Consider the following 56102-nt stretch of genomic DNA (forward strand, 5'->3'; position numbering starts at 1 on the left):
CGCCCCGGCATCACTGGCAGGCGGTGGCGGGGTAGCCGACCTGCACCGTGGTGCCGCCGGCCGAGAACGCGGTCTCGCCGGCCTCGATCGACGCGGCGTGCGTCGGGAAGGCGATGGTCGTCGTCGCCTCCGCGTCGGGCGCCACGCCGTACGTGGTCTTCGTCCCGAACGGCGTCGCGATCTCGACGTCCTGCGGCGTGGCGGCGGCGTTCTGCACGGCGGCCTTGAACACGATCTGGCTCGTAGAGCAGTGCACCGCGACCGACGGGACGAGAGTGCTCTTCGCCACGCCGACCGCCAGCACCGGGATCTTCAGGTACGAGCCGGGCGTCGCGAACGTGACGCGCACCGCCGAGGCGAGGACCGGCGTGAAGCCGACGGTCGTCGGCAGTCCGTTCGCGTGCGGCACCGCGTTCTGCGCCGTCGTCGCGTGCCAGGTGCCCTGCGCATCGCGGAACTCGACGCTCACGCCTGCGATCTTCCCCTCGATGTTCGTGAAGCCGACCCTGTCCACGATCTGCGCGGACGCCGGCTCGACCGTGAACGTCGCGGAGTCCTTCGGCGTTCCGCCGGTCCACGTGGACCACGACGTCGCGGCGTTGCGGTCGCAGGCGTTCTGCGCCGGCATGGTCGCCCATTCGGTCTGGGAGAAGCTCGCCGACACGGTCGTCCCCGCGGCGGAGCACAGGTCGGTCACGCCGTCGGCGCCCCAGATCTGCACCTCCGAGATCGACTGCCAGGTGTTGGTCGCGGTCTTCAGCTGCAGCCGGATCCCGTTGGTCTCCGGCAGCCCGGACAGGTCGAGCTTCGCGACCGGAGCCGCCGCCGATGCATCCTGCGCGAGCGTCACGCCCACGTCCGCGGACGCCCACGCGCCCGACGCGTCGATGTACTCGGCGGTGATGCTCGACGGCCAGGTCGCGGTGGACCCGTCCTTGTAGGTGTGCACGTCGACCTCATCGACCTTCTCCGCGAGCGGCCAGGAGAAGGACAGCCAGCTCGACCGCGGGTAGACGCCGCCGCCGACCCAGTCGTCCCAGCCCTTGCCCTTCACGTTCCCGTCGACCACGGTCGGCGCCAGATCGTTGCGGCTCGAGGCGGCGACGGCCGCCTGCGGCGCGAGGTTCACGATTCCGGGAGTGGCGACCGTGACGGTGCGCGTGAAGGTGCGGCCGGCGGTGAACTGCGCGTCGGCGGCCAGTGTGCCGGTGATCGTCTGCGGTCCGCGGTCGGCGAAGGAGGTCGCGCTCCAGGTCACGCCCACCTGGGCGGTCACGCCTGCGGAGGTGACGGGGACGGTCGCCGGCAGCTTCGCCCCGAAGTCCTCGCCCGGCTCGACAGTGGTCGGAAGGCCGGTGTCGCCGACGGACCAGATGCCGGTGCCGAGGCCCTTGTCGTCCCAGTAGCTCGCGTCCCAGCCGTGCGCCCATCGGGCCGGATCCTCGACGGCGGGATTGCGCATCTCCGCGCGTCCGTTCTCGCCGAACGTGATCGGCAGCACGACGTACGTGGAGTCCGCCGCACCGGAATCCCAGCGGTCGCCGAAGTAGACATAGCGGCCGCCGCCGAGATCGAGCACGCTCGCGGTCTGCGAGCCGAACGTCGTGCGCCGGGTGTCGCCGACCGACAGCAGGCCGTCTCCGCCCTCGGGGATCGAGTTGTACGCGACGTTCTCGTACGGATCCTTCGCGTCGACTCCGCGGATCCAGGGACCCATCACGCTGTCAGCGGTGTAGTACGTCTGCGGGTTCGGGCCCCAGCCGGTCGCACCGGAGGCCACGGCGTAGTACTTGCCGCCGTGCGCGAAGAGCGCGGGCGCCTCGAGCATGCCGCACTCCTTCACGATCTGGAAGTCCTGCCCGCGCACCGGCGCCGCGGCGGATCCGTCGGCGAAGATGTACGGATAGCGGCCGTCCGCCGAGTACTGGCCGGCATTCAGCTGATCGGTGTCGGTGGTGTGCGTGACGTTCGTGTACGAGGGGTCGAGCTTCGCGACGTAGAGCGAGCGGTTCTCCTCGGAGGAGTAGGAGATGTAGGCGGTGCCGTCGGCGTCCTGGAAGACGGTCATGTCGCGGGCTTGGCCGGGGACGGCGGCCGAGATGCAGTCCTTGTAGTTCGTGCGGTTCGGCATCCGGTAGACCCCGACCATCGTGAACGGTCCGGTCGGGCTGTCCGACACGGCGACGCCCGCCATCGAGCGCGCGTACATGCTGCCGCCCGCGCTGGTCTGTCCGTCCGAGTGCCACCACAGCACCCACTTGCCGGTGCTCTTGTTGTACAGCGCCTTGGGCCGTTCGAACACGGCCGTGTAGGTCGCCGCGTCCGCGGTGTCGAGGTGGTAGTCCAGCTGCGCGATCCGGTCCGCGCGCGGCTTGCCGGCGTCGTCGACAGTGTCGTAGAGCGCGTCGAAGTACGGCGAGGTGAGCTCGGCGGCGCTGGAGACGCTGCGCAGCACCACGCCCTCATCGGTCCAGTTGAGGGTGTCGTACGACTTGTAGGCGTGTACCCCCGGGCTCCCGTAGTACCCGTTGGTCCGGTCCTCGCCGTACCAGTAGTAGACGGTGCGCCCCGACTCCTCGCCGCTGGTGACGCCGTCGGCCGTGACCCCGAGCTCCTTCGCCGTGACGACCTGGCCGCCGTGCGCCTGGATGTGCGCGCCCTTGTCGTCGAACCAGTAGGGCTGGAAGTAGCCGGCGGCGCTGGAACCGGGATCCTGGATCGCCGGATATCCCGTGTAGGTGGTCGGGTCGCCCGTGGGCACGGCACCCTGAGCCGTCCCCGCGCTGCACAGGGCCAGAGCCATGGCCGTGCACGCGACCAGCGCCGCTGCTGCGGTCCTCTTCATTCGCCACTCCTTCGTGTCATGTTGACGTCAACACTGTTAACGTCAACACACATTGAATCAGCAGCGGTGCGGCCGACGCAAGAGTCCGTTCCGACGGGCGGGACGGCTCCGCGCGCCATCCCGCCGATAGACTGGGCGGCATGAGCGAACCCTCGATCTTCACGCGCATCCTGCAGGGCGAGATCCCCGCTGAGATCCTGCTGGAGACCGACCGGATCTTCGCGATCCGCGACATCAACCCGCAGGCGCCGCTGCACGTCCTCGTCATCCCCAAGGACGACCGGTACCGCGACGTCACCGAGCTGGCCGCCGGAGACCCCGGCCTGCTCGCCGATCTCGTCGCCGCCGCCAAGCGGATCGCAGATGAGCACGCGAACGGCGAATACCGCCTGATCTTCAACAACGGCGCGAGCGTCGCGCAGTCCGTCTTCCACGTGCACGCCCACGTGCTCGGCAACCTCGAGGAGAACAAGCTCGTTGGCTTCTGACGATTCGGCCGAGGGCGCAGAACCCTCCCAGGCCCTGAACTCCACGCGCATCGAAGTGGACGGCGTGGCGATGGTGCAGCTCCTCGGACCCCAGGACAGGCTCCTGCGCATGCTCGAGAAGGAGCACCCCGACGTCGACGTGCTGGTGCGCGGCAACGAGGTCACGCTGACCGGCACCCGTCATGCGGTCCGCGCGGCGCGGGCCCTCGTCGACGAGCTGATCGAGCTGACCCGCTCCGGGCACGCGCTCGCGCCCAGCGACGTGGCGCAGTCGGCACGCATGCTGGAGCGGGACGGCCTGCGCCCGAGCGAGGTGCTCGGCGAGGCGATCCTGTCCACGCGCGGGCGCGTGATCCGCCCGAAGACCCTCGGTCAGAAGGAGTACGTCGACGCCATCGACCAGAACACGATCGTGTTCGGGATCGGCCCCGCCGGCACCGGCAAGACGTACCTCGCGATGGCGAAGGCCGTGCAGGCACTGCAGCGCAAAGAGGTCGAGCGGATCATCCTGACCCGTCCGGCGGTCGAGGCGGGGGAGCGGCTCGGCTTCCTGCCCGGCACACTCACGGACAAGATCGACCCGTACCTGCGCCCGCTCTACGACGCGCTCAACGAGATGATGGACCCGGAGATCGTGCCCCGGCTGATGGCGAGCGGCACGATCGAGGTCGCCCCGCTGGCGTACATGCGCGGCCGGGCTCAGCCGCTCGACGCTCAGGTACTGACGCCGTCGGGTTTCGTGCCGATCGGCTCTCTCCACGTCGGCGACCTCGTCGTCGGATCGAACGGCCAGCCGACGCCGGTGCTCGGAGTCTTTCCCCAGGGACGCAAACCCGTCTATCGCGTCAGCTCTCAGGACGGAGCGTCCACGCTCTGTTGCGGAGAACATCTGTGGACGGTGACGACCCGCGATGACAAGCGCCGTGGCAAGTCTCGGGTGCTTCAGACCAGCGAGATGATCGGTCGGCTCCGGCAGAATCACTTCCACCGGTTCGAGCTGCCCGTGGCGCAGCCGGTGCAGATGATCGAACAACCTGTCCCCATGGATCCGTATGCGCTCGGACTCCTGCTGGGGGACGGGTCCATCACGTGCAAGACGACCCCCAGTTTCTCCACGGCCGACGCTGAGTTGGTCGAACGCCTGCAGCAGAGCCTCCCCGGTATGGAAGTGACGCACAAGGACGGGTACGACTATGTGCTCCGGCGTGCCGGAGGCGGACGCGGCGGAGTCATCGTCGCCAACCCCGTGACGGCTGTCATCAGGGAACTCGAGCTCGACGGCACCACATCGTTGACGAAGTTCATCCCGCAGCAGTACCTCCGCAACTCCGTCGATGTCAGGCTTGCGATGCTGCAGGGACTGCTCGACACGGATGGTGGCCCCGTGATGCAGCGCGGCCGCACGTGTCGTGTCCAGTACACGACGATTTCGCCACGGCTGCGTGATGATGTGATGCAACTCGTCCGTTCCCTCGGCGGAGTCGCGTACGTTCGGACACGACTCGCAGCGGGACGCGCTCCCGGACATGCGAATGGGCGTCCGGTCGGCTACCAGCACGATGCGTTCGTGATGGACATTCGTCTTCCAGAGGGAATCGTGCCGTTCCGACTGACGCGCAAACGCGACCTCTATGTGGCCACCAAGGTCGGACGCCCGCAGCGCTACGTCCACGAGATCACACCCGAGGGCGAAGCTGACACCGTCTGCATCCAGGTCGCCGCGGAGGACTCGCTATACGTCACGGACGACTTCCTGGTCACCCACAACACCCTGAACGACTCCTTCGTCGTGCTCGACGAGGCGCAGAACACCACGCCGGAGCAGATGAAGATGTTCCTCACCCGCCTCGGGTTCGGCACGCGCATGGTGGTCACCGGCGACATCACCCAGATCGACCTGCCGCAGGGCGCGTCGGGCCTGCGGGTCGTCACGCGCGTGCTCAAGGACATCGACGACATCCACTTCTCCCGGCTCACCAGCGACGACGTGGTGCGGCACTCGCTGGTCGGGCGGATCGTGGACGCGTACACCGAGTACGACGAGCAGCGCACGGCCGTGCGCGTCGAGCGCGAGCAGGCGACGGAGTTCGCGAACCGCGCGGAGCGGCGCGCGCAGCTGAGACCCGGTCCTCGCGACCGCATGCCGAAACGAGGCCTGAAGTGATCGAGATCAACAACGAGTCCGCGATCGGCATCGACGAGACGGTGCTGCTGCGTCTCACCGAGCGGAACCTCGCGCAGCTGAACGTCAGCGCGGACGCCGATGTGGCCATCGTCCTGGTCGACGAGGGCGCCATGGAGGCGCTGCACGTGCAGTGGATGGACGAGCCAGGGCCGACCGACGTGCTGAGCTTCCCGATGGACGAGCTGCGGCCCGGCACGCTGGACCGGCCCACGCCGCCCGGACTGCTCGGCGACATCGTGCTGTGCCCGCAGGTCGCGGAGACGCAGGCCGCCGCCGCCGAGCACACCCTCATGGACGAGCTGGTGCTGCTCACCACGCACGGACTGCTGCACCTGCTGGGCTTCGACCACGCCGAGCCGGACGACGAGCGCGAGATGTTCGGCCTGCAGCGCGAGCTGATCACCGGCTTCGCCGCCGAGGAGCGCGCGTCGGGGCGGTCCCCGCGTCACGAAGAGGGTCGATGACCTCAGTCCTCCTGCTCGCCGCCGCGGTCCTCCTCGTCGGCTTCGGCGGCCTCATGGCCGCGATCGACGCCGCGCTCTCGGTCACCTCGCGTGCCGACCTGGCGGAGATGGGGGCCGAGGGCCGCAACGCCGCCGCGCTCGCGCGGATCGCGGCGGATCCGGAGCCGCACGCGAACGCGGTCGCGTTCATCCGCGTGCTCGCGGAGACCACGGCCGCCGTGCTCGTCACGGTCGCCCTTCTGCTGCTGTTCGGCGACCAGCTCTGGTGGGCGATGCTCGCCGCGGCCGTGATCATGACCGGCACGACGTTCGTGCTGGTCGGCGCGAGCCCGCGCTCCTTCGGCCGCCTGCACGCGACCGCGATGCTGCGGGTGTGCGCACCGACGATCCGCGCGGTGCGGGTGATCCTCGGCCCGATCGCGCAGGCCCTCGCCGTGTTCGGCAGCAGGGTCACGCCGGGCGCCGGGCGGAGCAGCTTCGCGTCTGAGGAGCAGCTGCTGAGCATGGTCGACGAGGCCGCCTCGCACGATCTCATCGAGGCGGACGACCGCGAGCTCATCCACTCGGTGTTCGACTTCACCGACCAGTTCGTGCGGGCCGTCATGGTGCCGCGCACCGACATGGTCACCGTGGATGCGACGGCGACCACGTCCGAGGCGATGGACCTCTTCCTGAACCGCGGGATCTCCCGGATCCCGGTCGTCGACGACGAGGCCGACGACGTGCTCGGCGTGCTGTACCTGAAGGACCTGGTGCAGTTCGCGTACCGCGACGATCGCAGCTGGCGGGCCGCCACGGTGCGGCAGATCGCCCGTCCGCCCGTGTTCGTGCCCGAGTCGATGCGCGCGGAGACGCTGCTGCAGCAGATGAAGCGCGAGGCCGTGCACGTGTGCATCGTGATCGACGAGCACGGCGGCATCGCCGGCCTGGTCACCCTGGAGGACCTCATCGAGGAGCTCGTCGGCGAGATCTCCGACGAGTACGACCGCCGCAGCGCCGAGGTCGTCGAGCTCGAGCCGGGGCGCTACCGGGTGAGCGGGCGACTCGGGCTGGAGGACGTCGGCGAGCTGTTCGGCGTCGAGCTCGACGACGACGACGTCGACTCGATCGGCGGGCTCCTCGGCAAGGAGCTCGGCCGCATCCCCACTCCCGGCGCGACGGCCGTCGTGCGCGGGCTGCTCCTCACCGGCGGCGCCTCGCGCGGGCGCGGCCGGGGCATCGAATACGTCTTCGTCGAGCGGGCCGAGGAGCCGCACGCGGAGGATCAGGACAAGGAGAAGCACGATGAGCGATGAGCGAGACGCCGGGACCGACCAGAGCGGGCACCGCAGCGGTTTCGTGACGTTCGTGGGCAGGCCGAACGTGGGCAAGTCCACGCTCACCAACGCCCTGGTGGGCGAGAAGATCGCGATCACGAGCGAGAAGCCGCAGACCACGCGGCGGGCGATCCGCGGCATCGTGAACCGTCCGGACGGGCAGCTGGTGATCGTGGACACCCCCGGGATCCACCGCCCTCGGACGCTCCTCGGCGAGCGGCTGAACGACCTCGTCGGCCAGGTGCTGGGCGATGTCGACGTGATCGGCTTCTGCGTGCCGGCGACCGAGAAGATCGGCCCCGGGGACCGCCGCATCGCCGCGTCGCTGGACGGCTACCCGCGGGCGAAGAAGGTCGCGATCGTGACCAAGGTCGACATCGCCGAGCGGGACGAGATCACCGAGCGGCTCATGGAGGTCGACTCCCTGCGCGAGGACTGGGCGGCCGTGATCCCGCTCTCCGCGCTGACCCCTCTCACCGCGGCCGGCAAGGCGCAGCTGGACGTGCTCGCGGACGAGGTGCTCTCGCTCATGCCGGAGGGCCCGTCGCTGTACGAGGACGACATCGTCACGGACGAGTCCACCGAGGACCGCATCGCCGAGATGATCCGCGAGGCCGCGCTCGAGGGCGTGCGCGACGAGCTGCCGCACTCGATCGCCGTGGTGGTCGACGACATCGCGCCGCGTGAGGGATCCGATCTCACCGACGTGCACGCGTCGATCGTCGTGGAGCGCGACAGCCAGAAGGCGATCATCATCGGCCGCAAGGGCGCCCGTCTCCGCGAGGTGGGCGCGACGGCGCGTGCCGGGATCGAGGAGCTCCTGGGGACGCGCGTGTTCCTCGGCCTGCACGTGAAGGTCGCGAAGGAGTGGCAGCGCGATCCGAAGCAGCTCGGAAGACTGGGGTTCTGACATGACCGGCGTCGCACGGCACTGGGTCGCACCGGAATGGGGCGGCCCTGAGCGCTGGCGCTTCGTCGAGACGTCCGTGCCCGAGCCCCGGCCGGGAGAGATCACCGTCCGCGTGCGCGCCGCGGGCATGAACCCGGCCGACCGCAAGCACGTCGCGGCGGCTCGTCCCGGGACGGCCCTGCCTGCGGCGATCGGCTATGAGATCTCCGGTGAGATCACGGCGATCGGACCCGGCACCCGGATCGGATCCGGCGACGCGGCCGTGGGCGACGAGGTGGTGGCGTTCCGGGTGAGCGGCGGCTACGCGACCGCGCTCACGATCCCCGCCGAGAAGGCGTTCCGCAAGCCTGTCCCGCTGTCCCACGCCGAGGCGGCCAACCTGCTGCTCGCCGGAACCACGGCGGCGGAGATGCTGGAGCGGGTGCACGCGACTCAGGGGGAGACGATTCTGCTGCACGGGGCGTCGGGCGCCGTCGGCGTCATGGTGCTCCAGCTGGCCGGACTGCGCGGTGTCCGCGTGGTCGGCACCGCGAACCCGGTCGACACGGCGAGCGCGGACCGGGTGCGCCGGTTCGGCGGGATCCCGGTCGCGTACGGCGAGGGACTGGAGGATCGGGTGCGGGCGCTCGGGGCCGTGGACGCGGCGCTGGATGCGGTCGGCACCGGCGAGGCGGTGGCGGTGTCGCTCGCGCTCGTCGCCGACCGGTCCCGGATCGTCACGATCGCCGCTCCCGAACCGGCCGCCGAGCACGGTTTCCTCGCGATCGCGGGGAATCAGCCCGAAAGCGCCGCGTTCCGCGACCGCATCCGCGGCGAGCTCGTGCGCCAGGCCGACGAAGGCCGGTTGCAGGTGCCGCTCGCGCGTACCTATCCGCTCGCCGAGGCCGTCGAAGCCACGCAGTTCCTCGCCGAGGGGCACCCGGGCGGCAAGCTCGCGCTGATCCCCTGACGGCGCGGGTGACGCGGGCTCCTGCGTCACCAGCCGCCGGAGGATCCGCCGCCCCCGCCGCCTCCGGAGAACCCTCCGCCGAAGGATCCGCTGGAGGACGACGAGGTCGGCGTCGGCGTCGCGCTCAGTGCGCTGCTCATGCCGGTGAGCGAGCCGGCGAAGTTCGCCCCGGTGTAGCCGAGGTACCAGCCGGGCACGACGTGATCGATCTCGTACTGCACGGCGAGCACCTGGCCCCATTCGCGCTCCAGGCCGAACAGCATCGCGTAGGGGAGGAGCCGCTCGTACAGCACGACGACGTTCGCACTGCCGTCCGGGCGCCGCTCGGCGCCGCGGTAGGACTGCAGCATGCGGATCCGGTCCGCTTCCGCGAGCCGGATGTACTCGCGCACGCCGAGCAGGTACTCGCGGGCCTCGGCGCCCTGGGGCGTGAGCACGGCCCGGCGCGGCAGCGACACCAGCACCGCGACGAGGGCGATGCCCGACACGACGAGCGCCACGACGAAGGAGGCGATGGCCGCGGGGCGGCCGACCGCCATGCCGGGCAGGGCGAGAGCGGCCGCGCCCAGCGCGGCGACGAGCCCGAGCGCACTCAGCAGGATCGCCAATCCGGCACGGCGCCGCGCCAGCAGGCCGCGGTCGAGAGCGGCGGCATGAGCGGAGGCGGTCAGGGCCTTGAGGCGGGTCACGAGCTGGTCGTTCGGAATCTCCAGAGAGAGCTTCGTGCCCACGGGCTGGCCGGGGAAGAGCGCAGACAGGGCCTCGGCATCGAGCGGATCGGAGGTCACGGAGCCGCTTCGCAGCTCCAGCACGGGCTTGCTCGTGCCGTCCTCGATGCGGATCGCCTTCCGGATCGCGAGATGGACGATCTCGGCCGAGTTCGCCACCGGCTTGCGGCCGTCCAGCTCCGCCGCGAGCACGGGCGGCAGCGCGGCCGGCACGTCGTACTGGGCGACGACGATGCCGCGACCGCTGCGGCGGCCGCGACGGCGCAGCAGGGCGATCCCGAGGATCGGTCCGCCGATCGCGAGCAGCGCGCCGGCGCCCGCGAGGGGGAACGGCACCACGTCGGTCATCGGGTCCGGGGTGCGGGCGGGCGGCTGCGCGAAGGTGCCGTCCGTGAACGGGAACGCGACGGTCACGCCCGAGCCGGCCGGGACGTCGTCCATCGTCACGGCGAAAGACCGGGACGAGGCCGCCACCGGGGTGAAGGTGCAGGGCGTCGTGGACCCGGTGCGGCCGTCGTAGCACGACGGCGGACCGATCATGGCGGCGCTCACCGCGGGGTCGAACCCCAGCACGGCGGAGAAATGCGCGATCGGCTGCTGCGACTTCAGCGGCAGCAGGTTCCAGTACCATTCGTCGATCCGCCGGTCCGCGGGCCGGTGCACGACGTCGCGCATCGTGTACTCGATGCGGTAGGTGGTCGGTCCGTGCTGGTAGACGTCGGGATCCCCGATCTTCAGCTGACGCTCGCCGTTCTCCGTGCTGCCGTCGTCGTAGGGCAGCGCCGTGCCCGCACCGTCCGTGATCGAGACGACGTGCAGATCGAGCGGGGCGCCGTCGTACCAGGTCGGCAGTCCGCGGACGATGCCGTGGTTCTGATCCGTCTCCGGGAAATCGGCGACGAGCGTCTCGACGACCCTGAGCTCGGCCCTGCCCTGGCCGTCGCGGCCGAGCTGATACGCGCTGTTCCAGGACTGGTACGAGAAATCGTTCGCGTCGGCGTGCGCAGCGGGTGCGGTCAGCAGCGGCGCGAGCACGAGGCCGAGGGCGCCGAGCAGGGCGAGCAGGCGGGCGCGCGGTCGAGCCGTCATGCCAGCCAGACTATCCGCCGGGCCGCACGCGATCAGTGCAGCGCGCTCGCCTGGATCAGCTCGCGCAGCGCGGCCTCGTCGTTGGCGATCTCGACGACCCGCTGGGGCGCGGCGAGCAGCTCCTGCAGCTCGTCCGAGAGCGCCAGGTCGACGCCGAGCGCCTCGGTGATGGTCTCGCCGAACTTCTCCGGCTTGGCCGTCTCGAGCACCAGCATCGGCACGCCGTCCTCCACGAACGAGGCCGCCACGTGCACGCCGTCCGCGGTGTGCGGGTCGATGATCGTCCCCGAGTCGCCGTGCACCGCGCGGATGGTCGCGAGCCGGTCGGCGTGCGTGCTGGTGCCGCTCACGATGCCGAACTCCCCGGCGAAGCGCGGCAGATCGGCGGTGAAGTCGAAGCTGCCCTTCGCCGCCAGCTCGTCCCAGGCGCTGCGCACGCGCTGCGGATCCCTGCCGGCCAGCTCGAAGATGAACCGCTCCAGGTTCGACGCCTTCGAGATGTCCATCGACGGGCTCGAGGTGGCGAGGGTCTGCGCGGCGCTGCGCGGGCGGTAGACGCCGGTGCGGAAGAACTCGTCGAGGACGTTGTTCTCGTTGGCCGCGAGCACCAACCGGCGGATCGGCAGACCCATGCCGCGGGCGAAGAATCCGGAGAGGATGTTCCCGAAGTTGCCGGACGGCACGGCGAAGGAGACCTCGAAGCCGTCCCTCTCGGCGGCGGGCAGTGCGTCGGTCGCGCGCAGCCACGCCCAGAAGTAGTAGACGACCTGCGCCGTGATGCGGGCCAGGTTGATGGAGTTCACCGCGCCGAGGTGCTGCGAGTTCTTGAACTCGAGATCCCCGGCCAGATCCTTGACCAGGTTCTGGCAGTCGTCGAACACCCCGTCGACGGCGATGTTGTGCACGTTCTCGTCCTGCAGGGAGTACATCTGCGCCCGCTGGAACGGGCTCATCCGGCCCTGCGGGGACAGCATGAACACGCTGATCCGGTCCTTGCCGCGCAGGGCGTGCTCGGCCGCGGAGCCGGTGTCGCCCGAGGTCGCGCCGAGGATGTTCAGCACGCCGCCGGTGCGCTCCAAGGCGTATTCCAGCGCCTGGCCGAGGAACTGCATCGCCATGTCCTTGAACGCGAGCGTCGGCCCCTCCGACAGCCCCACGAGCGTGATCCCGCCGCCGATCGGCCGCAGCGGCACGGGCTCGGCGAACACGGCGGGGGAGTAGGCGGCCGCGCACAGCCCGGCCAGATCCTCGCGCGGGATGTCGGTCGCGAAGAGCCCGAGCACCTCGGTCGCCAGCTCCGGATAGCTCAGCCCGCGCCAGCGCTCCCGCGTCTCCGCATCGACCTCGGGCAGCTGCGCGGGCACGAGCAGGCCGCCGTCGGTGGCCAGCCCCTCCAGCAGGGCCTCGCTGTAGGTCTTCGGCTCCCCGCCGCCGCGGGTGGAGATGTAGCGCACGCGAAACTCCTCGGATCGTCAGTCGGCGTGCATCGATTCTCGCAGGTCGGTCGCTTGCCCGGGACCGCGATGACGCATCGGGTCCGATCCGCGGCGTGCGGCCGTGCGCCTCGACACGGCTCGGGAAGCCGGGTTAGGGTGAGCGGAGCAAGACCATCCGGGGGGAGAACTGATGGCCGACGACGCCGACTACGTCTACGACCTGCGCGACGAGTTCGATCGCGAGGCGCAGCGGCTCGCGACGCCCGAGGGCGCGGAGACGAGAACGGTCGCCGACGAGTCCGGCGCGATCTCCGTCGAGTGGGAGCGCGCGACCGACGCGATCTGGATCACCCTGACCGAGGGCTGGCGGTCGGAATACCGTCCGGAAGAGCTGGGCGGAGCGATCATCTCGACAGTGTCCTCGATCGGCACGACCGAGAGCGCCGAGTGGGCCGAGCAGCTCCCGGACGAGGAGACGGTGCGGACCCGGCCGCTCCCGCCGGTCGACGACACGCCCACCGGACGCTTCGCCGAAGCGCTTCGTGAGCGCCGCGGCGAGATCGACCTCGACCAGGTCACCACGCGGCTGTTCGAGATGCTCGGCGAGATCGCCGACGGCGTCGACGGCGCGCTCGACGCCGTGCGCGCGCGCGTCGACGAGGAGATCGTCGGGAGCACCTTCGGCGGCCACGCCACGGCGATCGTGAACGGGGTCGGCACTCCGCTGCGCTTCGAGTTCGACCAGCGCTGGCTCGCCACGGCGAGTGCATCGGCTATCTCGAACGAGGTGACGAACGCGCTGGACATCGCGCGCGAGCGCGTCGAACCCGCGCGCCTCGCGCAGCCGCTGGCCGGCACAGACCTCGGCCGCTTCGCCACGCTGGCCACGGATCCGGATCGTCTGACGCGGATGATCATCGACGGGGAGGAATGACCATGGGCGGTCTCAAGAAGGTCCATTTCGACGCACTGCGCAAGGACGAGACGACGTGGCACGGCGCCGCGACGCAGCTCGACACTCTTGCGAAGGCCGCGAACGGGATCGACGTCTACCGGGCGGCGTTCTCGTTCGCCGGCGGTGACGTCGCCGACACCTACGCGCAGCTGCGCACCCAGGTGATCGGGCTGCTCGGCGACGGCTCGAAGAAGGCCGAGGGTGCCGCGGACGCCCTGCACGACATCCGCACCTCACTGGAGGCGAACGAGCACGCCGCCGTCGCCGAATTCGGGGGCATGTGGACCCCCAAGGACATCTGAGCGGAGGAGACGGACTCATGGATCCCATCAGCAGGGTGCTCGAGCTGCTCGACAAGGTGCAGCACAAGATCGACGAACTCCGCGATTTCGTGAACGGCGTGCTGTCCAAGGTCCCCGGCTTCCTGAGCTGGGTCGTGGACAAGTTCATGGACGCCTGGAACTGGATGATGACCAAGCTCGGCGAGTTCTGGGACTGGTTCACCGACAAGATCGCCTACGCGGGCAACCCGTTCCTGCTCAGCAGCGCCGCCGTGGACTGGAAGGAGAAGGTGGGCGGCCCGGCGGTCAACCTCACCCGCACGCTCGACGACGCGAACCTGGCCGCGGACGACGTCTGGGAGGGCTTCGGCGCCGACCAGTACCGGCAGCACCTTCCGGGGCAGCGCGAGGCGATGACCTCGATCGCGAAGGACTTCGCGGACAACATCTCGTCGGCGATGAGCACGATGCAGATCGCGATCGTGGCCTTCTGGGCCGGCGTCATCGTCGCCGTGATCGCCCTCATCAACGGCATCTCCGCCGCGACGGCCGAGGGCGTCACGATCATCGGGCTGCCCGCCGTCCCGGCGACGGTGGTCGCCAGCATCGCCGTGGCGCTCGCTGCGCTGGGAACCGGGATCTGGATCCTGAACAGTCAGGCGAGCAGCGCCCGTGCCACGCTCGCGTCGGCGTCCTCCGGGGTGCAGAGCTGGCCGGCCTTCGCGTCGTGAGCGACCCGCTCAGCGCCGGATCTGCGGACGGGGTGCGCCGCCGCGCCCGCGCGCGGGCGACCGGAGCCTTCCTGGCAGGCGTCGTGCTGGCGGGATTCGGCGCGATCGTCCTCGGCATGATCCGGACGGCCCCCGGCCTGGCGCCGCTCGGCATCACCTTCGCGACGCTCGGACTGTGCGCCCTGCTGGTCGGCGGCTTCGCGGTCAGCGTCCGGCGACGATTCCCCGACGTGCTTCCGCTCAGCGGAGTGCTGATCCTGCTGCGCTTCGTGATCTATGCGGTCGCGGTCGGGGGAGGGCTCGCCGCGCTGACGGCGGGGCTTCCCTTGATCGCCGCGATCGGCACCGCGCTGCTCGGCGTGCTCGCCGCGGTCGTCGTCGACCTGATGGCGGCCGGGGTCCTGCGCGACATCAGGGCCCCCCGCTGAGCCGGTGAACGGCGCCGGCCGGCTCCCCGCCCCGACATCACGTCGCCGCCGTGCTAGCATGGCCGCATGCGCGCAGGCGGTCTGCTCCTTCTTAGCTGCCGCGACGAGTCCCGTATCTGAGGGCCCCACTCGTCGCGGTGTTCGTGTTGGCCCGCCCCACACTTGATAGCGACGAGAAGAGCACAACCCTCATGAAGAACAATCAGCGTCCCTCCACGATGCCGGTGCACAAGTACCGGCCGTACCACGAGCAGATCCAGGTCGATCTGCCCGACCGCACCTGGCCGTCCGCCCGGATCACTCAGGCCCCGCGCTGGTGCGCGGTCGACCTGCGTGACGGCAACCAGGCCCTCATCGACCCGATGTCGCCCGAGCGCAAGCGGGTCATGTTCGAGCTGCTGGTCAGCATGGGCTACAAGGAGATCGAGGTCGGCTTCCCCTCCGCGAGCCAGACCGACTTCGACTTCGTACGTCAGCTCATCGAAGAGAGCCTGATCCCCGACGACGTCACGATCCAGGTCCTGACGCAGTGCCGTGAGCATCTCATCGAACGCACGTACGAGGCGATCGAGGGCGCCAAGCAGGCCATCGTGCACTTCTACAACTCCACGAGCGTGCTGCAGCGCGAGGTCGTCTTCCGCTCCGACCGCGAGGGCGTCAAGCAGATCGCGCTCGAGGGCGCGCGCCTGTGCCGCGAGTTCGAGAAGCGGATCCCCGACACCGAGGTCTACTACGAGTACTCCCCGGAGAGCTACACCGGCACCGAGTTGGACTACGCCGTCGAGGTGTGCAACGCGGTGATCGAGGTGCTCGAGCCGACGCCGGACCGCAAGGTGATCATCAACCTGCCCGCGACCGTCGAGATGGCGACGCCGAACGTCTACGCCGACTCGATCGAGTGGATGAGCCGGCGCCTGGCGCACCGCGAGAACGTGATCCTGTCGCTGCACCCGCACAACGACCGCGGCACCGCGGTCGCCGCCGCGGAGCTCGGCTACATGGCGGGCGCGGACCGCATCGAGGGATGCCTGTTCGGCAACGGCGAGCGGACCGGGAACGTCGATCTGATCACGCTCGGCGTCAACCTGTTCACGCAGGGCATCGACCCGCAGATCGACTTCAGCGACATCGACCAGGTCAAGCGCACGGTCGAGTACTGCAACCAGCTGCCCGTCCCGGAGCGCAGCCCGTGGGGCGGGGACCTGGTCTTCACCGCGTTCAGCGGCTCCCACCAGGACGCGATCAAGAAGGGCTTCGAGGCGATGGCCGCGAAGGCCGAGGCGCAGGGCGTCACGGTCGACGACATCGAGTGGGGCGTGCCTTACCTGCCGGTCGACCCGAAGGATCTCGGCCGTTCCTACGAGGCGGTCATCCGGGTCAACTCGCAGTCCGGCAAGGGCGGCGTCGCCTACCTGCTGAAGACCGATCACGCGCTCGACCTGCCCCGCAAGCTGCAGATCGAGTTCTCCGGGGTGGTGCAGGCGAAGACCGACGCCGAGGGCGGCGAGGTCACCAGCGAGCAGATCTGGGAGATCTTCACCGACGAGTACCTGCCGGCGTCTGCCGCCGATGCGAAGTGGGGCCGGTTCGAGCTGCTCGGCACCCGCACCCGCAGCGACATGTCCGGCGAGGTCGTGCTGGACGTGGTGCTCCGCGATGACGAGGAGCGGGTGGAGGCGTCCGCGCAGGGCAACGGCCCGATCGCGGCGTTCCTCGAGGTGCTGCGCGAGCGCGGCTTCGAGATCTCGCTGTACGACTACGTCGAGCACACCCTGTCCACGGGCGGCGACGCCCAGGCCGCGGCTTATGTCGAGCTGCAGGTCGGCGACCAGCGGCTGTGGGGCGTCGGCATCGACGGCGACATCTCGACGGCGTCGCTCAAGGCCATCGTGTCGTGCGTGAACCGATCGATCCGTGCGCGTTCCGCCGCGCCGTCGGAGCTGATCGGCGCCTGACGGCATACGACGAGGAGGCGGTCCCGCACGACGGGGCCGCCTCCTCGCCTGTTCCGCTCCGGCCGGAACGCTCAGGGCTTGACGATCGGGATCATCCCCGTCTCGGCCGCGACGCGGCGGCGGTAGAGGCGGCGCTGCTCTGGCAGGGACACGTCGAAGATCACGGCGAGCACCCGGATGATCGCCGTGAGGGCGATCGCGATCGCCGCCGACGGCACGATCCCGAGGCCCAGGCCGTGCGCGATCACGAGGAACGCGCAACCGGCGCCCGCGGCGACCGCGTACAGCGATCCCACGTGCATGATCGAGACCGGCAGGCCCATCAGCACATCGCGGAGGATCCCGCCGCCGGCCGCCGAGCACACGCCGATGAAGACCGCGGGCACTTCGGGAAGGCCGAAGGCGATCGCCTTGCTCGTGCCGAACGCGCCGAACATGCCGATCACGACCGCGTCGAGGACGACGATGAACGTGTTGACGCGGTTGAGGACGCCGGCCAGCAGCATCCCGACCAGCGCGGCGCCGGTGGCGGTGATCAGGTACCAGTTGCTCTGCAGCGATGCCGGTGTCTGTCCGATCAGGATGTCGCGGATGAGGCCCCCGCCCATGCCGATCATGATCCCGATGATCGCGACGCCGAGCAGGTCGAGGCGGCGCTGCCCCTGGAAGCCGCTCGCGAACATGGCGCCCTGCACGCCGCCCAGGCCCACGCCCAGCAGATCGGCCCAGAGCGGGATGGTGAAGGTCGGTTCGGTCACGCCTCCATTGTCGCCGGTGGTGGGATGATCGAGGAATGCCCACGTACCGAGACGAAGCGGTGATCCTGCGCACCCACAAGCTCGGCGAGGCGGATCGCATCGTCACGATGCTCTCCCGCACCCACGGCAAGGTCAGGGCGGTCGCGAAGGGGGTGCGCCGCACCTCGTCGAAGTTCGGCTCGCGCCTGGAGCCGTTCATGGTCGCCGACGTGCAGCTGTACCAGGGCCGCTCGCTCGACATCGTGCAGCAGGCCGAGTCGCTCGGCTCCTACGGCGCGGACATCGCGCTGCACTACGACCGCTACACGGCCGCCAACGCGATGGTGGAGACCGCGGACCGCTTGAACGACTCGGAGGCGACGCCCGAGCAGTATCTGCTGCTCGTGGGCGGGTTGCGGGCGCTGGCCCGCGGCGAGCACGCCGCCCGCAGCATCCTGGACTCGTACCTGCTGCGGGTGATGGCGCTGTCCGGCTGGGCGCCGTCGTTCACGGACTGCGCGCGCTGCGCCAGGCCGGGGACGCACACCGTGTTCGTGCCGCAGATGGGCGGCATCGTCTGCGACGCCTGCGCCCCCGTCGGCAGCCCGCGGATCCCGGTCTCGGCGCTCTCGGTGCTGCGCGCGCTGATCGCCGGGGACTGGGCCGAGGTGGACGCCGCGTCGGTGCAGGACACCGCCGCCGCCTCGGGCGTCATCGCCGCCTACGCCCAGTGGCACCTCGAGCGGGGGATCCGCTCGCTCTCCCTCGTGGAAGGACCCCGGTGAGCCCCAAGCCGTACACGCACAAGGACGCCGTGCCCTATCGGCCGCTGGACTGGACCGGTGCGCAGCCGCCGGCGTTCCCCGCGGTTCCCGAGCACGTCGCGATCGTCATGGACGGCAACGGCCGCTGGGCGAACCGTCGGGGGTTGAACCGGATCGAGGGGCACAAAGCGGGGGAGGAGGTGCTGCTCGACGTGGTCGCCGGGGCGATCCAGGCCGGGGTGAAGCATCTCAGCGTGTACGCGTTCTCCACCGAGAACTGGGCGCGCTCGCCTGAGGAGGTGCGCTTTCTGATGGGCTACAACCGGGACGTGCTACACCGCCGCCGCGATCAGCTCAACGAGTGGGGGGTGCGGATCCGCTGGGCCGGGCGCAAGCCGCGGCTGTGGGGATCCGTGATCAAGGAGCTCCAGATCGCCGAGCAGCTCACCGGCGGCAACGACGTGCTGACGCTCACGATGTGCATCAACTACGGCGGCCGGGTCGAGATCGTCGACGCCGTGCGCGCCATCGCCGAGGACGTCAAAGCGGGACGGATGCGGCCTGGCGCGATCTCCGAGAAGGCGATCCGCAAGCACCTCTACATTCCTGACATGCCGGATGTCGACCTGTTCCTGCGCAGTTCGGGCGAGCAGCGCACGTCGAACTTCCTGCTCTGGCAGTCGGCCTACGCGGAGATGGTGTTCCTGGACACGCTGTGGCCGGACTTCTCGCGCGAGGAGCTGTGGCGCGCGATCGGGATCTACCTCTCCCGGGATCGCCGCTTCGGTGGGGCGGTCGACACTCCGGAGGCGAGCGCGGAAGCCTGAGGCGCACTCACGCGTTCTGCACCGCGGCCTGGCGGTACGACCCTGTCCGGGCGTGGGCGCAGCCCGTTCTGACTGACGGTGCGTTCCGGGTGCGGCATGTCCTGACCGGCGGTGCATTCCGGCCGTATCCCCGTCCTGACCGGCCGTGGATTCCGAGCTCGGGAGCACCGCGTCCTGCACCCCAGCCTGGTCGCGTACGGCGAGGGCGCAGGCGCACCGCGTCCTGACTGACCGTCCATTCCGGGCGTGGGCGCACCGTGTCCTGACTGGCGCTGGATTCCCTGCGCAGGCGCGGTACGTCCTGACTGACGGTGCGTTCCGGGCGCGACACGCGCTCTTCGGCCGGATTCACGGCACCTCCGGAAGGCGGGCTCAGGCGGCGGGCCGGAACCGTTGGGGTGGTGGGTCGATGTCGCTCCATGTGTACTTCAGCGGGAGCCGTCGCTCGAGGACGGTCTGCTTCCCGCCGCGGTGATGCAGGACGAAATCGGCCTTCCCGGCGCGGGTGATCCGCCGGCCGCCGTGGTGGAGTTCCATATGGTGGAATCGACAGAGAAGGATGCCACGGTCGATGTCGGTGCGGCCGTCGTCCCTGGCCCACTCGTCGATGTGATGGGCTTCGCAGTACGAGGCGGGTCTGTCGCACCCGGTCCAGCGGCATCCGCCGTCGCGAATCGCGAGGCCGATCCGTTGCCGGGCGGTGAACAGGCGCGACTCACGGCCCACGTCGAGCGGGTTTCCGCACGCGTCGACCGTGACGAGCAGCGTGCCGGCGTCGCAGACGCGACGTTCGGCGACCGACGCCGGCACCGTCGTCAGGCCGTCCTCCGTGAACGCGATGGAGGTGCGCGTGCCGTCCGGGGCGACGGGCTGCACGAGACGCAAGCCCGCCTGGCGGGTGCCGAAGACGGTCTTGGCGTCCGCGAGCGCACCGGCCCGGATGAGGTCGAGGAGCAGGTCGTAGGCCAGCTGGTCATTCGTCCGCCGGTCGCTGACGAGGTCCGCGGCCTGCGTCTTCTCGTCGGCATCGACGAACCTGGGTCCTCCCCGCCGGGGCCGCAGCGCCGTGGCGAAGATCGTCTCGATGTAGGCGCCGCTCTCGTCGTCGCACACGGCCGACGCGTGGCGGACTCCGTCTTGGTCGACCCAGATGCGGAACGAACGCCTCTCGTAGCGGGCCTGGAATCGGGCTTCGGCTCCTTCCGGATCCAGCAGGTCGCGGATGGAGCGCGCGGACGCGCCCAGTTCTTCGACCGTCCGCCGCGCCGCCTCCTCGACGAGGTGCGCAGCCGCGTGCGCCCACGCCTCCCGTGCCTCATCGTGTGCGGCCTGATCTCGTGCAGCCTGATCTCGTGCGGCGCGGTCTGCTCTCGTGCAATCCGCGGGCACGGAGGGCGGGTCGCCGAGACCGCGTCGGATCGCGTCGAACTGGGCCGACGTGAGCGCCCCGGCTCGCAGGGAGTCGCGCAGCACCTGCCGCCAGTCGCGCGCCACCTGATCCTCACTCGACGGCTGATCAGACGACGGGGAACCGTTGCCACCGGCGTCTGGCCCAGCATCGCCATCTGGCGTGCCGTCACTCGGCTCTGCATCGCCACCGAGACCGCCGCCGGGTTCATCGCCGACGGTCCCACCGCCGGCTGGTACCTCGCCAGCACACGGCGCGCCGTGATCGTGCTCATCCTGAGAGAACAACGCCTCCCCGACTCGCACCTGACGGGCCGCCTCGCCCTTGGTCATCCCGCCGAGCTCCTGGAGAAGCGACATCGCCGACCGGTGCCCGCGCGACTGCGCCAACCCGGAATGCCCGGCCTCCCGGGACGAGCGGCGCGCGATCACCCCAGCGCAGATCAGCTGGATCTGCTCTGCGAGCTGCCCGATCTCTACCGCTTCGCGGCACGCGGTGACCGTGTCCTCATCGCCCAGCGCATCGATCACCGTCTGCACCTCGGACGCGCCGTCGTCCGCGCTGACCCGCCCTGCCAGGGTCGGGATCAGCGCCGCGATCGCATCCAACGTCGTCATACCCCCATTCTGCTCGCGGCCACCGACATTCGAACCCCAGATCAGGCCCATCTTCCGAACCGGGGATAACTCGTTCCCGATACCGGATGTGGAGGACGATCCGGCGCTTTCGCTGCTCGCTTCCGCGTTTCTCCGAGTCGCGAATAGGCGGACCAGCGCACCCGTGCCGATCCCACCGCACAAGGCACGGTCAGGGCGCGCCTCTCGGTCGCGGCCCGTGCTGCCGCGAACCTCCGAACCGCACGATGCGGTAAGCTGGACCCCGCGAAGGGGAGTATCCCGACTTCACGCGATCGTCATCACGAGGCCCGCCGACGGGCTTCCGGGCGCGTGCCGCTGTTCCAGCGGGGGAGAGACTTTCGGTCATCGACCGACCCTTCCGAAAGGCCCCCGTGGACGTTCCCGTCTGGTTCGAAATCGTCTCGCTCGCCCTCCTGCTGCTGGTCCTCCTCGGCGATCTGCTGATCGTGCGCTGGCGTCCGCACATCCCCTCCACCAAGGAGTCCACGCTCTGGGTGGCGTTCTACGTCGCTCTGGCGCTCGGGTTCGCGGGGCTCCTGCTCGCCGTGGCCGGCCCGGGTCACGCGGGCGAGTTCCTCACCGGATGGGCGCTCGAGTACAGCCTCTCGATCGACAACCTCTTCGTGTTCGTGCTGATCATGGCCCAGTTCGCCGTTCCTCGGAAGCTCCAGCAGGAAGTGCTGATGGTGGGCATCATCATCGCGCTCGTGCTGCGGGGGATCTTCATCCTCCTCGGCGTCACGATCATCGAGAACTTCGCGCCCGTCTTCTACCTCTTCGGCGCCTTCCTCATCTGGACCGCGATCCGTCAGGCGATGCCGGAGAAGGAGCACGAGGACGAGGTCGCCAAGGAGGGCTTCGCGGTCCGCCTGGTGCGTCGCCTCGTCCCGGTCAGCGACGAGTTCGACGGCCCCAAGCTGCGCACCGTGGTGGGCGGCAAGCGGATGTGGACGCCGATGATCATCGTGTTCGTCACGATCGGCGTGACCGACCTGATGTTCGCGATCGACTCGATCCCGGCGATCTTCAGCATCACGCAGAACAGCTTCCTCGTCTTCACGGCGAACATCTTCGCTCTGATGGGTCTGCGCCAGCTCTACTTCCTGCTCGGCGACCTGCTCGACCGGCTCCGTTACCTGCACTACGGCATCGCGGTGATCCTCGCGTTCATCGGCGTCAAGCTCGTGCTGCACGCGATGCACGAGAACTCGGTGCCGTTCCTCAACGGCGGCAAGCCGATCGAATGGGCGCCCGATGTGCCGATCTGGCTGTCGTTGACGGTGATCGTCGTCGCCATGCTCGGCGCGACCGGCGCGAGCCTGATCGCCTCGGGCCGCGAGAAGCGCCAGGAGCGCGCGCTCGCGGAGTGACCGAGATCCGGCGGAACGACCTCCACAGGAGGATCCGTCGCGGAGAAGCACGACGATCTCAGGGATCGCTCCTGTGCATGCGCGAAGGAGTAGCAAGACGACGCTGTCGGCGAGGGATGGTCCGGCGGTCCGTGGCGGACCGATTCCGGAACGGTGTCCCTGTAGGAAGCGCGCCGCAATACCGGTACCCTCTGGCCATGGAGCCCGAGACGGACGCGATGGTGAGTGACGCCGCGATGCCCCCGAATCAGACGCTGATCTGGGGCGGCACGCTGATACTCCTCGCGGGTCTCGGCGGGTTGCTGTTCGCAGTCAGTCGGACCCTCACGGCGTCTCTCGTCGCCTCCTCGCTGTTCTGCGCCGCGTGCGTCCTCTTCGCGGTGGGGATGCGCAGCGGTGGCAGCGTGGTCGGACGCAGCGTCTGGGGTCGTATCGGCCTCGTGGGAACCGGTGCCGTGCCGCTTGTGTCAGAGATCCTGCTGGCGCTCAGCGTGCTGAACGGGCCGGGACAAGCAGTGCTGACGGCGACTTTCGTGCTCAGTGGGGTCGCCGGGCTGTGCGCCATCGTCGCGACCGTGGCGATTCTGCGGCAGCGCGCGGTACCGAGGCCGTGGCGATGGATCCCGCTATACGCGATCGGCATCGTGGAGACCATCAACCTTCTGGCGCAGGGATCCGTGTCCGGGACGCAGACGCTCGACATCTCGGTGCGACTGGTGATTGGTCGGATCGCGACGGCGCTCCTGTGGATCGGCTATGGCGTGATCTCCTTGATGCTCGCACGCAGGATCGCTCGTCTTGAGTCGATGCCGCGCCCGGTGATCGAGCCCGGAGAAGCGAACCTGGGGAGGCGCTCGTAAGAGTGCTGCGCGACTGCCTCGCGGAGACCTCGGGCGATGCCGCGACAGCCGGCTTGGACCGGCGTGTCGGACAGCTCAGATCGCCGCGGCATCGACGTTCACCTGAGCGCCGTCGCGGACGCCCAGGGTGGGTGGGAGACTCCCACCCTGACCGAGGGTAAACTCGTGCGCATGCAGGCGGTGCAGCTTCTCCTTAGCAGCCGCGGCGAGACCTCGATCTAGGCTTTCCTCGCCGCGGTGTCCTTCGCCCTGCTCTTCAGGGGATACGGCCGCACCACTACCCAGGAGAAGCAACGCATGAATGACGCATCCCCCCGCCCCCGCACGCTGGCAGAGAAGGTGTGGGACGACCACCTCGTGGTGAAGGGCGAGAACGGCGAGCCCGACCTCATCTACATCGACCTGCACCTCGTGCACGAGGTCACCAGCCCCCAGGCCTTCGACGGCCTGCGCGCCGAAGGACGGCCGCTGCGGCGCCTCGACCTCACGATCGCCACCGAGGACCACAACACCCCGACCCTCGCGATCGACAAGCCCATCGCCGATCTCACCAGCCGCACCCAGATCGAGACGCTGCGCCGCAACGCGGAGGAGTTCGGCGTGCGCCTGCACTCCCTGGGCGACGCCGAGCAGGGCATCGTGCACGTCGTCGGCCCGCAGCTCGGCCTGACCATGCCGGGCATCACGGTGGTCTGCGGCGACTCGCACACCTCCACGCACGGCGCGTTCGGCGCGATGGCCTTCGGCATCGGCACGAGCGAGGTCGAGCACGTCATGGCGACCCAGACGCTGCCGCTGAAGCCGTTCAAGACCATGGCGATCAACGTCGAGGGGACGCTCCGCCCCGGCGTGACCGCGAAAGACATCATCCTCGCCGTGATCGCCAAGATCGGCACCGGCGGCGGACAGGGCTACGTGCTCGAGTACCGCGGCAGCGCGATCCGCGCCCTCTCCATGGAGGGCCGCATGACGATCTGCAACATGTCGATCGAGGCCGGCGCCCGTGCCGGCATGGTCGCGCCCGACGAGACCACGTTCGCGTACGTCCAGGGCAAGCCGCACGCGCCGCAGGGGCAGGACTGGGACGACGCGGTCGCCTACTGGAAGACCCTGCCGACCGATGAGGGCGCGACGTTCGACGCCGAGGTGTTCATCGACGCCGACGCGCTGGAGCCGTTCGTGACCTGGGGCACCAACCCCGGCCAGGGCGTGTCGTTGTCGGCCTCGGTCCCGAACCCGGCCGACATCGCGGACCCGAACGAGCGCAGCGCCGCCGAGCGCGCGCTGGAGTACATGGACCTGAAGCCGGGCACGCCCCTGAAGGCGGTGAAGGTCGACGCCGTGTTCATGGGATCCTGCACCAACAGCCGGATCGAGGATCTGCGCGCCTTCGCGTCGGTCATCAAGGGCAAGACCAAGGCCGACGGCGTGCGTGTCATGGTCGTTCCGGGATCCGCCCGGGTGCGGCTGGAGGCAGAGGCCGAGGGCCTGGACAAGGTCTTCACCGACTTCGGCGCCGAGTGGCGCTTCGCGGGCTGCTCGATGTGCCTGGGCATGAACCCGGACCAGCTGGCCCCGGGGGAGCGCTGCGCGTCGACGTCGAACCGCAACTTCGAGGGACGGCAGGGCAAGGGCGGGCGCACGCACCTGGTCTCGCCGCTCGTCGCCGCGGCCACGGCCGTGCGCGGCACGCTGTCCAGTCCCGGCGACCTGATCGAGAACGGGCAGGAGGCCTGAGCATGGAGAAGTTCACGACCCACACCGGCGTCGCAGCCCCGCTGAAGCGGTCCAACGTCGACACCGACCAGATCATCCCCGCGGTGTTCCTGAAGCGGGTCACCAAGACCGGCTTCGAGGACGCGCTCTTCCACGCGTGGCGGCAGGATCCTGACTTCGTGCTCAACCAGGAGCCGTTCCGGAACGCGTCCGTGCTCGTCGCGGGTCCCGACTTCGGCACCGGATCCAGCCGCGAGCACGCGGTCTGGGCGCTGCGCGACTACGGGTTCAAGGTCGTGCTGAGCCCCCGCTTCGCCGACATCTTCCGCGGCAACTCCGGCAAGCAGGGCCTGCTCGCCGCGACCGTCGACGAGGCCGACATCAAGCGGATCTGGGCGCTGATCGACGAGGATCCCGGCCGTGAGATCACCGTCGACCTGGAGGCGCGGACCGCCGCGATCGGCCCTTCGACGGGCTCAGGGACCGTGTTTCAGACCTCCATCGGGATCGACGATTACACTAGGTGGCGGCTCCTCGAAGGGCTCGATGACATCGGGCTCACCCTGCGCAACGAAGACAAGATCGCGCAGTTCGAGGCCCGTCGCGAGTCGTGGCGGCCACGGACCCTTCCTGTTCGCTGAACCGGAGCGGCCGTGAGCCTAGGGCATCCGCCCGGCGGCTCCGGCCGCGCCCGTTCCACAAGAAGAGGCCCTGAATGACGACACCGCTGCACGAGACCACGATCGCTTCACCGCTCACCGGGGACGTTCTGGCGATCCGCGGCGGACGGCCACTCCACGGACGGGTGGATGTGAAGGGCGCCAAGAACCTCGCCACCAAGGCGATGGTCGCGACTCTCCTCGGCGAGACGGCGAGCACCCTGCGCGACGTCCCGGATCTGAGCGACGTCGCGGTCGTGCGCTCCCTGCTCGAGGTGCACGGCGTGCGCGTGTCGGAGGGCGACGAGCCCGGTGCGCTGGTGTTCGACCCGAGCGACGTGGAGTCCGCGCACTTCGAGGAGATCGACGCGCACGCGGGCTCCTCGCGCATCCCGATCCTGTTCTGCGGCCCGCTGCTGCACCGCCTCGGCCAGGCCTTCATCCCCGACCTCGGGGGCTGCCGGATCGGCGACCGTCCGATCGACTTCCACCTCGACGCGCTGCGCAAGTTCGGCGCGATCGTCGAGAAGCTGCCCAGCGGCATCCGCCTCTCCGCCCCGAACGGGCTGAAGGGCGCGAGCATCCACCTGCCGTACCCGAGCGTGGGTGCGACCGAGCAGGTGCTGCTCACGGCTGTGCGGGCACAGGGCCAGACCGAGCTGCGCAACGCGGCCATCGAGCCCGAGATCATGGACCTGATCGCGGTGCTGCAGAAGATGGGCGCGATCATCTCCTACGAGCCGAACAGGGTGATCCTGATCGAAGGCGTCGAGACGCTGCGCGGCTACGACCACCGTTCGATCTTCGACCGCAACGAGGCCGCGTCGTGGGCCTGCGCGGCGCTGGCGACGAACGGCGAGATCTTCGTCGGCGGCGCGAAGCAGCAGGAGATGCTGACCTTCCTGAACGTGTTCCGCAAGGCCGGCGGCTGGTTCGACGTCCGCGAGGACGGGATCCTGTTCCGCCGCGAGGGAGACCTCAAGCCGGTCATCGTCGAGACCGACGTGCACCCCGGGTTCATGACCGACTGGCAGCAGCCGCTCGTGGTCGCCCTGACCCAGGCGCACGGACGCTCGGTGGTGCACGAGACGGTGTATGAGAACCGGATGGGCTTCACCGATGCCCTGGTCAAGATGGGCGCCGACATCGTCGTGCACCCGCACGGCCTGCAGGACGGTCCCCGTCGCGTCGCGCGCCGCGAGCTCGAGCAGGCCGCGGTGATCACCGGCCCGACCCCGCTGCACGGGGCCGACATCGTGGTCCCCGACCTCCGCGGCGGCTACAGCCACGTGATCGCGGCGCTGACCGCGACCGGCGAGTCGCGGGTGTCCGGCGTGGACATCCTCAGCCGCGGCTACGAGAAGTTCCTCGACAAGCTCACCGCCCTGGGCGCCGACTTCGACGTGATCGGCTGACATGCGCGCGACCGCCGAGAAGACCCGCCCGAGCCTGTTCTGGTTTCTGGCGGTCTTGGTGGTGCCGTTCATCGGCGTCGTCGCGAGGATCCGGATCCGGAACGCGGACAAGCTGCCGCGCTCCGGCGCCTTCGTCCTCGCACCGAACCACTACTCGGAGTTCGACCCGCTGATCGTCGCCGCGGCCGTATGGCGGCTGGGCCGGGCCCCGCGCTTCATGGCGAAGGAGAGCCTGTTCCGGGTTCCCGTGCTCGGCTGGGCGCTGCGCGGCACCGGCATGATCCCGGTGGCGAGGGCGTCGTCCGCGGCGGCCGCGAAGCAGACCCTGGCGGAGTCCAAGACGCTCGCCGAGCACGGCCGCGGGGTCATCGTCTACCCGGAGGGGACTCTCACGAGGGACCCTGATCTGTGGCCGATGCGCGGGAAGTCCGGGGCCGTCCGCCTCGCCCTCGCCGGCGAGATCCCGCTGATCCCGATGGCGCACTGGGGCACCCAGAAGATCATGGGCCGCTACCAGAAGGGGCTCAGCCTGTGGCCCCCGCGGAAGACCGTCGAGATCCTCATCGGGGACCCGGTCGACCTCTCCGATCTGCACGGCCGCTCCGGCGAGCGCGCTGCCCTCGTCGAGGCGAACGACCGGCTGATGGCAGCGATCACCGCGCTCCTGGAGGAGCTCCGCGGCGAGAAGGCTCCGCCGGAACGCTGGAACCCGGCCGATCACGGCCAGAAGGAGACGGGCCGTCTTGACTCCTAGGAACCCGCCGCGCACCGCATCGATCCCTCTCGGTCCTCGCGTCACGGTGATCGGCGCCGGGAGCTGGGGCACCACGTTCGGCAAGATCCTCGCGGACGGCGGGGCTCAGGTCACGATGTGGGCCCGACGCCAGGAGCTGGCGCACGAGATCGACGAGGCCAAGCGCAACTCGCAGTACCTCGCCGGCATCAACCTGCCGCGGAACATGTCAGCGACGCACCGCCTCGCCGAGGCGCTGGACGGCGCCGAGCAGGTCTACCTGTCGGTGCCGAGCCAGACGCTGCGGGAGAACCTGAAGGCGCTGCGCCCGCTGCTGCAGGACTCGAGCGTGCCCGTCGTCAGCCTGATGAAGGGCGTGGAGAAGCGCACCGGGCTGCGGATGAGTCAGGTCATCGAGCAGGAGCTGCGCTGCGATCCCGACCGGATCGCGGTCGCGAGCGGGCCGAACCTCGCGCTCGAGATCGCGCGCGAGCAGCCGACCGCCGCCGTCATCGCCTCGAACAGCCAGGAGACCGCCGACGCGGTGGCCCGCACCGCGCGCAACCGCTACTTCCGCAGCTTCGTGAACACCGACGTGATCGGCACGGAGTTCGGCGGCGTGCTGAAGAACCTCATCGCGGTCGCCATCGGCATCGTCGACGGCGTCGGCTACGGCGAGAACACCAAGGCGTCGATCATCACCCGCGGGCTCGTGGAGATGACCGACTTCGCCGTCGCGAACGGCGCCCAGCCCGGGACCCTGCAGGGTCTCGCCGGTCTCGGCGACCTGATCGCGACGTGCCAGTCGCCGCTCAGCCGCAACAACACGGCCGGGCGCCTGCTCGGTCAGGGATACAGCTTCCAGGACGTGGTCAAGCAGATGCAGCAGACGGCCGAGGGACTCGCGTCCGTCGCGCCGATCCTGCAGCTGGCCCGCGCCGCCGGCGTGGAGATGCCGATCGTTCAGCAGGTGAAGATGGTGCTCGACGGCACCATGAACCCGCGCGACATCGCCCCGCATCTGACCACCGACGACGACACCCCGCAGGGGGAAGGGACGGGCAATGGACAAGCAGACGGTGGTGGTGCTCTTCGGAGGGCGCTCCAGCGAGCATTCGATCAGCTCCGCCACGGCGGGCGGGGTGCTCCGCGCGCTTGACCGCGAGCGCTACGACGTCATCCCCGTGGGGATCACCCGCTCCGGCGCGTTCGTGCTCGAGGACGACGATCCGGACAAGTTCCCGCTCGACGCGGAGCACCTTCCCGAGGTCGCCGACAACGGCACCCGCGTGCAGTGGCCGGAGCCCGGCGGGACGCGCACGCTGCGCGTGACCCGCGCGGACGGCTCCGTGCACGACCTCGGCGGCATCGACGTGGTGCTGCCGCTGCTGCACGGCCCGCACGGCGAGGACGGCACGCTGCAGGGCTACTTCGACACGCTCGAGGTGCCCTATGCCGGCGGAGGCGTGCTCGACTCCGCGCTGTGCATGGACAAGCACTTCATGAAGATCGCGCTGCAGGCCGCCGGCATCGCCGTCGCCCCGTGGATCACGGTGCGCGCGCGGCAGTGGACGGACGACGCCGCCGGCGTGCGCGCCGGCGCGGCGGAGCTCGGGCTGCCGCTGTTCGTGAAGCCGGCCCGCGCCGGATCCAGCGTCGGCGTCTCGAAGGTGTCCGATCTCGCCGACCTCGACGAGGCCCTGCGGATCGCGTTCGCGGAGGACGACAAGGTGCTCGTGGAGACCGGGGTGGCCGGCCGGGAGATCGAGGTCGCGGTCCTCGAGGGCGCGTCGGCGCCGCGCGCGTCGGTGCCCGGCGAGATCGTGCTGACGTCCCGCGGCTTCTACGACTTCGAGGGCAAGTACCTCGGCGGCGACGGGGTGGAGGTGGTGTGCCCGGCCGAGCTCGATGCCGCAGAGGTCGCGGCGATCCAGGACGCCGGGATCCGCGCGTTCGAGGCGGTCGACGGCCGCGGACTGGCGCGCGTCGACATGTTCCTGCTGCCTGACGGCGGTCTCGTCGTGAACGAGCTGAACACGATGCCGGGGTTCACGCCGATCTCGATGTTCCCGAAGTGCTGGATCGCCTCGGGACTGACCTACCGCGACCTGATCACCGAACTGATCGAGGCGGGGCTGCGCCGCTGACGGCGCGCCCACTCGGCCGCGGTTGCGCCGCTGACAGCGCGGCGCATCGAGGGCGTGCGCGGACGCACGGGGGAGAAGGACCGAGCGGCTAGGGCGTCGGGCTCGGCGTCGCGTCGGCTCCGGGCCGCGCCGTGCAGGCGTGCGTCGCCGGGATCGTCGCGATCGCCGCGGCCAGGCTCTTGTCGCCGATCACGTCGTTCGCGCTCACGCCGGTCTTGGGACTGTTGTCGATGAAGAGCTGCACGGCCGGCTTGCGCCCGTAGGTGGTGAGCGTCAGGTACGGCTGCTTCGAGTCGTCGACGAGCCAGTCGATGCCCTGCAGCGAGATGCACTGCAGGGTGCTCGTGGGCTGAGTCTCGGGCAGGCCGCAGGTGAGCAGGACGACGGCGGGATCGCCCCAGGCGGCCGTCGCCTGCGCGTCCGTCCACCGCCGGTCGTGCCCGGCGATGCTCGGCACGTTCTGCAGGCGCACGGTGACGTCCGCGCAACGGGGATCGTTCGCGTCGTCCGCCGGATCCAGATGCACGGTCGAGCTGCAGCCGGCGAGCACGCCCGCCGCGACGACGACGAGGAAGGCGGCGGCGAGACGGCGGGGCATCGCTCCAGGCTACCGTTGTGACCATGGCCGACCTCCCAGCTACCGGACCCGCCGACGCCCTCCTCGACGACCCCATGATCGGCGACGTCAGCGAGGGAAGGGTGCTCCGCACGATCCTCAGCCGCACCCCCGCGGGCGACTTCTCCGTGGTGGGGCCGGGGGACGACGCGGCCGTGATCGCCGCCCCGTCCGGATCCGTGGTGGCCACCACCGACACGCTGGTCGAGGGCCCGGACTTCCGCGCGGCATGGTCCGGCGGCTACGACCTCGGCTGGAAGTCGGCCGCCGTGAACCTCGCGGACATCGCGGCGATGGGTGCGCGTCCGACCGCGCTGCTGGTCGCCCTGGCCGTGCCCAAGGACCGGCGGCTGTCGTTCATCGCGGCCCTCGCGGACGGTTTGCGCGACGCCTGCGCGGCCCTTGCCCCCGGTTGCGCCGTGGTGGGCGGCGACCTGACCGTGTCGGCGACCCTGACGATCGCGGTGACCGCGCTGGGCGACCTGGAGGGTCGGGCGCCGGTCCTGCGCTCGGGGGCGCGGATCGGCGACGACGTCGCGATCGCGGGGGAGATGGGCGTGGCGGGGCACGGCCTCTCGGTGCTGTTCCGCCGCTTCCATCCGGACGGCGTCGCGGTGCCCGTCGTGCCGTCCGCCCTGGCGGAGGGGGAGGCCGACGCGATCGCCGCGCAGCTGAGGCCCGCGCCGCCGATCGGCCTCGGGCCGGTGGCCGCGGTGGCCGGGGCGACCGCGATGATGGACGTCTCCGACGGCCTCGCCCTCGACGCCGGGCGCATGGCGGAAGCCTCGGATGTGACGATCGCGCTCGACCGTTCCGCGCTCGGGGCGCACCCGCACCGTGCTCTCGCCGGCGGCGAGGACCACGCGCTGCTCGCGACGTTCCCGGCGGGCGCGCTGCCCCCGGGCTTCCGGCGGATCGGATCCGTGGTCCCGCCCGTCCGAGGCGCCTCCGTGCTGTGCGACGGCGAGCCCGTCGGGCCGTTCGGCTGGGACCCCTATCGTGACGGCGGTGCGGACGCCCGCTGACGGCGCGGCGGCTCCGCTGCCCTGTCCGGCTCGGCTCGGCTGCCGGCCGGCTCAGCGTCCGGCCGGCTCCGCCCACCACAGCACGGTGTCGCCGTAGGCCTTCTCGCGGATGAGGTCGAGCCCGGCCGCGGCGAGCTCCGGCGGAGTGGAGCGGCGCCCGCGCTCGATCACGACGACCGCGTCGTCCGACAGCAGCGGCCGGAGCGCCACGAGGTCGGCGGTCATGTCCGCGTCGGACAGGTCGTAGGGCGGATCCGTGAAGACGAGATCGAACGGCCCCGATGCGCGGGCGAGGAAGCCCTGCACCGTGCCCTCCTGCACGGTCGCGGCCGCGGCGCCCGCGGCGCGCAGGGCCTTCACGACCGCCGCGACATTGCGGCGGATCACCGCCGCCGCGGGTCGCCCGCGCTCGACGAGGACCGCGGCCCGCGCACCGCGGCTGAGCGCCTCCAGACCCAGGGCCCCGGATCCGGCGTACAGATCGAGGACCCGGGCGTCGGCGATCGCGTCCATCGACTCGAGGGCGGCGAACAGCGACTCCCGCACCCGATCGCTGGTGGGGCGCGTGCCCTGACCCGGCACGTCGAGGCGCGTCCCGCCCGCGCTCCCGGCGATGATTCTCGTCACCCGTTCACCCTATTCGTCACGGATCGCGGGACATGAGCGCGACGCCGGCCCGACGGCAGAGGATGATGGACACGTGCCCGAGAGCCTCTCCGACCTGACCCGCATGCCGTCTCCGCAGATCATCGAGGTCGGTGAGGGCGTGGCGCTGGCGACCTACACCTGGGGCGACCCGGACGCCCCCGTCGTCCTGATCGTGCACGGCTTCGCATCGAGCACCCGCGACAACTGGGTGCTCACCGGCTGGGTGCGCATGCTCGAGCGGGCCGGCTACCGTGTGCTCGGCATCGACCAGCGCGGTCACGGCGCGAGCGAGAAGCCGCACGACGCCGCGGGCTACGACGTGCGCACGCTCGCCACCGACGTCGAGCAGGTGCTCGACACCTACCTCGTCGACGACGCGCTCTACGTCGGGTACTCCCTGGGTGCACGGGTGGGATGGCAGGTGCTGCTCGACCTCGAGGATCGCATCCCGCGCGCCGTGCTGGGCGGGGTCCCGGACGGGATCCCGCTCGAACGGCTCGATCTGGAGCAGGTGCGCCGGTTCATCGCCGACGGCACTCCGGTCACGGATCGCGTGACCCAGAACTACATCGCGCTGACCGAGCGCGTGCCGGGCAACGACCTTCAGGCGCTCCTCGCGCTCGCGCAGGGGATGCGCGAGTCGCGCTCCATCGATCCCGATCCGGGGAAGGCGCCCGGCCAGCCGATCCTGTTCGCGACCGGATCCGAGGACGCGGTGATCCCCGGTTCGCAGCGCCTCGCCGAGGCCGCGCCGCACGGGCGGTTCTTCGAGATCCCCGGCCGGCATCACTTCAACGCGCCAGGGTCGAAGGCGTTCCGCGAAGCGGGGCTGGAGTTCCTCCGGGGCTGATCCCGCACGACGGCCCGCGCGAACCGGCGATGACCCGCAGGACCGTCGGCGCGTCGAGTCCGTCGGCGCCTTGCACAGCCGCGGTCCGCGTGTCGGCGGGTCGTCCTAGACTCGGAGCATGCCGCTCCGCCTCGAATCGCCGCTCGGCGTCGCGGTCGGCGACGGCAACGCGAAGGCGCTGCAGAAGGCGTTCGGGATGACGACCGTCACCGACCTGCTCTCGCACTACCCGCGCCGCTACGCCAACCGCGGTGAGCTGACCCCGATCCTCGACCTGCCGAAGGGCGAGACGGTGACGATCGTCGCCGAGGTGATGTCGGTGAGCGTGCGGGACATGAAGAACCGGCGCGGCGCGATGATGACGGTCGACATCGGCGACGGCATCGGCCGGATGGTGCTGACCTTCTTCGCGAAGTACCGCGGGCAGCTGGAGTGGCGGGAGAAGGAGCTGCGCGTCGGCCGGCGCGGCGTGTTCACCGGCAAGGTCGGGGACTACCGCGGCGTCACCCAGTTCGCTCATCCGCAGTACGAGATGTTCGACGACGAGCTGCAGGCGCGCACGCAGGCGGACACCCTGGTCACCACGCCGCTGCCGATCTATCCCGCCACCGCGTCGCTGACGACGTGGCAGATCGAGAAGATGATCGGCGTCGTGCTCGACGATCTCGGCCCGGTGCCGGAGCCGGTGCCGGACGACGTGCGCCGCGAGGAGCGGCTGCTGGGCGCCCGAGCCGCACTCGAGCAGGTGCACCGTCCCCGCACGAAGGACGAGATCGGCCCGGCGATCCGCACGCTGCGCATGCACGAGGCGCTCACCCTGCAGACCGCGCTCGTGCAGGAGCGGCATTTCCTGCGCATGCTCGACGCGACAGCCCGCCCCGCGAAGCCCGGGGGGCTGCTGGAGCGGTTCGACGCGTCCCTTCCCTTCACATTGACGCCCGACCAGGTCTCCGTCGGCGACATGATCGCCGCCGATCTCGTGGCCGGCGCGCCCATGAACCGGCTGGTGCAGGGAGAAGTGGGGTCCGGCAAGACGCTGGTCGCCCTCCGGGCGATGCTGCAGGTGGCGGAGTCCGGGGGCCAGTCGGCCATGATCGCGCCCACCGAGGTGCTCGCCGGGCAGCACCTGCGCTCGATCACGAAGATGCTCGGGCCCCGGCTCGCGCCGCTCGTGATGCCGACCCTGCTGACCGGGCAGATGTCGGCACCCGAACGGCGCAAGGCCGCGCTGCGCGTCGCCGCGGGCCAGGCGCTCATCGTCGTCGGCACGCACGCGCTGCTGGGGGAGAAGACGACCTTCGCCGACCTCGGTCTCGTGGTCGTCGACGAGCAGCACCGCTTCGGCGTGGAGCAGCGCGAGGCCCTGCGCGCCAAGGGCACGAGTCCGCACGCGCTCGTGCTCACCGCGACGCCGATCCCGCGCACCGTGGCGATGACGGTGTTCGGCGACCTGGACACGTCGGTGATCCGCAGCATGCCGAGCGGACGTGCGGGAATCCAGACCTTCGTCGCGCCGCTCGCCGATCACCCCGGCTGGTTCGCGCGGGTGTGGGAGCGCGCCGCCGAAGAGATCGCGCAGGGCCGGCAGGTCTTCGCGGTCTGCGCGGCGATCGACACCGAGAAGGACGCGCTGGAGCCCGATCAGGAGCTGCTCGAGGACGACGAGGGCGAGGGCGCCAAGGGTCCGCGCTGGGGCGTCGTGCAGCTGCTCGCCGCCCTAGCCACCCATCCCGTGCTGGGATCGCTGCGCATCGCGGGCCTGCACGGGCGGATGGCCGCCGACGAGAAGGACGCGATCATGCAGGCGTTCTCCCGCGGCGAGATCGACCTGCTCGTGGCGACCACGGTGATCGAGGTCGGCGTGGACGTGCCGAACGCCTCCACGATGATCGTGCTCGAGGCCGACCGGTTCGGCGTCTCGCAGCTGCACCAGCTCCGCGGCCGCATCGGCCGCGGAGGGGTGCCGGGACTCTGCCTGCTCGTGACGGAGGCGGAGCAGGGCACGCCGGCCAGGGACAGGGTGGACGCGGTCGCGGCCACGCTGGACGGGTTCGCGCTGGCCGAGGTCGACCTCGAGCTGCGCGGCGAGGGCGACGTGCTCGGCGCCCGGCAGTCCGGGGTCAAGTCGTCGCTCAAGCTGCTGCGCGTCATCAAGGACGCCGACCTGATCGGCCGGGCCAGGGAGATCGCGGAGGAGATCATCGCCGCCGATCCCGCCCTCGAGGAGCACGAGGGCCTGCGCCAGTCGATCGCGCACCGGCTCACCATCGAGGACCGGGCGGCCCTGGTCAAGAACTGACCGCACTGACGTCGACTCCGTCGGGGAGCGGTCCGTCCAGCCCGCGCATGGATCGGCGCCGATAGGCTGAGCGCATGCGATGCACTGAGCGACGTGAGGAGACGACGTGAGCGCTCGGATCGCCGTCGTCCCCGGTTCCTTCGACCCGCCGACGCTCGGCCATCTGGACGTGATCCGGCGCGCCGCATCCCTGTACGACGAGCTGCACGTGCTCGTGGTGCACAACCCGGACAAGCAGGCGATGCTGCCGGTGGCGCAGCGTCTCGCTCTGCTGGAGGAGTCGATCGCCGCCGCGCACGTCTCCGGCGACGTGATCGTGGCGTCCTGGAGCATGGGTCTGCTCGTCGACTACGCGAAGGACGTGAACGCGAGCGTGCTGGTGAAGGGCATCCGCTCGCAGGTGGACGTCGCCTACGAGTCGCCGATGGCGATCGTGAACCGCCACCTCGCCGACATCGAGACCGTGTTCCTGCTGCCGGATCCCGCGCACGCCCTGGTATCCAGCTCGCTGGTGCGCCAGGTCGCCGCGCTCGGCGGGGACGTGACCCCGTTCGTGCCGGCGCCGGTCGCGCGCTTCCTCGACACCGGTGCACGCGGCCTCTGACGCCGCCTGCGTCCACCGCCCGCAGAGCGACACTTTTTGACCCGCGCGGCAGAAATATCTGGCGCGGCGGTGAAAAAGTGCAGCGAGGAGCGGCGGATTCGCATCGGCAACGCCTGCCGTCGGGGCACGAGGGGCGCGCTTCCGTCCGGCCCTCGTCCAGGTGCGGCCGGTAGACTGGGCGGGTGAAGACCCGACGCAAAGGACCCTTCGTGCTGTCCGCGCACGACATCGTTCGCCGACCCGGGGAGATGCGCGAGCACCGGCTCACGATCCCGCTCACGGAGCAGTGGGGCGAGGGGCTCGTGGCCGTCGAGAAGGGCGAGGAGATCGATCTCGACGTCCGTCTGGAGTCGGTGCACGAGGGCATCCTCGTCACCGGAGAGGTGGATTCCACCTACCGCGGCGAGTGCGGCCGATGCCTGAATCCGATCGCCGAGCCTGTCGAAGTCGAGTTTCAGGAGCTTTTCGCCTATCCTGGTGAGGAAGCGAACGACTTCGAAGTTCAAGACGACCACGTGGATCTTGAAACTCTGGTCAGGGACGCGGTCGTACTGGCGCTCCCGTTTCAGCCGGTGTGTCAGCCGGATTGCCCTGGACTCGACCCCGAGACCGGTGAGCGGCTGACCGAAAGCGCCGGGAAAGAGCAGGACGCTCCCGTCGATCCTCGGTGGGCCGCGCTGCAGCAGATCACAGACCAAGGAAACGCAGCGGAATAGCTGCGCGCCCAGAACACAGAAGGTAAGCAACTATGGCCGGTAACCCCCCGAAGCGCAAGGTCTCCCGTTCGAACACCCGCTCGCGTCGCGCGCAGTGGAAGGCGGAGGCTCCTGCCCTCGTCAAGACCATCGAGAACGGCAAGGTCGTCTACAGCCGTCCGCACCAGGCGAAGGTCGTCACCGACTCGCAGGGCACCGAGCTGTTCCTCGAGTACAAGGGCCGCAAGGTCGCCGACGTCTGATCGATCCGTCGATCATGGCAGAAGTCCCGCACGGGACGCGCCCTCTTTCTGAGCAGCTCGGAGTCGACATCGACCCCGAGCTGCTTCAGCGTGCGCTCACGCATCGGTCGTACGCGTACGAGAACGGCGGCATCCCGCACAACGAACGCCTCGAGTTCCTCGGCGACTCGGTGCTCGGTCAGGCCGTGACGGTCATGCTCTACACGACCCTGCCGGACCTCGACGAGGGCGCCCTGGCGAAGCGACGCGCCAGCGTGGTCTCCACCGTCGCCCTCGCCGAGGTCGCCCGCACGATCGGACTCGGTCAGCACATCCTGCTCGGCCGGGGCGAGGAGCGCACGGGCGGACGCGACAAGGACTCGATCCTCGCGGACACCATGGAGGCCGTCTTCGGCGCCACCTACCTGTCGGCCGGCCCGGTCGCGGCGACCGAGCTCGTGCTGCGGCTCATCGAGCCGCTCCTGGAGAACCCGGAGCGGTACGGCGCGGCGATGGATCCGAAGACCGCGCTGCAGGAGCTCGCAGCCCGCCAGGGCCTCTCCGCGCCGCTGTACGAGGTCGTGTCCACGGGGCCCGATCACGACCGCCGTTTCACCGCGACCGTCACCGCCGGAGACCTGATCACGACGGGAACCGGCACGAGCAAGAAGACGGCCGAGATGGCCGCCGCGCTGGCCGCCTGGCAGGCGCTGAGCGCTCACGGCTGAACGCGCGATGCCCGAGCTCCCCGAAGTCGAGGTCGTCCGCGCGGGACTCGCGCCGGCGATGTCCGGGGCGAGGATCGTCTCCGTGGCCGTGCACGACGAGCGCGCGCTCACCCGGCACCCTGCCGGCGCGGCCGATTTCGTCGCACGTCTGGAGGGCGCCGCGGTCGTGACCGTGGCGCGCCGCGGGAAGTTCCTCTGGATGCCGCTCGCGGGCGGCACCGCGGAGGCGCGCTCGGCGATCGTGGGTCACCTCGGCATGTCGGGTCAGCTGCTGCTGCGCCGACCGGATGCCCCCGCCGAGCGGCACGAGCGGATCCGGCTGTTCGTCGAGCACCCGCAGCACGGCGAGCTCGCGGTCGTGTTCGCCGATCAGCGGACCTTCGGCTCGCTCGCCGTCGACGTGCTGGTGCCGACCGTGGATGCCAGGGCGGCGGGGTGGGGGAGCGCCGAGCCGCTCATCCCCTCCCAGGTCGTGCACATCGCGCGGGATCCGATGGACGAGGCGTTCCAGGATCGCCTCTTCCGCACAGCCCTGCGGGCGCGGTCGAGCGCGATCAAGCGCGTCCTGCTGGATCAGACCCTGATCAGCGGTGTCGGCAACATCTACGCCGACGAGTCGCTCTGGGCCGCGCGGATCCATCCCGAGACGCCGGCGTCGGCGCTGTCGACCGTGGCCGTGAACCGGCTGCTCGCCGAGGTGCGCGCCGTGCTCGAGAAGGCGCTGGCCGAGGGCGGCACGAGCTTCGACGCCCAGTACGTGAACGTGAACGGCGAGGCCGGTTACTTCGCGCACTCCCTGAACGCCTACGGGCGCACCGGCCTGCCGTGCCCGCGCTGCGGCACCCCGATCCGCAGGGACGCGTTCATGAATCGCTCCAGCCACTTCTGCCCGAGGTGTCAGCGGCGTCGCTGACCGAGTGGACGATATCCGCCGACGGCATCCCGGGCGATGCCGCCCGAGCTGTCAGCGCAGGTCCTTCGCGAGTCGCGGCGTCCGCCAGCGGGTGACCTCGTGCAGCCAACGCCCTGCCGGGTAGGACAGGCGGACGACGAAGTAGTTGAGATATTCGACGACTCCGAAAAGCCACACCGCGACGACGAGCACCAGCATCGCCGCGCTGCTCGGCCTGGCGATCGCCACCACGCCGAGGCCACAGCCCAGCAGACCGACGTCGACGACCCGGAGGGCCAGATACACGCGCCGTACGGCGCGTGGCATCCCGCCGCGGCCGACCCAGCTGCGCGCTGCAAGCCAATAGATTCCGGCCTGGAGGAGGACCGCGATCAGCGGCAGGAGTGCTGCCCACAGCGCGACGCGGTCCGCCGGGTTCTCGAACCGCGGGCCCACCACCCACGCCGCCGCTCCGCAGAAGACGAGGGCGGCGACGATCTCGCCGATGCCCAGGCTGAGATGAGCTCTGCGCAGGTCTCGAATCGATGGCCGGGTCATAGCTCCGACTCTATTCACGTCGGCCTGCGGATCCGTGTCTCACCCACCGGCACCGGGATGACCGGCATGCGGCGGGCGCTTGTCCGTGCGGGGTCATACACTCGACGCGTGTTCCGCATACGTCCGCGCCATGACGCCGACGGCGAGATCGTCGTCGGATGGATTCCCGACGCCGAAGCGCTGTACCTGTTCACCGGGCCACGGCTGCAGTGGCCCATCGACGCGAAGCAGCTCTCCGGCATGGAACATCCGGGACTCAGCGCGTGGATCCTCGTCGAGGAAGGAGCCGACAGCCCGGTCGGTCATTTCGATCTCACCGTGGAGGGGAGCGTCGCCCGCCTCGGTCGCGTGCTCATCGACCCCGAACAGCGGGGGCGCGGGCTGGCGCATATCCTGACCGATCTCGCGGTGGAGCAGGCTCGCGCTCTCGGCGCGTCGGAGCTGCGACTGAACGTGATCGCGGGCAACGAGCCCGCCATCCGCACCTACCGGCGTGCGGGCTTCGTGGAGCTCGCCGAGTCGGAACGACCGGACGTGCGCGTCATGTCCCGCCCGCTCTGACTCAGTGCTCGCTCTTGAGGACGAAGTAGGAGCCGCGGATCTCGCCGGCCAGCTTCGAGCGCTGCCGGGCGAATTTGAAGGCGGAGAGCTCCTCGGGGACGTCCATGCCCTGCGACAGCTTGAAGCCGACCGCGCGCTTGCCGCCGTCCGCGATCGTGTACATGACGTTGATCGACAGTCCCGATCGGTAGAAGACGTACGCCATCCGGATCCCGTCGACCTCGAACGCGCTGACCTCGAGCGCGGGGCTCGAGATGACGATGCCCCGCTCCTCGCGCAGGATGTCGCTGACCCACTTCAGCGTCTCCGGGTCCTCGTCCGGGGAGCTCACGGTGAACACGTGGTCGTACTTGTTCTTGAAGTACCGGGCCTCGTTGGCACGCAGGCCGGCGAGCGCGTCCGCGACGGGCGAGGACTCAAGGCCCGCGGTCGAGACGGTGACGAAGTCGACAGGGCTGCTCATGGTGGCGCTCCTCGGCGTTGATGACAGTGCCCTCATCGTAAGCCGGACCGGACGGCTGCGGTCAGTGGGGGGCGCCGATCCCAGCGGAACCCGGCCGGGCCGGCACGGCCTCTCGGAGCAGGCGCAGGGCGTCGGCGGAGCTGCTCCCCGGATCGACGGTGTGGGCGAGGAGGCGTTGGCCCTCCGCGCCGGGAAGATGCAGGGCCTGATACTGGACGTCGAGGTCGCCGACCTCCGGGTGATGCAGGTGCTTGGTGCCGCTGGAGCACAGTTCCACCGCGTGGCGAGCCCAGAGAGCGGCGAACTCGGGGCTGTTCATGCTCAGCTCGCCGACGAGCGCGGCCAGCGCACTGTCGTCCGGGTGCTGAGCGGCGATGAAGCGGAGCGACGCGACGACGAGCGTGGCTTCCGCGGCCCAGTCCCGGTGAAGGTCGCGGGTGTGCGGATCGAGGAACAGCATCCGCACCGTGTTCGGGCGGGTGCCGGGGTGGGCGGGGGCGTCGAATCCTACGTGCCCGGCGAGGAGCGCATGCCCGAGCGGGTTCCACGCGAGCACGTCGCCGCGGCGTCCGAGGACGAGCGCGGGCACCCCGTCCATGGCCGCGAGCAGCGCGAGCCCGCCGGGCGCCGGTCGTTCGGCACGGGGCGGGCGGCGCCGCCGGGAAGGGCGCGGCGTCGCCAGCGCGAACAGATGGCTGCGCTCGTCATCGCGGAGCTGCAGTGCACGGGCGAGCGCGTCGAGCACGCCGTCGGACGCGGCGATCGACTGGCCCTGCTCGAGGCGCGTGTAGTAGGCGACGGAGACCCCGGCCAGCTGCGCGAGCTCTTCGCGACGGAGACCCGGCACGCGCCGCAAGCCGTGCGCGACGATCCCCGCATCCTCAGGAGTGAGCGCGTCCCGGCGCGAGCGCAGGAAATCGCCGAGGGCGCCGGTGTCGCTGCCGGGGGTTCGTGCGGGTGCGGGCATCACACCTCCCATTGTGCGCGTCGGCGCCGGCGCGTGCCTGACCCTGTCATGCGTAGGAACGGGCGGGGTCTGGCTCGCCGCCGGATCGCCCGTCACGGTGGGACGAGTTCCCCTCCCACGACTCCCGCAACACGAGGACATCCATGACCCGCGACACCTCCGCCACGAACGCGCATCCGGCTCTGACCGGCCGGCTGCGGCTCGCGCTCGTGATCCTGCTCACGGCAGGGTTCACGCTCGCCGTCGACTTCTCCATCCTGACCGTCGCACTGCCACGCATCGGCCGTGACGTCGGTATCGCCGCGGACGGCCTGCAGTGGATCTCGACGAGCTACGCGGTCTGCGCCGCAGGGTTCACGCTGCTGTTCGGGCGGGTGTCCGATCTCGTCGGACGCAAGCGGCTGTTCCTCATCGGCATGGCGCTGCTCGGCGTCTCCTCGCTGTGCGGCGGGCTCGCGGTCGATCCGGTCATGCTCCTCGGCGCACGGGTCGCGCAGGGCCTCGCCACCGCGATGGTCACGCCGGCGGCGCTGTCTCTGCTCACCACCGCCTTCCCGGAGGGGCCGGTCCGCGAGCGCGCTCTGGGCCTGAACGGCGCGCTGATGGCCGCCGGCTTCACGACCGGCGCGGTTCTCGGCGGGCTGCTCACGGATGCCCTGAGCTGGAGGTGGGCGTTCTTCCTGAATGTCGCAGTCGCCCTCGTCGTGCTGTGCCTCGCCCCCGCGGCGCTGAGCGAGAGCCGCGCCGACCACCGAACCCGCCTCGACGTGCCGGGCGCGCTGACCGTGACGCTCAGCCTCGTCGCGATCGTCTACGGGGCGACGACCGCAGGGCAGTCCGGGTGGGAGAGCGCGGGCGTCTGGGCCGGCTTCGCCGTCGCAGGTGCCGCGCTGATCGCGTTCTGGCTCGTCGAGCGTCGCGTCGCACAGCCGCTCATCGCGCTGTCACTGCTGCGTCGACGTGGTGTGGCCTGGGGGAATGTCGCGGGCATTCTCGCGTTCGCGACGGAGACCGCGCTGGTCTTCCCCCTCACGCTCTATCTGCAGGAGGTGCTCGGGATCCCGCCCCTGCTCACGGGACTGTCCTTCGGAGTCCTCGGGATCGGCACGGTGCTCGGCGGTCTGCTCGCGCCGAGGATCATCGCCCGCGTCGCCGTCCGGAACACCATCGTTGCGGGCTTCGCGGTCCAGGCGGTGACAACCCTCCCGCTCGCCTTCGCCGGCCCGGACCGGTCCTGGGTCATTCCCCTTCTGGTCCTCACCTTCCTCGGTGGTGTCGCGAATCTCGTCGCCATCGTCGGGTACGTCGTGGCTTCCACCGCGGGTATCCCCGACGCGCAGCAGGGTCTCGCCACCGGCCTGGTCACGATGAGTCAGCAGGTGGGCATCGCGCTCGGGACTCCGATCCTGGCCGCCGTCATCGCGAGCCGCGGCGGTGCGGACGGGTACGGGCTGCTGCCCGGGATCCAGACCGCGATCCTCGTCGACGGCCTGCTGTGCGCCGCAGCGGCGATCCTCATCGCCTTCGCGCTCCGGCCCCGTGGGCGCGACCGGGGCGCGAGGACGCTCGACGTCGCGTCCCCGTCGGCGGGCGGCGGCGATCGCTCGCCGGCGGAACCTTCCGTCGGCCGGTGCTGAACGGCTCAGGCCAGCGCCTTCTTCCAGGCGCCGCCGTACCCGATGGGCACGAAGCCGAGCTGCTCGTTGATCGACAGCATCGGACGGTTCTCCTCGGCGTTGTACGTCACGATGCGCGCCGAGTCCGGGAAGCGCTCATGCCAGGCCAGCATGCCCGCGCTCTTCACGAGCAGCCCGAGCCGATGTCCGCGGTGCGCGCCGAGCACGAACGTGTCGTTCTGCTGCGTGACGCTGTCCTCAGGGCCCTTGAGGGACAGCTCGTTGTACGCGCAGAGCTCGCCCGTGGCGACGTGCTCCGCCGCGGTCACCTGGACCGTGTGCCCCATGGCCGCCCACCGCTCATCGTGCTCGCGCACGCGCTCGGCATCCCAGTGCTCCTCGGGCGAGTCCATCCCGGCGTCGGGGACGTCGGTCGACATGCGCGACTTCATCCACGCATAGCCGTCGACGCGCTCCGCAGGCGTGGGCAGCAGCCACCGCACGACGCGGTAGCCCGCCGCGGCGGTCTCCGCTTCGGCGTGCAGCGCCCGCAGGTGCAGGTCCTCGCCCCAGCGGTATTCGCTGACGCGGTCGACCTGCTCGAGCGTCCAGCCCTGAGCCTGCAGGAATCGGGCGGTGTGGTCGAGCGGAACGCTTCCGAAGCCCGTCGGCGGGCTGAGGCGCGTCTCGTCGGAGCGCAGGTGCTCGGTCCACGCCTGCAGGGTACGCACGCCCTCGCGGCGGGCGAGCGGCTCCAGGTGCGCGGCGACGGCGGTCGCGATGCCCCGTCCCTGCTCCGCGCGGAGCACGCTGATCGCGCTCATGGCGGTGTCGCCGTCGCCGTCGCGCGAGACGTTCAGGAACGCGACCCCGATCGTGCGGTCGTCGCGGGCGATCCGCCACTGCCTGCGCTGCACGTACGCGTCGGACGTGAGCAGCGGCAGCAGTTCCTCGGGAGTGAAGTCGTCGTCCGTGCGCCCCGACGCCTCCGCGAGACAGCGGTTGCGCACCTCGGCGTAGTCGCGGAAGGGGCCGGGCGAGCCTGCATCCGCCCGTGCAGGGAGCACGAGCGGATGCAGGGTCGCACCGGCCGGAAGGGGTGTGACGATGTCGTTCGTCGGAGCGTCGGTCATCACAGCACCTGACGGATGGAGGTGTGAGCCAGGCGGCCGGCCTCGTACTCCTCGAGCACGCGCAGCCGGCGGCCCTCGGCCAGGGCCGCGCGCGCCTCGTCCTGGGTCGTGGGGCGCGTCCGCACGATGAGATGCAGGGCGACCCGCAGGGCCACGCGCTGCGTGAGCGACAGGTTGCGGAGCTCCTCCTCGCGGGGGAGCTGGATGGACAGTTCGCGCTCGATCTGAGCGCGCTGCGTCGACTCGGTGGGAGGCGAAGCGTGCAATGCGGTGTTCACGGTGATCGCTTTCGTTGGTCGTGCCGGAAAGGCGGTTTCGCACCACGCGTCGGCGCCCGGTGGGACGCGTCGCGTGTCACGGGTGTGGAGACGGATCCGGGACTGTGCGTCCGGATCGGGAAGGCGATCGGGCATCGACGCGGAAGTCGCGGATGGGATCGCGGACGCTCGAAGCGTCAGGCCGGCCTCAGGCCGGGACGAGGGGGAGTGCGCCTGTTATGCGGCGTGACGCGCGCAGACGCCGGCGGAAGTCGCCGGGGACGCATCGGACCCACGGAATGGGGTGAACACAGCGCGAATGATCATTTCGGCAACCTCCTCTCGCGGCTCGGATCTGTCACGCTAGCGGAGCCTCACAGCAGACGTCAAGGCGACACACAGAAATCCCTGAACCCCGCGCGTTTCTCGCCGGGGAGCTCGAGCGGCCGCGATAGCGTAGGGCCCGTGATCTCCGTCGACCGTTGCGCGCGCCCATGCATCTGAAGAGCCTGACCCTCAAGGGGTTCAAGTCCTTCGCGCAGCCGACCACGTTCGCCTTCGAGCCGGGCGTGACCTGCATCGTCGGCCCCAACGGATCCGGGAAGTCGAACGTCGTCGACGCCCTCGCCTGGGTGATGGGGGAGCAGGGCGCGAAGACCCTCCGCGGCGGCAAGATGGAGGACGTCATCTTCGCGGGCACCTCGACGCGCGGACCGCTCGGCCGCGCCGAAGTGCAGCTGACGATCGACAACAGCGACGGCGCCCTGGCGATCGAGTACGCCGAGGTGACGATCAGCCGCACCCTGTTCCGCAACGGCTCGAGCGAGTACGCGATCAACGGCGAGGGCTGCCGGCTGCTCGACGTGCAGGAGCTGCTCAGCGACTCCGGTCTCGGCCGTGAGATGCACGTCATCGTCGGGCAGGGGCGCCTGGACACGGTGCTGCAGGCGTCGCCGGAGGACCGCCGCGGCTTCATCGAGGAGGCGGCCGGGATCCTCAAGCACCGCCGTCGCAAGGAGAAGACCCTCCGCAAGCTCGACGCCATGGAGACCAACCTCACCCGCCTCAGCGACCTGGCCGGGGAGATCCGCCGGCAGCTGAAGCCGCTCGGGCGCCAGGCCGAGGTCGCCCGCGAGGCCCAGACCATCGCCTCCGTGGTCCGAGACGCGAAGGCCCGCATCTTCGCGGACGACGTGGTGGCTTTGCGCACTGCTCTCGCCGACCACACCCGCAACGAGCACGAGCGGCACGCCGAGCGGGTCGTGCTGAGCGAGCAGGCGGACCGGATCCGCTCCGAGATCACCCGGCTCGAGAGCGCGCAGAACTCGGCGGCCGTCGACGAGGCGCGTCGCGTCGCGTTCGGACTGGAGCAGGTGCAGGAGCGCATGCGCGGTCTGTACACCCTCGCCAACCAGCGGTTGGCGCTGCTCGGCACGGACGAGGATGATGCCGCGGTCGCCGCCGTGACCGTCACGCAGGCGACGATCGACGAGGCGAAGGACGAGGTCGAGGAGATCTCGTCCGGCATCGGACGGGCGCAGGACGCCGCCCAGGCGGCGACCCGCGAGGTCGGCCATGCGCGCGCCGAGCTGGACGCCCTCGACGTGGACATCGCCGAGCAGAGCGCCCTGGTGTCCGAGCACGACATGCGGTTGAGCACCCTGCGCGGCCAGGCCGAGGCGGCGGCGTCGGCCCTTGCCGCGGTGCGCGGAGCGGTGCTGCGCCAGGAGAACGCGCTGGAGGCGGCGGACGAGCGCCGGCGGCAGGCTGCGGAGGCCCGGGAGCGCATCGAGGAGGGCGAGGCCCCCGAAGGGACCGCCGCGGAGCACGCGGAGGCGTACGAGCGCGCACAGGCGCGGGTGGTCGCGGCGGAGGGCGAGCTGGAAGGGTTGCGGGAGCGGCTGCACGCCGCCGAGCGCGAGGCCGAGGCGCTGATGGCGAAGGCGGCCGCGCTCGGCAGCGCGATCGCGGTGACGGGCGGGGCGGCCGAGATCGTCGCCTCGGGGCGTCCCGGGGTGCGCGGTCTCGTCGGCGACGCGGTCCAGGTGAAGCCGGGCTTCGAGGCGGCGATCGCCGCGGTGCTCGGACCTCTCGCGGAAGGCGTGCTCGTGGATGACGCGGACGCCGCGTTCGCCCTGGCCTCCGACGAGACGACCGTGGGCGCCTACGACATCCTGATCTCCGAGGGGCCCGGCGCGGCGATCGCGGACGCCGGGATCGCCGGGACCACGCCCGCTCCGAGCGTCGTGACCGCCCCCGCGGGCGTGCTCGGCGTGCTCGCGCACGTGCTCATCGTCGACGATCTCGCCGCGGCGCGGTCGGCGCACGCGGCGACGGCGGCGGTCTCCGCCACGCCGCTCACGATCGTCACGCGTGCGGGAGAGGTGCTGACCGCGCATACCCTGCACACGGGGTCCGGCGGCGAGCGGTCGCGTCTCGAGCTCGTCGCCGAGCGCGACGCCGCCCTCGAGCGGCTGAACGAGGTCCGTGTCGTGGTCGATTCCCTGCGCGAGGCCAAGGAGGACGGAACCGAGACCCTCGAGATCGCCAGGCGCGAGTCCCGTGAAGCGCTGCGCACCCTCCGCGAGCGCGACGCGGCGCTGGCCGCGTACACCGAACAGGTCAACCGCGTGACCGTCCAGCACGAGTCGGCGATCGCCGAGTGCGAGCGCCTCGAGACGGGCCTCGCCCAGGCGCAGGCGGCCGTCGCGGACGCGGAGGCCAAGGCCGACGCGGCGAAGGACGCCCTCGCGACCGCGGACGCCGCTCCCCGTCCGGTGCTCGACGCGTCCGCGCGCGACGGACTGCTCGAGGCTCTCGAGGCGGCGCGCGAGGCCGAGCTCGAGGCCCGGCTGGGGATCGAGACGCTCCGCGAGCGCGTCCGTGCGGCGCAGGCCCGCGTGGCCACCCTGGAGCGCCAGCGCGAGCGCGAACGCGAGGCGGCCGCCGAGGCCGCACGGCGTGCCGTGATCCGTCGCGCACAGCGCGAGACGGCGTCCGGCGTGGCCGAGGAGCTGCCGCGCATCCTGGACTCGCTGGACCGGTCCGTCGCCGAGGCGCGGCTCGCACTGGCCGCCGCCGAGGCGGCCCGCTCCGCACAGAACGAGGAGCTCACCGCGCTGCGCCGGCAGGACTCGTCGATCAGGGAGCGGCTGGCCGGACTCACCGAGAGCGTGCACGGCCTGGAACTGCAGATCCACGAGAAGAAACTGCACCTGTCCAGCCTGCTCGAGCGGGTGCAGTCCGAGCTGGCACTCGACGAGGACATCCTCGTCGCGGAGTACGGACCCGACCAGCTCGTCCCACACGATGGCGGCGCACCGGCGGAGGCAGGCGGCGAGGCCGGGGACGAGGAGCCGGTCGGCATCCCGTTCGACCGGCGGATCCAGCAACGCCGCCTGCAGGAGGCGGAGCGCAAGCTCGCGCAGCTCGGCCGGGTCAACCCGCTCGCGCTCGAGGAGTTCGCCGCGCTCGAACAGCGGCACGCGTTCCTCACCGAGCAGCTCGCCGACCTCACCAAGACCCGGCAGGATCTGCTCACGATCATCGCCGAGCTCGACGAGCGCATGCAGACGATCTTCGCCGCGGCCTTCGAGGACACCCGGCAGGCGTTCACCGAGGTGTTCCCGCTGCTGTTCCCCGGAGGAGCCGGCAGCATCTCGCTCACCGATCCGGACGACCTGCTGAACACGGGCATCGAGGTCGCCGTGCGCCCGGTCGGCAAGAAGATCGAGCGCCTGTCGCTGCTGTCGGGCGGGGAGCGCTCGCTCGCCGCCGTCGCGCTGCTCGTCGCGATCTTCAAGGCCCGCCCCAGCCCGTTCTACATCCTGGACGAGGTCGAGGCCGCGCTCGACGACGCGAACCTGGGGCGCCTGCTGACCGTGTTCGAGCAGCTCCGCGCCAGCTCGCAGCTGCTCGTGATCACCCACCAGAAGCGCACGATGGAGATCGCCGACGCGCTCTACGGCGTGTCGATGCGGCAGGACGGCGTGTCGGCCGTGGTCGGCCAACGCGTCGGCGACCGCGCCGCCGCCGCCGTCTGAGCCCGGCCGAGCGCCTTCGGCGAACACGCGGGGTGCGCAGACGCGATCCCCGTAGGCTGGACGCATGGCGGAGAAGTCCTGGTCCCTCGGTCGCGCGCTGCGCGGCATGTTCGTCAAGCCCACGATCGACGAGGAGACCTGGGAGGACCTCGAGACGGCCCTGCTCACCGCCGACTTCGGCCCGGACATCACCGAGCGGCTGGTCGACGAGCTGCGCGAGAAGGTCGAGCGGTACCGCACCACGGATCCGAAGGACCTGCAGCGCATGCTGCGCGAGACGCTCGAGGAGCACTTCGCGAAGTTCGACACCACGCTCAAGCTCACCGAGCGGCCCGCCGTCGTGCTCGTGGTCGGCGTGAACGGCGTCGGCAAGACGACCACGATCGGCAAGTTCACGAAGTTCCTGCGCGGTTACGAGCGCTCGGTCGTCGTCGGCGCTGCCGACACGTTCCGCGCCGCCGCCGTCGAGCAGCTCGGCACCTGGGTGCAGCGCGCCGGCGCCGCGATCGTCCGCCCGCAGCAGCAGGGGCAGGATCCCGCGTCCGTCGCGTTCCAGACGGTGGAGTACGCGAAGAACAACGGCACCGAGATCGTCATCATCGACACCGCCGGCCGGCTGCACACCAAGGGCGGGCTGATGGACGAGCTGTCCAAGATCCGTCGCGTCGTGGAGAAGCAGGCGCCGATCAGCGAGGTGCTGCTCGTGCTGGACGCGACCACGGGTCAGAACGGGGTCATGCAGGCCGAGGCGTTCCTCGAGCACGCCGGGGTCACCGGCCTCGTGCTGACGAAGCTGGACGGGTCGGCGAAGGGCGGATTCGTGCTCGCCGTGCAGGAGCGCACAGGGATCCCGGTCAAGCTCCTCGGCCAGGGCGAGGGCATCGACGACCTCACCGGTTTCACCCCGCACGTGTTCGTGCAGGCGCTTGTCGGCAGCTGATCGGGGCCCGTTGCCGAACCGTTCCCCGGCACGCGTCCCGCGGACTACCGCCCCGCGCACAAGACTGGTTTTATAGGCCTATGGCGATCGAACACGACTTCTTCGGATTGCTCTCCTCGGGACCCGACGGATCGATCTTCTGGTCCGAGACCGTGGAGTTCGGCGACCACGCCCTGACCGTGGATCTGACCGCCCCCGACCAGGAGGACGTGTCCTCCGACTCTCTCGACATCGCCGCGGCGTTCGTCTCCGGCGTCGAGGCGATCGATGCGAAGGCCCGGCGCGCCATGCTCGCCGAGGTCGACGACCGCGCCAGCGAGGTGACCGAGTACATCCTGCAGCAGCAGGAGGAGTACGGCGACGAGCTGGAGGATCACCTGGTCGACGTGAGCGGCGACGCCGCCGTCGACATCATCCGTTCGCTGCGCCTGATGAGCATGACGCTGCTCGTGGACGAGCACGGCGGCAGCGACCCGTTCGCGGTGCTGGAGTACGCTCTCGACGTCGAGGGCAACGAGGACGTGCTGCTGGTGAACTTCGGATCCGACGGCTCCGTGCTGTCGGTCATGAGCGCGGACTGAGCCCGCCCGCGCACAGACGGACCGCCAGGCGAGGGAGCCCCCCTGCGCCTCGCCCGGCGATCCGGGTCTCAGACGGCCTGGGCGAAGCCGAGGTCCGCGCTCTCCGCGATGTGCGCGAGGTGCGCGGGGATGGGGCGGCCCTTGGACCGCATCGACTGCGCCCAGAGGCGTCCCGCGCGGTACGAGGATCGCACCAGCGGCCCGGCGAGCACGCCCAGGAATCCGATCCGCTCCGCCTCCTCCTTGAACGCGACGAACTCGTCCGGCTTCACCCAGCGCGACACCGGCAGATGCCGCGGCGTCGGGCGCAGATACTGCGTGATCGTGATGATGTCGCAGCCGGCGTCGTGCAGGTCCTGCAGCGCCTGGATCACCTCTTCGGGCTCCTCGCCCATGCCGAGGATCAGGTTCGACTTGGTGATCAGGCCGGCCTCGTGCCCCTGCGTGATCACGTTCAGCGACCGCTCGTACTGGAACGCGGGACGGATCCGCTTGAAGATCCGCGGCACCGTCTCGACGTTGTGCGCGAACACCTCCGGCCGGGCGTCGAAGATCTGGCCGAGGAACGCCGGGTCGGCGTTGTGTTCGTTCGCCAGCAGCTCCACCCCGGTATTCGGGTTGAGGTCGTGGATCTTCCGCACGGTCTCGGCGTTCAGCCAGGCGCCGGTGTCTGGCAGGTCGTCGCGGGCGACGCTCGTGACGGTCGCGTAGCGCAGGCCCATCTGCTGCACGCTCTCGGCGACGCGGCGGGGCTCGTCGGTGTCGTAGTCGGCGGGCTTGCCGGTGTCGATCTGGCAGAAGTCGCAGCGGCGCGTGCACTGCGAGCCGCCGATCAGGAAGGTGGCCTCCTTGTCCTCCCAGCACTCGAAGATGTTCGGGCAGCCCGCCTCCTGGCACACCGTGTGCAGGCCCTCGTCCTTGACCAGCGAGTGCAGTGCCTTGTACTCGGGCCCCATCTTCGCCTTGGTCTTGATCCACTCCGGCTTGCGTTCGATGGGCGTCTCGGCGTTGCGGATCTCCAGGCGCAGCAGCTTGCGTCCCTCGGGGGCGGCGCTCACGCGGCCACCTCCGCGTAGTCGGCGGCGAACGCGGCTGCGACCTGGTCGACGATGTCGGCGGGGGAGACGTCCCGGCCCACCACCTCGCTCACCGTGGTCACACCGGCGTCCGTGATGCCGCACGGGATGATCCCGCGGAAACCGGCGAGCGTGTTGTCGCAGTTGATGGCGAAGCCGTGCATGGTCACGCCCTGCTGGACCCGCACGCCGATCGCGGCGACTTTGTCCTCGGAGAGCGGGCGGCGCACCCACACGCCGCTGCGGCCCTCGACCTGGTAGCCGTCCACCCCGAGCGGGCGGAGCACGTCGATGAGCAGCCGCTCCAGCCGCCGCACGTGGGCGACCACGTCCATCGGCTCGGGCAGGCGCACGATCGGATAGCCCACGAGCTGACCGGGGCCGTGCCAGGTGATCTTGCCGCCGCGGTCGACGTCGACCACGGGCGTGCCGTCCTGGGGGCGCTCCTGGGGCTCGGTGCGCTTGCCGGCCGTGTACACCGCCTGATGCTCGAGCAGCAGCAGGGTGTCGGGGCGGGTCCCGGCGACGACGTCGGCGTGGACGCGGCGCTGCAGGTCCCACCCGTCGAGATAGGGGACGAAGTCGGGGGCGAGTCCCACGGTCTGGATGTCGAGCATGTCCGATCCTTCTGATCGATTTGTTGAATGCAGTTCAACAATACGCCGTGAAGAGCCCGGCGGCGCGGCGCGATACGGTGGCGTGGTGATCAGACCAGCCCGCGGAGTCGGCCGCCCCCGGGTCTCCTCCCGCGAGACCATCGCCGAGGCGGCGTGCGAGCTGTTCCTCGAGCAGGGCTACGAGCGCACGTCCATCGCCGACATCGCGCAGCGCGCCGGCGTGAGCCGCTCCAGCTTCTTCAACTACTTCACGTCCAAGAGCAACGTGCTGTGGTCCGGCCTGGACGAGCGGATCGACGCGGCTGTGCAGGCGCTCGCCGAACCGGGAACGGGCGCGGACCCCGCGCGGATCGAGGCCGTGCTGGCGGCGGTCCTGCAGGGCCTCGAGCCGGATCCGCTGGCCCTCGCGTTCGGAAACGCCACCGCGATGGGGCTGCACGAGGAGCTGCAGCACGAGTCCGCCCTCCGCCAGGGGCGGCTGGCCGCGGCGCTCTCCGAGGCCGCGAGGGAGGCGGGCGTTGAGCGCATCCGCGCCGACGTGCTGGGCGCGGCCTACGCCGTCGTCGTGCTGTCGTCGCTGCGGGTCTGGGCCGAGGGTGGTGCGGGCCACGGCTCGCCGCTCGCGCAGCTGCGGCACGCCCTCCCGAGGATCACCGACCTGCACTGGGGCTGAGCCATGGCGCGGGCACCGCTCGCGTAGAATTGCCACACCATGGCTACCTTTGGCACGCTCTCCGATCGGCTCACCGAGACCTTCCGCAACCTGCGCACGAAGGGCAAGCTGTCCGCGTCCGACGTCGACGGGACCGTCCGGGAGATCCGGCGCGCCCTGCTCGACGCCGACGTCGCGCTGCCCGTCGTCAAGGACTTCACCGCCAAGGTGCGCGAGCGCGCCCTCGGCGACGAGGTCAACAAGGCGCTCAACCCGGCGCAGCAGGTCGTGCAGATCGTCAACGAGGAGCTCATCGCGATCCTCGGCGGCGAACAGCGCCGGCTCGAGTTCGCCAAGAACCCGCCGACCGTGATCATGCTCGCGGGGCTGCAGGGATCCGGAAAGACCACCTTCGCGGGCAAGCTCGCCAAGCAGCTGCAGGGCGAGGGGCACACCCCGCTGCTGGTCGCGGCCGACCTGCAGCGCCCGAACGCCGTGACCCAGCTGCAGGTGGTCGCCGAACAGGCCGGCGCCACGATCTACGCGCCGGAGCCGGGCAACGGCGTCGGCGACCCGGTCCGGGTCTCGCGGGACGGCGTGGAGCACGCCCGCCGGCAGCTGCACGACGTGGTCATCATCGACACCGCCGGCCGCCTCGGCGTGGACGCCGAGCTGATGAAGCAGGCGGCCGACATCCGCAGGGCCGTCGACCCGGACGAGGTGCTGTTCGTCATCGACGCGATGATCGGCCAGGATGCGGTGAACACCGCGAAGGCCTTCCAGGACGGCGTGGACTTCACCGGCGTCGTGCTCTCCAAGCTCGACGGCGACGCCCGCGGTGGTGCGGCGCTCTCGGTCGCCTCGGTCACCGGCCGCCCGATCATGTTCGCCTCCACCGGCGAGGGACTCGACGACCTCGAGCCGTTCCACCCGGACCGGATGGCGAGCCGGATCCTCGACCTCGGCGACATCCTCACCCTCATCGAGCAGGCCCAGCAGGCCTTCGACGAGGAAGAGGCCATGAAGATGGCCGAGAAGCTCGCGACCGAGACCTTCACGCTCGAGGACTTCCTCGACCAGATGCAGCAGCTCAAGAAGATGGGCTCGATGAAGAAGATGCTCGGGATGCTCCCTGGCATGGGCCAGATGAAGCAGCAGCTGGACGACTTCGACGAGCGCGAGATCGACCGCACCGAGGCCATCATCCGGTCGATGACGCCGGCGGAGCGACGCAACCCGAAGGTCCTGAACGGATCGCGCCGGCTGCGCATCGCCCGGGGGTCCGGCATGACCGTGACCGACGTCAACCAGCTCGTGCAGCGCTTCGAGCAGGCTGCCAAGATGATGAAGACCGTGGCCCGCGGCGGCACCCCGAACATCCCCGGCATGGGACCGGTTCCCGGCATGGGCCGCCCTGGCGCCTCGTCGAAGCGCGGCAAGAAGGGCAAGAGCGCGGGATCCCGCTCCGGCAACCCGGCCAGGCGCGCCGCCGAGAATGCGGGCCTCGGCACGAACCAGGCGCCGACCGGCTCCGGCTTCGGTCTCGGCGGGCAGAAGGCGCCCACCGAGGACGACCTCGCCGAGATCCAGAAGCTGTTCGGCAAGAGCTGACCCGCGGCGATCGCGAGCGCCCTGACCGCATGCGGCAGGGCGCTCCGTCGTGTCCGGCGGGTCGCGCCGTCGTGTCTTGCGGGTCGCGCCGCGGTCGGAGGCCTGTCGTCGCGACGCGCCGACGAATGTTTGTCACCTTCACTAAAACGTTATAGCCTCATGCGCGGGTCCAGGCCTCCGATGTTCGCGGCAGGGACTCGATTCGCAACGGAGCGCAACCTGGAGGGTGCACATGACTGAGATCGACCGCAGAACATTCCTGACCGTCGGGGGTGTCGGGCTGGCGGCGCTGCTGGCGGGCAACCCCGGTACCGCCTTCGCGGCGTCCCGTCCGAGCACCGCGGCCGCGGCGTCGGGGGCCGCTGCGGCTCCGGTGCCAGCATCCGGGGGCACGCCCGCCGGGCCCTACACGTTCGGCTGGGCGGCCGACGACCTTCTCGCGTTCGACCCCGCCACGACGCCGTGGGCGCGGCATCTGCGCTGCCTGATCCCGCGCGCGACGCGCATCGCGCCCTTCGCGGCGACCCAGGCGCATCCCGACCTCGACCCGGCCGTGCAGCTGTCCACGCTCACGATCGACGACGCGGGGAGCATCTACGAGGGCCAGAACCAGGCGATCGGGCTCGAGCCGCAGGTGTACACCCAGCGGTACTGGCCGTACATCGACATCTGGGGCACCTGGCACGGCCAGGTCAAGGGCCCGGCGCCGATCGAGATGATCGACGGGGAGCGCGCCCCCGGGCGTCCGTACGGCGTGATCGACATCCCCAATCCGGGCTGGACCGAGGCCGCGCACAAGAACGGCGCGCTCTCGATCGGAGGCTGGTTCTGGCCCCGTCCCGTCGACTTCGACGCGTTCCTCGTGCAGGCGGGCGACGGATCCTTCCCGGTGGCGGACAAGATGATCCAGATCCGGAAGTACTTCGGCTTCGACGGCCTGTTCATCAACCAGGAGGGCAGCGTCAGCGCTGCGCAGATCAAGAAGTTCCAGGACTTCCTGCGCTACCTCAAGCGCGCGGACCCGGACTTCTATCTGCAGGGCTACGATTCGGCGGACTTCGACAGCGGCGAGGTCAGCTACGAGAACAGGCTGAGCGAGAACAACCTGCGCTGGCTGGGCACTCGCGATGCGCCGATCTACGACTCCATCTTCATGAACTACTGGTGGCAGGCCACGACGGGAGGCGCAGATCGTGATCTGACCAAGAGCGCGGCATCGGCGGTCGCGGCGGGCCGCGATCCGCGCACCGTGGGCTTCGCAGGCGTCGAGCATCAGAAGGGCGGGTTCCGGCCCGAAGAGGACTTCGGCAGCGTCGCCGGCCCCGGTCGGCCCGCGCCGACCTCGGTCGCGCTGTTCGTGGACTCGCAGATCTGGCTGAACGGCTCGTGGGACGGCACCACGTCCACCGTCGAAGGGCGCACCACCTATCGCGACCTGGAGCAGCGCTTCTGGTCCGGCCCGACCGGGAACCCGCAGTCGTCGGGCCGGCTCGAACCGCGAACGCCTCCGTACCGCACCGACACGCTGAACTACCGGCAGTGGGACGGCATCGCACACTGGATCACCGAGCGCTCCCCGTACAGCGACCTGCCGATCGCGACCGACTTCAACGTCGGGGTCGGATCCGCGTTCTTCCTCGACGGCGCGAAGGTGCGCGACCGCGGCTGGGACAACATGGGCTGCGCGGATCGCGCCCTCACCTGGCAGTACTGGACCGAGGGCGACGTCGTCGTGACGCTCGACGAGTCGGTCAGCTACGGCAGCGGGCACAGCCTCGCCCTGCGCGGCGGGGGAGTGATCCACCTGTTCAAGACCGATCTGACGGCCGAGAAGGCGATGGCGGCCGAGCTGCGTGCGCAGGGCCTGCAGACGATCGATCTGGGCATCACCTGGCAGGATGCGCCGTCCGAGATCGACTGGCGTCCGCTCACGAAGTCGGACGCTTCCTCCTCCTGGGACGGCTGGACAGGTGAGGTCGACGTCCGTGGACGCCGCATCGCGCGGATCTCCCTGCGCACCAGCGGGGGCGGGCACCTGGGCAGGGTTGCGCTGCGGGCGGCCGGGAAGCCGCTCAAGCCCGCGACGCCGACCGGCTTCCAGGTCGCCGATGCAGGCGATGCCGGCGACGGGCGCCGGCACCTGACCTTCGCCTGGGACCTCCGATCCGACGCCATCGGCTACGACGTGCTGCAGATCGGGGACTCCGGCACCACCTGGCTGGGTCGGGTGCACCGCGACGTGTTCTTCGCGGAGGCAGTCGATCTGGCCGGAGGGCGTCAGTTCCAGCTCGTCGGGTTCGGCGGCGACCTGCACCGCAGCGCCCCGGTGAAGGCCGTGCTCAGCGCATAGCTTCCGCGGGCCGACCGCGCGGTCAGGCGGAAAGAAGAGGCGGG

The 56102-nt window shown here is 70.5% G+C and carries 50 protein-coding genes and 3 pseudogenes; 39 read left to right on the forward strand and 14 right to left on the reverse strand.

The window, feature by feature from the left end; genetic code table 11:
- Positions 1-10 precede the first annotated feature (10 nt).
- A complete protein-coding gene (locus ACTJJZ_RS05190) occupies positions 11-2845 on the reverse strand; it encodes a glycoside hydrolase family 43 protein (RefSeq protein WP_440720120.1) in 2835 nt (944 codons plus the stop codon).
- A 140-nt stretch (positions 2846-2985) separates the two neighbouring features.
- Between ACTJJZ_RS05190 and ACTJJZ_RS05195 the strand changes: the two genes are divergently transcribed.
- From ACTJJZ_RS05195 to ACTJJZ_RS05230, 8 genes and pseudogenes are all read left to right on the forward strand, one after another.
- A complete protein-coding gene (locus tag ACTJJZ_RS05195; RefSeq protein ID WP_440720121.1) occupies positions 2986-3333 on the forward strand; it encodes an HIT domain-containing protein in 348 nt (115 codons plus the stop codon).
- A 70-nt stretch (positions 3334-3403) separates the two neighbouring features.
- A pseudogene (locus tag ACTJJZ_RS05200) lies at positions 3404-4030 on the forward strand (PhoH family protein); the annotation flags it as partial.
- Between the two features lie 465 nt (positions 4031-4495).
- Positions 4496-4822, forward strand: a pseudogene (locus ACTJJZ_RS05205) (LAGLIDADG family homing endonuclease); the annotation flags it as partial.
- A 276-nt stretch (positions 4823-5098) separates the two neighbouring features.
- Positions 5099-5497 (forward strand): annotated as a pseudogene (locus ACTJJZ_RS05210) (PhoH family protein); the annotation flags it as partial.
- A complete protein-coding gene (gene ybeY, locus ACTJJZ_RS05215; protein WP_440720122.1) occupies positions 5494-5982 on the forward strand; it encodes an rRNA maturation RNase YbeY in 489 nt (162 codons plus the stop codon). The pseudogene ACTJJZ_RS05210 and the gene ybeY, both read left to right, overlap by 4 nt.
- The gene (locus tag ACTJJZ_RS05220; RefSeq protein ID WP_440720123.1) at positions 5979-7277 is read left to right on the forward strand and encodes a hemolysin family protein; all 1299 of its coding nucleotides are present in this window, start codon (positions 5979-5981) and stop codon (positions 7275-7277) included. Before ybeY ends, ACTJJZ_RS05220 begins: the two co-directional genes overlap by 4 nt.
- Positions 7267-8208 (forward strand): GTPase Era, encoded by a 942-nt coding sequence (era, locus tag ACTJJZ_RS05225; RefSeq protein WP_440720124.1) that lies wholly within the window; start codon positions 7267-7269, stop codon positions 8206-8208. Before ACTJJZ_RS05220 ends, era begins: the two co-directional genes overlap by 11 nt.
- 1 nt (position 8209) lies before the next feature.
- On the forward strand, positions 8210-9157 hold the full coding sequence (locus ACTJJZ_RS05230) for an NADP-dependent oxidoreductase (RefSeq protein ID WP_440720125.1): 948 nt from the start codon (positions 8210-8212) through the stop codon (positions 9155-9157).
- 26 nt (positions 9158-9183) lie between these two features.
- On the opposite strand, the gene ACTJJZ_RS05235 is transcribed toward ACTJJZ_RS05230, so the two are convergent.
- Both ACTJJZ_RS05235 and thrC read right to left on the reverse strand, forming a co-directional pair.
- A complete protein-coding gene (locus ACTJJZ_RS05235) occupies positions 9184-10974 on the reverse strand; it encodes a DUF2207 family protein (RefSeq protein ID WP_440720126.1) in 1791 nt (596 codons plus the stop codon).
- A 32-nt stretch (positions 10975-11006) separates the two neighbouring features.
- A complete protein-coding gene (thrC, locus tag ACTJJZ_RS05240; RefSeq protein ID WP_440720127.1) occupies positions 11007-12428 on the reverse strand; it encodes a threonine synthase in 1422 nt (473 codons plus the stop codon).
- Positions 12429-12600: 172 nt separating this feature from the next.
- Here thrC and ACTJJZ_RS05245 point away from each other — a divergent pair, with 172 nt between their 5' ends.
- The 5 genes from ACTJJZ_RS05245 (at position 12601) to leuA (ending at position 16760) form a co-directional block, all read left to right on the forward strand.
- Positions 12601-13344: a hypothetical protein gene (locus tag ACTJJZ_RS05245; protein WP_440720128.1), complete on the forward strand. Its 744-nt coding sequence runs from the start codon at positions 12601-12603 to the stop codon at positions 13342-13344.
- 2 nt (positions 13345-13346) lie between these two features.
- Positions 13347-13667: a hypothetical protein gene (locus tag ACTJJZ_RS05250; RefSeq protein ID WP_440720129.1), complete on the forward strand. Its 321-nt coding sequence runs from the start codon at positions 13347-13349 to the stop codon at positions 13665-13667.
- 17 nt (positions 13668-13684) lie between these two features.
- The gene (locus ACTJJZ_RS05255; RefSeq protein WP_440720130.1) at positions 13685-14377 is read left to right on the forward strand and encodes a hypothetical protein; all 693 of its coding nucleotides are present in this window, start codon (positions 13685-13687) and stop codon (positions 14375-14377) included.
- Positions 14374-14805, forward strand: coding sequence for a hypothetical protein (locus ACTJJZ_RS05260; RefSeq protein ID WP_440720131.1), 432 nt, complete (start codon positions 14374-14376; stop codon positions 14803-14805). The genes ACTJJZ_RS05255 and ACTJJZ_RS05260 overlap by 4 nt, the downstream gene beginning before the upstream one ends.
- A 191-nt stretch (positions 14806-14996) precedes the next feature.
- Complete coding sequence (leuA, locus tag ACTJJZ_RS05265; protein ID WP_440720132.1) at positions 14997-16760, forward strand: 2-isopropylmalate synthase; 1764 nt, start codon at positions 14997-14999, stop codon at positions 16758-16760.
- Between the two features lie 71 nt (positions 16761-16831).
- On the opposite strand, the gene ACTJJZ_RS05270 is transcribed toward leuA, so the two are convergent.
- Complete coding sequence (locus tag ACTJJZ_RS05270; RefSeq protein ID WP_440720133.1) at positions 16832-17518, reverse strand: trimeric intracellular cation channel family protein; 687 nt, start codon at positions 17516-17518, stop codon at positions 16832-16834.
- Positions 17519-17553: 35 nt separating this feature from the next.
- Here ACTJJZ_RS05270 and recO point away from each other — a divergent pair, with 35 nt between their 5' ends.
- Together recO and ACTJJZ_RS05280 are read left to right on the forward strand one after the other, a co-directional pair.
- The gene (gene recO / locus ACTJJZ_RS05275) at positions 17554-18282 is read left to right on the forward strand and encodes a DNA repair protein RecO (protein ID WP_440720134.1); all 729 of its coding nucleotides are present in this window, start codon (positions 17554-17556) and stop codon (positions 18280-18282) included.
- Positions 18279-19088, forward strand: coding sequence for an isoprenyl transferase (locus ACTJJZ_RS05280; protein ID WP_440720135.1), 810 nt, complete (start codon positions 18279-18281; stop codon positions 19086-19088). Before recO ends, ACTJJZ_RS05280 begins: the two co-directional genes overlap by 4 nt.
- A 372-nt stretch (positions 19089-19460) precedes the next feature.
- Here the strand turns inward: ACTJJZ_RS05280 and ACTJJZ_RS05285 are convergent, their stop codons facing one another.
- Entirely contained in the window at positions 19461-21113 is a 1653-nt protein-coding gene (locus tag ACTJJZ_RS05285; protein ID WP_440720136.1) for a DUF222 domain-containing protein, read from the reverse strand.
- Positions 21114-21505: 392 nt separating this feature from the next.
- Between ACTJJZ_RS05285 and ACTJJZ_RS05290 the strand changes: the two genes are divergently transcribed.
- From ACTJJZ_RS05290 to ACTJJZ_RS05325, 8 genes are all read left to right on the forward strand, one after another.
- Positions 21506-22504: a TerC/Alx family metal homeostasis membrane protein gene (locus ACTJJZ_RS05290; protein WP_440720137.1), complete on the forward strand. Its 999-nt coding sequence runs from the start codon at positions 21506-21508 to the stop codon at positions 22502-22504.
- A 197-nt stretch (positions 22505-22701) separates the two neighbouring features.
- The gene (locus ACTJJZ_RS05295) at positions 22702-23364 is read left to right on the forward strand and encodes a hypothetical protein (RefSeq protein ID WP_440720138.1); all 663 of its coding nucleotides are present in this window, start codon (positions 22702-22704) and stop codon (positions 23362-23364) included.
- Between the two features lie 297 nt (positions 23365-23661).
- On the forward strand, positions 23662-25101 hold the full coding sequence (gene leuC, locus ACTJJZ_RS05300; RefSeq protein WP_440720139.1) for a 3-isopropylmalate dehydratase large subunit: 1440 nt from the start codon (positions 23662-23664) through the stop codon (positions 25099-25101).
- A 2-nt stretch (positions 25102-25103) separates the two neighbouring features.
- The gene (gene leuD / locus ACTJJZ_RS05305) at positions 25104-25721 is read left to right on the forward strand and encodes a 3-isopropylmalate dehydratase small subunit (protein WP_440720140.1); all 618 of its coding nucleotides are present in this window, start codon (positions 25104-25106) and stop codon (positions 25719-25721) included.
- 74 nt (positions 25722-25795) lie between these two features.
- Positions 25796-27154: a UDP-N-acetylglucosamine 1-carboxyvinyltransferase gene (gene murA / locus ACTJJZ_RS05310; RefSeq protein WP_440720141.1), complete on the forward strand. Its 1359-nt coding sequence runs from the start codon at positions 25796-25798 to the stop codon at positions 27152-27154.
- A 1-nt stretch (position 27155) separates the two neighbouring features.
- Complete coding sequence (locus ACTJJZ_RS05315) at positions 27156-27908, forward strand: lysophospholipid acyltransferase family protein (protein ID WP_440720142.1); 753 nt, start codon at positions 27156-27158, stop codon at positions 27906-27908.
- A complete protein-coding gene (locus ACTJJZ_RS05320) occupies positions 27898-29046 on the forward strand; it encodes an NAD(P)H-dependent glycerol-3-phosphate dehydrogenase (protein ID WP_440720143.1) in 1149 nt (382 codons plus the stop codon). Before ACTJJZ_RS05315 ends, ACTJJZ_RS05320 begins: the two co-directional genes overlap by 11 nt.
- Entirely contained in the window at positions 28952-30034 is a 1083-nt protein-coding gene (locus ACTJJZ_RS05325; RefSeq protein ID WP_440720144.1) for a D-alanine--D-alanine ligase family protein, read from the forward strand. Before ACTJJZ_RS05320 ends, ACTJJZ_RS05325 begins: the two co-directional genes overlap by 95 nt.
- A gap of 88 nt (positions 30035-30122) precedes the next feature.
- On the opposite strand, the gene ACTJJZ_RS05330 is transcribed toward ACTJJZ_RS05325, so the two are convergent.
- Complete coding sequence (locus ACTJJZ_RS05330; protein WP_440720145.1) at positions 30123-30632, reverse strand: DUF3515 domain-containing protein; 510 nt, start codon at positions 30630-30632, stop codon at positions 30123-30125.
- Positions 30633-30655: 23 nt separating this feature from the next.
- Here ACTJJZ_RS05330 and thiL point away from each other — a divergent pair, with 23 nt between their 5' ends.
- Complete coding sequence (gene thiL, locus ACTJJZ_RS05335; protein WP_440720146.1) at positions 30656-31675, forward strand: thiamine-phosphate kinase; 1020 nt, start codon at positions 30656-30658, stop codon at positions 31673-31675.
- Between the two features lie 51 nt (positions 31676-31726).
- On the opposite strand, the gene rsmD is transcribed toward thiL, so the two are convergent.
- Positions 31727-32302: a 16S rRNA (guanine(966)-N(2))-methyltransferase RsmD gene (gene rsmD / locus ACTJJZ_RS05340; RefSeq protein ID WP_440720147.1), complete on the reverse strand. Its 576-nt coding sequence runs from the start codon at positions 32300-32302 to the stop codon at positions 31727-31729.
- 103 nt (positions 32303-32405) lie between these two features.
- Here rsmD and ACTJJZ_RS05345 point away from each other — a divergent pair, with 103 nt between their 5' ends.
- The 7 genes from ACTJJZ_RS05345 (at position 32406) to mutM (ending at position 38654) form a co-directional block, all read left to right on the forward strand.
- The gene (locus tag ACTJJZ_RS05345) at positions 32406-33173 is read left to right on the forward strand and encodes an alpha/beta fold hydrolase (protein WP_440720382.1); all 768 of its coding nucleotides are present in this window, start codon (positions 32406-32408) and stop codon (positions 33171-33173) included.
- A 118-nt stretch (positions 33174-33291) separates the two neighbouring features.
- Complete coding sequence (locus tag ACTJJZ_RS05350; protein WP_440720148.1) at positions 33292-35472, forward strand: ATP-dependent DNA helicase RecG; 2181 nt, start codon at positions 33292-33294, stop codon at positions 35470-35472.
- Positions 35473-35578: 106 nt separating this feature from the next.
- Positions 35579-36076: a pantetheine-phosphate adenylyltransferase gene (gene coaD, locus ACTJJZ_RS05355; RefSeq protein ID WP_440720149.1), complete on the forward strand. Its 498-nt coding sequence runs from the start codon at positions 35579-35581 to the stop codon at positions 36074-36076.
- A 248-nt stretch (positions 36077-36324) separates the two neighbouring features.
- The gene (locus ACTJJZ_RS05360; protein WP_440720383.1) at positions 36325-36792 is read left to right on the forward strand and encodes a YceD family protein; all 468 of its coding nucleotides are present in this window, start codon (positions 36325-36327) and stop codon (positions 36790-36792) included.
- A 32-nt stretch (positions 36793-36824) separates the two neighbouring features.
- Complete coding sequence (gene rpmF / locus ACTJJZ_RS05365) at positions 36825-37034, forward strand: 50S ribosomal protein L32 (RefSeq protein ID WP_013586329.1); 210 nt, start codon at positions 36825-36827, stop codon at positions 37032-37034.
- Between the two features lie 14 nt (positions 37035-37048).
- Positions 37049-37741 (forward strand): ribonuclease III, encoded by a 693-nt coding sequence (rnc, locus tag ACTJJZ_RS05370; RefSeq protein ID WP_440720150.1) that lies wholly within the window; start codon positions 37049-37051, stop codon positions 37739-37741.
- Between the two features lie 7 nt (positions 37742-37748).
- Complete coding sequence (gene mutM, locus ACTJJZ_RS05375) at positions 37749-38654, forward strand: bifunctional DNA-formamidopyrimidine glycosylase/DNA-(apurinic or apyrimidinic site) lyase (protein WP_440720151.1); 906 nt, start codon at positions 37749-37751, stop codon at positions 38652-38654.
- Positions 38655-38705: 51 nt separating this feature from the next.
- Here the strand turns inward: mutM and ACTJJZ_RS05380 are convergent, their stop codons facing one another.
- Positions 38706-39191: a hypothetical protein gene (locus ACTJJZ_RS05380; RefSeq protein ID WP_440720152.1), complete on the reverse strand. Its 486-nt coding sequence runs from the start codon at positions 39189-39191 to the stop codon at positions 38706-38708.
- A gap of 108 nt (positions 39192-39299) precedes the next feature.
- Here ACTJJZ_RS05380 and ACTJJZ_RS05385 point away from each other — a divergent pair, with 108 nt between their 5' ends.
- Positions 39300-39752: a GNAT family N-acetyltransferase gene (locus ACTJJZ_RS05385; protein ID WP_440720153.1), complete on the forward strand. Its 453-nt coding sequence runs from the start codon at positions 39300-39302 to the stop codon at positions 39750-39752.
- 1 nt (position 39753) lies between these two features.
- On the opposite strand, the gene ACTJJZ_RS05390 is transcribed toward ACTJJZ_RS05385, so the two are convergent.
- Entirely contained in the window at positions 39754-40215 is a 462-nt protein-coding gene (locus ACTJJZ_RS05390; RefSeq protein WP_440720154.1) for a phage tail protein, read from the reverse strand.
- A 61-nt stretch (positions 40216-40276) separates the two neighbouring features.
- Positions 40277-41182, reverse strand: coding sequence for a helix-turn-helix domain-containing protein (locus ACTJJZ_RS05395; RefSeq protein ID WP_440720155.1), 906 nt, complete (start codon positions 41180-41182; stop codon positions 40277-40279).
- A gap of 143 nt (positions 41183-41325) precedes the next feature.
- On the opposite strand from ACTJJZ_RS05395, the gene ACTJJZ_RS05400 reads away from it, so the two are divergent.
- Positions 41326-42819 (forward strand): MFS transporter, encoded by a 1494-nt coding sequence (locus ACTJJZ_RS05400; RefSeq protein WP_440720156.1) that lies wholly within the window; start codon positions 41326-41328, stop codon positions 42817-42819.
- Positions 42820-42824: 5 nt separating this feature from the next.
- On the opposite strand, the gene ACTJJZ_RS05405 is transcribed toward ACTJJZ_RS05400, so the two are convergent.
- Both ACTJJZ_RS05405 and ACTJJZ_RS05410 read right to left on the reverse strand, forming a co-directional pair.
- Complete coding sequence (locus ACTJJZ_RS05405; protein WP_440720157.1) at positions 42825-43931, reverse strand: N-acetyltransferase family protein; 1107 nt, start codon at positions 43929-43931, stop codon at positions 42825-42827.
- On the reverse strand, positions 43931-44209 hold the full coding sequence (locus tag ACTJJZ_RS05410; RefSeq protein ID WP_440720158.1) for a hypothetical protein: 279 nt from the start codon (positions 44207-44209) through the stop codon (positions 43931-43933). Before ACTJJZ_RS05410 ends, ACTJJZ_RS05405 begins: the two co-directional genes overlap by 1 nt.
- Before the next feature lie 473 nt (positions 44210-44682).
- On the opposite strand from ACTJJZ_RS05410, the gene smc reads away from it, so the two are divergent.
- The 3 genes from smc to ACTJJZ_RS05425 all read left to right on the forward strand — a co-directional run bounded on the left by smc (position 44683) and on the right by ACTJJZ_RS05425 (position 49752).
- Complete coding sequence (gene smc, locus ACTJJZ_RS05415) at positions 44683-48231, forward strand: chromosome segregation protein SMC (RefSeq protein WP_440720159.1); 3549 nt, start codon at positions 44683-44685, stop codon at positions 48229-48231.
- Positions 48232-48295: 64 nt separating this feature from the next.
- Positions 48296-49171: a signal recognition particle-docking protein FtsY gene (gene ftsY, locus ACTJJZ_RS05420; protein ID WP_440720160.1), complete on the forward strand. Its 876-nt coding sequence runs from the start codon at positions 48296-48298 to the stop codon at positions 49169-49171.
- 80 nt (positions 49172-49251) lie between these two features.
- The gene (locus ACTJJZ_RS05425; protein ID WP_440720161.1) at positions 49252-49752 is read left to right on the forward strand and encodes a DUF2004 domain-containing protein; all 501 of its coding nucleotides are present in this window, start codon (positions 49252-49254) and stop codon (positions 49750-49752) included.
- Positions 49753-49820: 68 nt separating this feature from the next.
- Here the strand turns inward: ACTJJZ_RS05425 and lipA are convergent, their stop codons facing one another.
- Positions 49821-50810: a lipoyl synthase gene (lipA, locus tag ACTJJZ_RS05430; protein WP_440720162.1), complete on the reverse strand. Its 990-nt coding sequence runs from the start codon at positions 50808-50810 to the stop codon at positions 49821-49823.
- Positions 50807-51445, reverse strand: coding sequence for a lipoyl(octanoyl) transferase LipB (gene lipB, locus ACTJJZ_RS05435; protein WP_440720163.1), 639 nt, complete (start codon positions 51443-51445; stop codon positions 50807-50809). The genes lipA and lipB overlap by 4 nt, the downstream gene beginning before the upstream one ends.
- An 85-nt stretch (positions 51446-51530) precedes the next feature.
- Here lipB and ACTJJZ_RS05440 point away from each other — a divergent pair, with 85 nt between their 5' ends.
- The 3 genes from ACTJJZ_RS05440 to ACTJJZ_RS05450 all read left to right on the forward strand — a co-directional run bounded on the left by ACTJJZ_RS05440 (position 51531) and on the right by ACTJJZ_RS05450 (position 56058).
- Complete coding sequence (locus ACTJJZ_RS05440) at positions 51531-52118, forward strand: TetR/AcrR family transcriptional regulator (RefSeq protein WP_440720164.1); 588 nt, start codon at positions 51531-51533, stop codon at positions 52116-52118.
- 39 nt (positions 52119-52157) lie between these two features.
- Entirely contained in the window at positions 52158-53708 is a 1551-nt protein-coding gene (gene ffh, locus ACTJJZ_RS05445) for a signal recognition particle protein (RefSeq protein ID WP_440720165.1), read from the forward strand.
- Between the two features lie 232 nt (positions 53709-53940).
- The gene (locus tag ACTJJZ_RS05450) at positions 53941-56058 is read left to right on the forward strand and encodes an endo-beta-N-acetylglucosaminidase (RefSeq protein WP_440720166.1); all 2118 of its coding nucleotides are present in this window, start codon (positions 53941-53943) and stop codon (positions 56056-56058) included.
- Positions 56059-56102: the final 44 nt, after the last annotated feature.

The organism is Microbacterium sp. 22242 (genome assembly GCF_052045495.1).
Taxonomy (GTDB): domain Bacteria; phylum Actinomycetota; class Actinomycetes; order Actinomycetales; family Microbacteriaceae; genus Microbacterium.

What these genes read in the sequence shown, in the direction of transcription:
- ACTJJZ_RS05190 (WP_440720120.1), bottom strand. Translation starts at nt 2,845, where the DNA reads ATGAAGAGGACCGCAGCAGCGGCGCTGGTCGCGTGCACGGCCATGGCT.
- ACTJJZ_RS05195 (WP_440720121.1), top strand. Translation starts at nt 2,986, where the DNA reads ATGAGCGAACCCTCGATCTTCACGCGCATCCTGCAGGGCGAGATCCCC.
- ACTJJZ_RS05220 (WP_440720123.1), top strand. Translation starts at nt 5,979, where the DNA reads ATGACCTCAGTCCTCCTGCTCGCCGCCGCGGTCCTCCTCGTCGGCTTC.
- era (WP_440720124.1), top strand. Translation starts at nt 7,267, where the DNA reads ATGAGCGATGAGCGAGACGCCGGGACCGACCAGAGCGGGCACCGCAGC.
- ACTJJZ_RS05230 (WP_440720125.1), top strand. Translation starts at nt 8,210, where the DNA reads ATGACCGGCGTCGCACGGCACTGGGTCGCACCGGAATGGGGCGGCCCT.
- ACTJJZ_RS05235 (WP_440720126.1), bottom strand. Translation starts at nt 10,974, where the DNA reads ATGACGGCTCGACCGCGCGCCCGCCTGCTCGCCCTGCTCGGCGCCCTC.
- ACTJJZ_RS05245 (WP_440720128.1), top strand. Translation starts at nt 12,601, where the DNA reads ATGGCCGACGACGCCGACTACGTCTACGACCTGCGCGACGAGTTCGAT.
- ACTJJZ_RS05250 (WP_440720129.1), top strand. Translation starts at nt 13,347, where the DNA reads ATGGGCGGTCTCAAGAAGGTCCATTTCGACGCACTGCGCAAGGACGAG.
- ACTJJZ_RS05255 (WP_440720130.1), top strand. Translation starts at nt 13,685, where the DNA reads ATGGATCCCATCAGCAGGGTGCTCGAGCTGCTCGACAAGGTGCAGCAC.
- leuA (WP_440720132.1), top strand. Translation starts at nt 14,997, where the DNA reads ATGAAGAACAATCAGCGTCCCTCCACGATGCCGGTGCACAAGTACCGG.
- recO (WP_440720134.1), top strand. Translation starts at nt 17,554, where the DNA reads ATGCCCACGTACCGAGACGAAGCGGTGATCCTGCGCACCCACAAGCTC.
- ACTJJZ_RS05285 (WP_440720136.1), bottom strand. Translation starts at nt 21,113, where the DNA reads ATGACGACGTTGGATGCGATCGCGGCGCTGATCCCGACCCTGGCAGGG.
- ACTJJZ_RS05295 (WP_440720138.1), top strand. Translation starts at nt 22,702, where the DNA reads ATGGAGCCCGAGACGGACGCGATGGTGAGTGACGCCGCGATGCCCCCG.
- leuC (WP_440720139.1), top strand. Translation starts at nt 23,662, where the DNA reads ATGAATGACGCATCCCCCCGCCCCCGCACGCTGGCAGAGAAGGTGTGG.
- leuD (WP_440720140.1), top strand. Translation starts at nt 25,104, where the DNA reads ATGGAGAAGTTCACGACCCACACCGGCGTCGCAGCCCCGCTGAAGCGG.
- murA (WP_440720141.1), top strand. Translation starts at nt 25,796, where the DNA reads ATGACGACACCGCTGCACGAGACCACGATCGCTTCACCGCTCACCGGG.
- ACTJJZ_RS05315 (WP_440720142.1), top strand. Translation starts at nt 27,156, where the DNA reads ATGCGCGCGACCGCCGAGAAGACCCGCCCGAGCCTGTTCTGGTTTCTG.
- ACTJJZ_RS05325 (WP_440720144.1), top strand. Translation starts at nt 28,952, where the DNA reads ATGGACAAGCAGACGGTGGTGGTGCTCTTCGGAGGGCGCTCCAGCGAG.
- ACTJJZ_RS05330 (WP_440720145.1), bottom strand. Translation starts at nt 30,632, where the DNA reads ATGCCCCGCCGTCTCGCCGCCGCCTTCCTCGTCGTCGTCGCGGCGGGC.
- thiL (WP_440720146.1), top strand. Translation starts at nt 30,656, where the DNA reads ATGGCCGACCTCCCAGCTACCGGACCCGCCGACGCCCTCCTCGACGAC.
- ACTJJZ_RS05345 (WP_440720382.1), top strand. Translation starts at nt 32,406, where the DNA reads ATGCCGTCTCCGCAGATCATCGAGGTCGGTGAGGGCGTGGCGCTGGCG.
- ACTJJZ_RS05350 (WP_440720148.1), top strand. Translation starts at nt 33,292, where the DNA reads ATGCCGCTCCGCCTCGAATCGCCGCTCGGCGTCGCGGTCGGCGACGGC.
- ACTJJZ_RS05360 (WP_440720383.1), top strand. Translation starts at nt 36,325, where the DNA reads ATGCGCGAGCACCGGCTCACGATCCCGCTCACGGAGCAGTGGGGCGAG.
- rpmF (WP_013586329.1), top strand. Translation starts at nt 36,825, where the DNA reads ATGGCCGGTAACCCCCCGAAGCGCAAGGTCTCCCGTTCGAACACCCGC.
- rnc (WP_440720150.1), top strand. Translation starts at nt 37,049, where the DNA reads ATGGCAGAAGTCCCGCACGGGACGCGCCCTCTTTCTGAGCAGCTCGGA.
- mutM (WP_440720151.1), top strand. Translation starts at nt 37,749, where the DNA reads ATGCCCGAGCTCCCCGAAGTCGAGGTCGTCCGCGCGGGACTCGCGCCG.
- ACTJJZ_RS05380 (WP_440720152.1), bottom strand. Translation starts at nt 39,191, where the DNA reads ATGACCCGGCCATCGATTCGAGACCTGCGCAGAGCTCATCTCAGCCTG.
- ACTJJZ_RS05390 (WP_440720154.1), bottom strand. Translation starts at nt 40,215, where the DNA reads ATGAGCAGCCCTGTCGACTTCGTCACCGTCTCGACCGCGGGCCTTGAG.
- ACTJJZ_RS05395 (WP_440720155.1), bottom strand. Translation starts at nt 41,182, where the DNA reads ATGCCCGCACCCGCACGAACCCCCGGCAGCGACACCGGCGCCCTCGGC.
- ACTJJZ_RS05400 (WP_440720156.1), top strand. Translation starts at nt 41,326, where the DNA reads ATGACCCGCGACACCTCCGCCACGAACGCGCATCCGGCTCTGACCGGC.
- ACTJJZ_RS05405 (WP_440720157.1), bottom strand. Translation starts at nt 43,931, where the DNA reads ATGACCGACGCTCCGACGAACGACATCGTCACACCCCTTCCGGCCGGT.
- smc (WP_440720159.1), top strand. Translation starts at nt 44,683, where the DNA reads ATGCATCTGAAGAGCCTGACCCTCAAGGGGTTCAAGTCCTTCGCGCAG.
- ftsY (WP_440720160.1), top strand. Translation starts at nt 48,296, where the DNA reads ATGGCGGAGAAGTCCTGGTCCCTCGGTCGCGCGCTGCGCGGCATGTTC.
- ACTJJZ_RS05425 (WP_440720161.1), top strand. Translation starts at nt 49,252, where the DNA reads ATGGCGATCGAACACGACTTCTTCGGATTGCTCTCCTCGGGACCCGAC.
- lipB (WP_440720163.1), bottom strand. Translation starts at nt 51,445, where the DNA reads ATGCTCGACATCCAGACCGTGGGACTCGCCCCCGACTTCGTCCCCTAT.
- ffh (WP_440720165.1), top strand. Translation starts at nt 52,158, where the DNA reads ATGGCTACCTTTGGCACGCTCTCCGATCGGCTCACCGAGACCTTCCGC.
- ACTJJZ_RS05450 (WP_440720166.1), top strand. Translation starts at nt 53,941, where the DNA reads ATGACTGAGATCGACCGCAGAACATTCCTGACCGTCGGGGGTGTCGGG.